The organism is Xanthobacter albus (assembly GCF_043194895.2).
In the GTDB taxonomy this organism is placed as follows: Bacteria; Pseudomonadota; Alphaproteobacteria; order Rhizobiales; family Xanthobacteraceae; genus Xanthobacter.
Genome location: NZ_CM195532.1, coordinates 2329362 through 2387032, shown reverse-complemented (window position 1 = coordinate 2387032; position 57671 = coordinate 2329362). Strand labels below are relative to the sequence as shown.

The following is a 57671-nucleotide window of genomic DNA, read 5'->3' as shown; positions in this document are numbered from 1 at the left end:
TGGTGAAGGCCACCCGGTGTTTCGCCTTCGCCACGATCTCCTTCAGAGAGGCCGCGACATCCGCCTCCGAGGGCGAGACGCCGTCCCGAATGGCGTTGGTGGAATCGCACACGATGGCGCGAACGCCTTCGTCGCCAAGGGCCGCAAGCCGTGCCGTATCGGTCGCCTTGCCCACCATGGGCGTGGGATCGAGCTTCCAGTCACCCGTGTGCACCACGAGCCCCGCTCCAGTGCGGATGGCGATCGCGTGGCTATCCGGAATGGAATGGGCGACAGGCACGAACTCGATATCGAACGGCCCGATCTGAACCCGCTCGCCCGAGCGCACCACGGTCACCGGAAGCTCGGACGGCGCCCCGGGCTCGCCCGCCCTTTTCGCTTCCAGCAGGCCCGCGGTGAATGCCGTCGTGTAGATGGGGCATCGCAGGCGCGGCCACAGGTCGAGCACCGCGCCGATATGGTCCTCGTGCCCATGGGTGATTACGAGGCCCGCAATATTCTTCTTCTCGCCTTCCAGGAAGCGGATGTCCGGCAGCACCAGATCCACGCCCGGCGCCTCATCCCCCGCAAAGCTCATGCCGAAATCGACCATGAGCCAACTGCGCGCCTTCTTCGGCCCGGAGCCATAGAGCGCGAGGTTCATGCCGATTTCGCCCACTCCGCCGAGGGGCGCGAATACGAGTTCGTCCGATGCCGCCATTGTGCCGATCACTTCCTCCCGCAGGGTTCCACCCGCCGCTGGAGGATCGCGGACGGTGCCTATCCAAAAACCTTCACCGCTGCGGGCTACCACGGGCCAGCCGCGGCGGCTCCGCCTCCCGCCTGCGTGCCGGGGCCCACAGCCGGCTCCCGCAATACGTCTCGCGCTACTCCGGCAGACGCAGAGAGACGTCGCCGGCGGTGATGATCTCGGCGATACCGTCGCGCCGGCGCAACATCATGGCGCCTCGGGCATCGATGTTCTCGAACCGGCCCACCACTTCGCGCTCACCGATCTTGACGCTGACCTGATCCCCCATGCCGAGGGCATGCCGCATCCAGTCGGATCGAATGCCGGCGAAGCCGGCGCCCGCATGCCACTGGTTGAGCCGCACCGCCATGGCGAGATCAAGCGCCTCCAGCAGGCGATCGGGTGCGGTCGGCGCCCCGGCCTCCTCAAGGCTGGTCGCCTTGTAGGGGAGGTCCTCGGGATGGTGCAGGCAGTTCACGCCGAAACCGATGACCGCCGCTGGCCGGCCATTCGCGTCAGTGCCGCCCTCGACCAAAATGCCCGCCAGCTTGCCACCGTTGAGCAACAAGTCGTTGGGCCACTTCAGCTTCAGTGCGTCAGCGGGGATCTGGGGTGCAGCCGCAAGCGCGGCGTCACGCACCGCCAAGCCCGCCACGAAGCAGAGCTGGGCGAGATTGGCGAGCGGCGCCGGATTGGGCAGCACCAGCGTGGCGAAGAGATTGCCGAGCTCCGAGGTCCACGGCCGGCCGCGTCGCCCGCGCCCGGCCGTCTGGATATCCGCCACAAGCCAGACCGGCATGATCTCGCCCCGCGCAAGTCGGGCGAGACCCTCCGCATTGGTGGAGCCGATCTCGGTGAAGCGGATGATGGGAACCGTGGAACCCTGGAATTCGTATTGTGCCATCGATCAGAAAAGCGAGCGGGCGGCGGCCCCCGCCGCCTCAATGAGAGGAGCGGGATAGACGAAATAGAAGATGGTGAAAAGCCCGCTCAGCGCCAGAACCGCCTTCAGCTCGGTCGGCATGGGGTCGAAGGCATCCGCCGGCTCGTCGAAATACATGACCTTGACGACCCGGAGGTAGTAGTAGGCGCCCACCACCGACGCGAGCACGCCGATCACGGCCAGCCCATAAAGGCCCGCCTGGATGGCCGCCACGAAGACATAGTACTTCGCCAGGAAGCCCGCCAGCGGAGGAATGCCCGCCAGCGAGAACATCAGCGCGGCGAACATGAGCGCCATCAGGGGATTGTTGCGCGCAAGTCCGGCGAGATCATCGATGTTCTCAACCGCCCGGCCCTGCCGGCGCATGGTGAGCACGCAGGCGAAGGAACCCAGGGTCATCGCCACATAGATGGCGATATACACCAGCACGCCTCGCACGCCCTCCGCCGTGCCGGCCGCCAGGCCGACCAGCGCGAAGCCCATGTGGCCGATGGAGGAATAAGCGAGCAGGCGCTTGATGTTCCGCTGGCCGATGGCGGCGAAGGCACCGAGCACCATCGAGGCGATCGACACGAAGGCGACGATCTGCTGCCACTGCGAGGCGATGTGCGGGAACGCCTCAAGCACCACGCGGATGAAGATGGCCATGCCGGCCACCTTCGGCGCCGTGGCGAAGAAGGTGGTGACCGGAGTGGGCGCGCCCTCATAGACATCCGGCGTCCACATGTGGAACGGCACCGCCGAGATCTTGAAGCACAGGCCGGCGAGCACGAACACGAGGCCGAAGATGAGGCCGATGCTCGGCTCCTTCACCACCGTGGCGATGACCTCGAAGTTCACCGAGCCGGTGAAGCCGTAGACCAGCGAGGCACCATAAAGAAGCATGCCAGAGGACAGGGAGCCCAGTACGAAATACTTGAGGCCCGCCTCCGTGGAGCGCACCGAGTCGCGGTTGATGGCCGCCAGCACGTAGAGCGAGAAGCTCATCAGCTCCAGGCCGAGGTACAGAGCGATCAGGTCGCCCGCCGACACCAGCATGCACATGCCGAGCGTCGCGATGACGAACAGCACCGAATATTCGAAGCGCGCGAGCTTCTCACGGTTCTGCCAGTCAACCGCCATGATGAGGGAGACCGTGGCGCCCAGGATGGCGAGCCCCTTCATGAAGCGGCCGAAGGGGTCGATCACCAGCGAACCGTTGAAGGCGACCGTCTCGCCGCCCGGCCCGAGGAGCACCAGGACCCCGGCCGCCGCAAGCACGGCGATGGCAAGGCCGGTGATGAAATTGGCCGCCCCCTCGCCGCGCACCGCGCCGATGAGGATCAGCACGATGGCGGAGACGGCCAGCACCAGTTCGGGCAGGACCGCGCCGAGCGGAGGCAGGAGCTGCGTCATGACAACCTCGAAATCAGAAGGTGAGGAGGAGCGCGGTCTTCACCGCACCCGCCACCTGATCGGTGCGCGCGACGACCGCGTTCACCGCATGGGACGTCATGTCGAGGATCGGCGCCGGCCACACCCCGAACAGAATGGTGAGCACCACCAGCGGAACCATGATCACCACCTCGCGGGGCGACAGGTCCATGATGTTCTTCAGGCTGTCCTTCTCGAGCTTGCCGAAGATCACCCGCCAGTAGAGGTAGAGCGCGTAGGCGGCCGAGAGGATCACGCCCGTGGCCGCAAGGAATGCCACCCAGGTGTTGGCCTTGAACGCCGCCAGCATCGTGAGGAACTCGCCCACGAAGCCGGAGGTGCCCGGCAGGCCGATGTTCGCCATGGTGAAGATCATCATCACCGTGGCGTACAGCGGCATGCGGTTCACGAGCCCGCCATAGGCCGCGATCTCACGGGTGTGCATGCGGTCGTAGATGACACCGACGCACAGGAACAGCGCGCCCGAGACGAAGCCATGGGAGATCATGAGGAACATGGCGCCCTGGAGGCCCTGCTCGTTCATGGTGAAGATGCCCATGGTCACGAAGCCCATGTGCGCCACCGACGAGTAGGCGATCAGCTTCTTGATGTCCTGCTGAACGAGGGCCACCAGCGACGTGTAGATGATGGCCACCACCGAGAGGGTGAACACCAGAGGCGCGAAATAATGGCTCGCCTCCGGGAACATGGGCAGCGAATACCGGATGAAGCCGTAGCCGCCCATCTTCAAAAGGATGCCGGCCAGGATCACCGAGCCCGCCGTCGGCGCTTCCACATGGGCGTCCGGTAGCCAGGTGTGCACCGGCCACATGGGCATTTTCACCGCGAACGACGCGAAGAAGGCTAGCCACAGCCACGTCTGCATGTGCGACGGGAAGCCGTAGGTGAGCAGCGTCGGCACGTCGGTGGTTCCCGCCTGCCAATACATCGCCATGACGGCCAGCATCATCAGCACGGAGCCGGCAAGGGTGTAGAGGAAGAACTTGAACGCCGCGTACACGCGCCGCGGTCCGCCCCAGATGCCGATGATGAGGAACATCGGGATGAGACCGGCCTCGAAGAAGAAGTAGAACAGCACGAGGTCGAGCGCGCAGAAGGTGCCGATCATAAAGGTTTCGAGCACCAGGAAGGCGATCATGTACTCCTTCACCCGCTTATGCACGCTCTCCCAGGAGGCCAGGATGGCGAACGGCATGAGGAAGGTGGTGAGGATCACGAACGGCAGCGAAATACCGTCGACGCCCATGTGATAGGCGGCGATATCGCCGAGCCACGCTTTCTTCTCGACGAACTGGAAGCCCGGCGCGGCCGGATCGAAGCCCGGCAGCAGCAGCAGGGACACCACGAAAGCCACCAGCGTGGTCCACAGCGCCACCCAGCGGGCGTTGCGGGCCGACACCTCGTCGTCACCGCGCACCACGAGGATGAACAGCGCGCCGACGAGGGGCAGGAAGGTGACGACGGATAGGATGGGCCAGTCGGTCATCGGCGTCACACTCCGGAGAACATGAACCAGGTGAGAAGGGCCGCGACGCCGATGAGCATCACGAAGGCGTAATGATAGAGGTAGCCGCTCTGCAGCCGCACTACGCGGCCGGTGACGTCGAGCACCCGGGCGGACACGCCATCAGGGCCGAGGCCGTCGATGATGGTGCCGTCACCCCGCTTCCAGAGCACGCGGCCGATCCACATGGCCGGACGGACGAACAGGAAGTCGTAGAGCTCGTCGAAGTACCACTTGTTGAGCAGGAACCTGTAGAGGCCCGGCAGGGCCGACGCGAGCGCGCCGGGGAGCCGAGGATTGGCCACGTAGAACCAGTAGGCGATGGCGAAGCCGACCACCATCATCGCGGTGGGCGCGAGCACGATCAGCTCCGGAATCTCATGCATGGCGTGGAGAATATGGTTCTCCGCACCCATGAAGATGGAGGAGCGGAAGAAGGCGTGCACATCCTCGCCCACGAACACGCCGTAAAGTGCGAAGCCCGCCACGACCGAGCCGACGCCAAGCACCGCCAGCGGCAGGGTCATGACAACAGGCGACTCGTGCGCGTGGTCGTAGTGGTGCTGATCATGCGGCTTCCCATGGAAGGTCATGAAGATCAGGCGCCAGGAATAGAAGGACGTGAGCGCCGCCGCGAGCACCGTCATGGCCCAGCCGTAAAGGGCGAAGGCATTGTGGCTGGCGTAGGCCGACTCGATGATGGCGTCCTTCGAGTAATAGCCGGCGGTGAACGGGAAGCCGGTGATGGCCAGGGTCCCGATCAGCATCATGGCGTAGGTGAAGGGCACCTTCTTGTAGAGCCCCCCCATGTGCCGCATGTCCTGCTCGTGGTGCATCGCGTTGATGACCGAGCCCGCGCAGAGGAACAGCAGCGCCTTGAAGCACGCGTGGGTCAAAAGGTGGAACATGCCCACCGAATAGGCCCCCGCACCCATGGCGGTGAACATGTAGCCGAGCTGCGAGCAGGTGGAGTAGGCGATCACCTTCTTGATGTCGTTCTGCACCAGCGCGATGGTCGCCGCGAAGAAGGCGGTGGTCGCGCCGATCAGCATCACCACGTCGAGCGCGGTCGGCGAAAGCTCGAAGATGGGCGACATGCGCGCCACCATGAACACGCCGGCGGTCACCATGGTCGCCGCGTGGATAAGCGCGGACACCGGGGTCGGGCCCTCCATGGCATCCGGCAGCCAGGTGTGCAGCAGCAGCTGCGCCGATTTGCCCATGGCGCCGACAAACAGCAGCAGCGCGATGACGGTCGGCGCATCCCAATTATGGCCAAGGAAGTTGATGGTCTTGCCGGCAAGCGAAGGCGCCGCCGCGAACACCTGATCGAAGGCGACCGAGCCGGTCATCACGAATACGGCGAAGATGCCCAGCATGAAGCCGAAGTCACCGACGCGGTTGACCACGAACGCTTTCATGGCCGCGGCGTTGGCCGAGGGCTTCTCGTACCAGAAGCCGATGAGCAGGTAGGACGCGAGGCCCACGCCTTCCCAGCCGAAGAACAGCTGCACCAGATTGTCCGCCGTCACGAGCATGAGCATCGCGAAGGTGAACAGCGACAGGTAGGAAAAGAAGCGCGGACGGTGCGGGTCCTCGTGCATGTACCCCATGGAATAGAGGTGCACGAGGCTCGACACCGTGGTCACCACGATCAGCATCACCGCCGTGAGGCTGTCGATGCGCAGCGCCCAGTCGATCTTGAGGCCGCCGACGTCGATCCACTCCAGGAGATGGATCCGCACCTCGTGGTCGTCGAAGCCGACGCTCACGAAGGTGATCCACGCGAACAGGCACGAGATGAAGAGGAAGGTGGTGGTCACCACCTCGCTGGCGCGGGCGCCGATGGCCCGGCCGAACAGCGCCGCGATGAGGAAGCCTGCGAGCGGCAGGAAGACGATCGCCTGATACATGGCCTCAACCCTTCATGGCGTTGATGTCCTCGACGGCGATCGAACCGCGGTTGCGGTAGAACACCACGAGGATGGCGAGGCCGATGGCCGCTTCGGCTGCCGCGACGGTGAGCACGAGCAGCGCGAACACCTGGCCCGTGAGGTTCCCGAGGAAAGCCGAGAACGAGACGAGATTGATGTTCACCGACAATAGGATCAGCTCGATCGACATCAGGATGACGATCACGTTCTTCCGGTTCAGGAAGATGCCGAGCGTTCCCAGCGTGAACAGGATCGCCGCCACCGTCAGGTAGTGGGAAAGACCGATTTCCATGGCGACCCCCTCAGAGACCCTGGCCGGGCCGCACCTTGACCACCTTGATGGCGGCCTCGGGCGTCCGTGCCACCTGGGCGGAGATATTCTGGCGCTTGACGTTCACCTTGTGGCGGAGCGTCAGCACGATGGCGCCGATCATCGCCACCAGCAGCACGAAGCCCGCCGACTGGAAGTAATAGATGTAGTCGGTGTAGAGCACCTTCGCGATCGCCTGCACATTGCCGACCTCGCTCACATGCCCCGCCGCCGCGCCCGCGGAGACCGCGGCGGAGATGCCGGGGCCCGTGACCCAGGCCCCGACCACCAGCACCAGCTCGGCCAGGAAGATCAGGCCGATCAGCACGCCGATGGGGAGGTACTGCAGGAAGCCCTGACGCAGCTCGACGAAGTCCACGTCGAGCATCATCACAACGAACAGGAACAGCACCGCCACGGCGCCCACGTAGACCACGACCAGGATCAGGCCGAGGAACTCGGCGCCGATCAGCAGGAACAGGCCCGCCGCGTTCACGAACGCGAGGATGAGGAACAAAACCGACTGAACCGGGTTTCGCGAGGAGATGACCATGAAGGCCGATCCCACCAGCACGAACGCGAAGAGATAGAAAAACGCTGCCGCGACACTCATGCGGAGAGCCCCCCTCTGCGCGCCAGTTCCGCGCTCGTTTGCGCCACCTTGAGCGCCGAGCTGCCCCTCACGGGCAGCGGCACCCAGCGGCCGATGCGTCGATAGCTCTGACCCATCCCACAAGTCCACCGTTTCGAGCACGGCCGCCCGGCCGGTACGCCGGCGGACATCCTTGCTCACAAGTCCAGTTCGAACGTGCCGGACCTGCCCTGGTGGACCGCCCTTACGTTCCCGCCGTGCTCATCACGGCGCCTCAACTTCTCGCCTCCGCCGGCTGACGCCGCCGCAGACCCGTGCTCAGCGATACGGCGCATCGAGCGCGATGGAGCGCGCGATCTCGCGCTCCCACCGGTCGCCGTTCGAGAGCAGCTTTTCCTTGTCGTAGTAAAGCTCCTCGCGGGTTTCGGTCGCGAACTCGAAGTTCGGCCCCTCCACGATCGCCTCCACCGGGCAGGCTTCCTGGCAGAAGCCGCAATAGATGCACTTCACCATGTCGATGTCGTAACGCGTCGTGCGGCGCGTGCCGTCGTTGCGGCGCGGCCCGGCCTCGATGGTGATGGCCTGCGCCGGGCAGATCGCCTCGCACAGCTTGCAGGCAATGCAACGCTCTTCGCCGTTCGGGTAACGGCGCAGCGCATGCTCCCCCCGGAAACGCGGCGAAAGCGGCCCCTTCTCGAAGGGGTAGTTCAGCGTCGCCTTCGGCGCGAAGAAATAGCGCATGGTGAGGGCGAAGGCGGAGACCAGCTCCGTCAGCAACAGGGCGCGCGCGGCCTGATCGAGCTTCATGGGCGCTCTCCCGCCGCCATCGGGCGGCTCATCTGAAAGTTCGGATGCACGTTCATTGGGGGGCGGTCCCGGTGAAGTGCAGGACGCAGGCCACCACGACGACAGCCACCAGAGAAATGGGCAGGAACACCTTCCAGCCGAGGCGCATGAGCTGGTCGTACCGGTAGCGCGGAACGATCGCCTTCGCCATGGCGAAGAGGAAGAACATGAAGCTGACCTTCACGACGAACCACACCACCCCCGGCACCCAGGTGAAGGGCGCGAATGGCAGCGGCGACAGCCAGCCTCCCAGGAACAGGATGGTGGCCATGGCGCACATGGTGATGATGGCCACGTACTCGCCGAGCATGAACAGCAGGTAGGGCGTGGAGCCGTACTCGGTCATGAAGCCCGCCACCAGCTCCGACTCCGCCTCGACCAAATCGAAAGGCGGCCGGTTCGTCTCGGCCAGGGCCGAGATGTAGAAGATGACGAACATGGGGAACAGCGGCAGAAAGTACCAATTGAGGAAGCCGAGCCGGCCGTTCTGCGCCTCAACGATGCCGCTCAAGTTCAGCGTGCCCGCGCACATCAGCACCGTGATGATGACGAAGCCGATGGAGACCTCGTAAGACACCATCTGCGCCGCCGAGCGCAAGGCGGCGAGGAAGGGATACTTCGAGTTCGAAGCCCAGCCGCCCATGATGATGCCGTACACGCCGAGCGACGAGATGGCGAAGATGTAGAGCACGCCCACGTTGATATCGGCGATCACCCAACCATCGGCGATCGGAACCACGGCCCAGGCCGCCAGCGCCAGCACGCACGTCACCAGCGGCGCCAGCAGGAACAGCACCTTGTTGGCGCCGGCCGGGATGGTGGGCTCCTTCAGCACGAACTTGAGCAAGTCCGCGAACGATTGGAACAGCCCAAACGGCCCGACCACGTTGGGGCCGCGCCGCATCTGTACCGCCGCCCAGATCTTGCGATCTGCCAGCAGGATGTAGGCGATGAAAACCAAGAGCGCCACCAGCAGAGCCAAGCTCTGGCCGATGATGATCAGTACCTGGATAAGGGTATCCTGCCAGCTCATCGGTGCTCTCGCCCCCTCACGCTTCCCGCACGCAGGCCGTCGCCCGCGCCGGGCGCGCCGCTTGCGGCGCGAACTGTTGTGTTTCGTGACGAACCATGCGCCTCACTCCGCCGCCTCCGCGGCCGAAGCCGCGCGCAGGGCCGAGCACTCCGCCATGACGGCGGACGCGCGGGCGATGGGGTTCGTCAGATAGAAATCCGAAATCGCTGGCGCGAACGGCGCCTTGTCCACGCTTCCGCCGACTTTCGCCAGCTTGGCGATGGCGGCGCCATCTCCCGGCTCGATCTGGTCCACGCGGCCGAGATGCGGATGCGCCGCCATCAGCTTCGCGCGCAGCGCCGTGACGCTGTCAAAGGGCAGCGTCTGGCCCAGAACCTCGGAAAGGGCCCGCAGGATCGCCCACTCCTCGCGCGCTTCCCCCGGCGGGAAGGCCGCGCGATTGGCGAACTGCACCCGGCCTTCGGTGTTCACGTAAAGGCCGGACTTCTCCGTGTAGGCCGCGCCCGGAAGAATGACATCCGCCCGGTGCGCGCCACGGTCACCATGGGTGCCGATGTAGACGACGAAGGCACCCGGAGCGACATCGACCTCGTCAGCACCCAGCAGGAACGCGACATCGAGCGCGCCGGCAGCCGCCATGGCCTTGGCGTTCAGCCCCTTCGCCCCCGGCACCGCGCCGAGATCCAGCGCACCGACACGGGCGGCTGCGGTGTGCAGCACCGCAAAGCCGTTCCAGCCGTCCTTCACCGCGCCGCATTCCGTAGCCACGCGCGCCGCCAGCGAAAGCACCGCCGCGCCGTCCGCGCGCGAGAGCGCCCCCTGGCCGATGATGATCATCGGACGCTCGGCCTGCCTCAGCACCTCGCCGAAAGCGCCGAGATTGGCGAGGCTTTCGGGGCCGGCGCCGACATAATCGTAGGTGTAGGTAAGGTCCACCTGCTGGCCGATGAGGCCAACCTTGAGGCCGCCCTGGCGCCAGCGCTTGCGGATGCGAGCGTTGAGCACCGAGGCTTCATGGCGGGGGTCCGTGCCCACAAGCAGGATCGCATCCGCATCGTCGATGCCAGCAATGGAGGGATTGAACACATAGGTGGCACGACCCAGCGCCGGATCCAGCGCCGCGCCGTCCTGGCGGGCGTCGATGTTGGCGCTGCCGAGCTTGGTCATCAGTCCCTTGAGCGCGAAGATCTCTTCAACGCTCGCGAGGTCGCCGATGAGCGCGCCAATCCGCTCGGGCTTCGCGGCCTTCACCTTGCTGGCGATGGCGGCGAACGCCTCGTTCCAGGAGGCCGGCACCAAGCGCGTGCCCTTGCGCAGATACGGCCGATCAAGGCGCTGCACCTTCAAGCCGTCCCACACATAGCGCGACTTGTCGGAGATCCACTCCTCGTTCACGAGGTCATTGGTGCGCGGAAGAATGCGCATCACCTCGCGGCCGCGGGTATCCACGCGGATATTCGCGCCGACCGCGTCCATGACATCGATGGACTCGGTCTTGATGAGCTCCCACGGCCGGGCGTGGAAGGCATAGGGCTTGTGGGTCAGCGCGCCCACGGGGCACAGGTCCGCCACATTGCCCTGCATCTCCGAGCGCATGGCGTGCTCGAGATAGGTGGTGATCTCCGTGTCCTCGCCGCGGCCGATGGCGCCGAGGTCCGGCACGCCTGCCACCTCGGTGGTGAAGCGCACGCAGCGGGTGCACTGGATGCAGCGCGTCATGGACGTGCGCACCAGAGGACCGATGTATTTGTCCTCGACCGCGCGCTTGTTCTCCGCGAAGCGGGAGGTGTCGGCGCCGTAGGCCATCGCCTGGTCCTGCAGGTCGCACTCGCCACCCTGGTCGCAGATGGGGCAATCCAGCGGGTGGTTGATGAGCAGGAACTCCATCACCCCCTCGCGCGCCTTCTTCACCATGGGGCTCTTGGTGAGCACCACCGGCGGCTCGCCGTTGGGGCCGGGACGCAGATCCTTCACCGCCATGGCGCACGAGGCGGTGGGCTTGGGCGGGCCGCCCCTCACTTCCACCAGGCACATGCGGCAGTTGCCGGCGATGGAGAGGCGCTCATGGAAGCAGAAGCGCGGAATCTCGACCCCCGCCGCCTCGCACGCCTGAAGCAGCGTGAACTCGGCCGGGACCTCGATCTCGGAGCCGTCGACGACGATCTTCGCCATCCCTTCCACCTCGCCTCTTGCCGCGCCCGGCGCGGACCCTGCTTCAGGCCGCTTCCGCGGCGGCCACCGGAACACCGAACCGCAACAGATTGCCGTCCGGGTCCCAGACATAGAACTCGCGCATTCCCCAGTCCCGATCCGCGACCGGAGAGATGCGCCCGCCTTCCGCCGCGCCCGCGAACTCCGCGTGCATGGCGTCGATGTCGTCCACCCTCACGTAGGCCGAGGTGGCTTCCGCGATCGCCCGGTCGGCGCATCGCCAGAAGTGAATTTCCACATCGTCCCGGCCTACGTTCGCGTAGCCGTCCATCTGGAACTTCACCGCAAATCCCAACTTGTCCCGATACCAGCCAGACGCCGCCTGCGGGTCCGCGGCGGGGAAGGTGGGGCACAGCCGGGTGATGCGGGCCATCACTTCATTCCGCAGCGACAGGGTGCGGATGCGGGTTCGCCGCATACTGATCGATGCGCTCTTCGATCACATGACGATAGTGACGGATGAGCCCCTGCACCGGCCACGCCGCGGCATCTCCCAATGCGCAGATGGTGTGACCCTCGATCTGGGTCGTAACCTCCAGCAGCATGTCGATCTCGTGCTTGTGGGCGCGGCCCTCCGCCATGCGGTTCACCACGCGCCACATCCAGCCCGTGCCTTCGCGGCAGGGCGTGCACTGGCCACAGCTCTCGTGCTTGAAGAAATACGAGATGCGCGCGATGGCCTTCACGATATCCGTGGACTTGTCCATCACCAGCACGCCGGCGGTGCCGAAAGAGGACTTCACGGCGCGCAGGCCGTCGAAATCCATGATGAGGTCTTCGCACTGCTCTGCCGGCACCACTGGGCACGAGGCACCGCCGGGGATGATGGCGAGCAGGTTATCCCAGCCGCCACGCACGCCACCGCCGTGCTTCTCGATCAGTTCCTTGAAGGGAATGCCCATGGCATCCTCAACCACGCACGGCTTATTCACGTGCCCGGAGATGCCGTAGAGCTTCGTGCCCACGTTGTTCGGCCGACCGATGGACGAGAACCACGCAGCGCCGCGCCGCAGGATGGTGGGCGCCACCGCGATGCTCTCCACGTTGTTCACCGTGGTGGGGCAGCCATAGAGGCCCATGTTCGCGGGGAACGGCGGCTTCAGCCGCGGCATCCCCTTCTTGCCCTCAAGGCTCTCCAGCAGCGCCGTTTCCTCGCCGCAGATATAAGCGCCGGCACCGTGATGCACATAGAGGTCGAACGGATAATCGTGGACGTTGTTCTTGCCGAGGAGGCCGGCGGCGTAGCACTCGTCGATGGCCTGCTGCAGGCGCTTGCGCTCATAGATGAACTCGCCGCGCACATAGATGTACGCCGCGTGCGCGCCCATGGCGAAGGAAGCGATCAGGCAGCCTTCGATCAGCGTGTGCGGATCATTGCGCAGGATCTCGCGGTCCTTGCAGGTGCCCGGCTCGGATTCGTCGGCATTCACCACCAGATAGTGGGGCCGCCCGTCCGACTGCTTGGGCATGAAGGACCACTTGAGACCGGTGGAGAAGCCAGCGCCGCCGCGACCGCGCAGGCCGGAGGCTTTCATCTCGTTGATGATCCAGTCACGCCCCTTCTCCAGGATGGCCTTGGTGCCATCCCAGTGGCCACGCGACATGGCGCCCTTCAGGCTGAAGTCCTGCAGGCCATAGAGGTTCGTGAAGATGCGGTCCTTGTCGGCGAGCATGAGCGTCACTCCCCGGCGGTCGGCGCGGGCGCGGAGGAAGTCTCCTCCTGCTTCGCGCGCGGCGCATAGATGGCAGGATCGGTGAGCGCGATGGGCCCGCCGATGGGCTCACACCCATGGCGGCCGTTCTGCGGCCCCACCTTCACCGGGCGGCCGGCCGCGAGATCATCCAGCAGCTTTTCCAGGCTCTCCGGCGTGAGATCCTCGAAAAAGTCGTCGTTGATCTGAACCATGGGCGCGTTGGTGCAGGCGCCCAGGCATTCGACCTCCAGCCAGGAGAAGGTGCCGTCAGCCGAAACATGGCTCTGATCGCCGATCCTGCGCTGACACACCGACTTCAGATCGTCCGATCCGCGCAGCATGCAGGGGGTCGTGCCGCAGAGCTGCACGAAATACTTCCCCACCGGCGCCAAGTTGAACATGGTGTAGAAGGTGGCCACCTCGAGCACGCGGATATGCGCCATCCCGAGGCGGTCCGCGACGGCGCGCAGCGCCGGCTCCGGCAGCCAGCCGCCGGCCGCCTTCTGCGTCTCCCACAGCAGCGGAACCACGGCGGAGGCCTGGCGCCCCTCCGGATACTTGGCGATGAGCGCGTTCGCGATCTCCTCCAGCTCGGACGTGAAGGCGAAGCTCTCGGGCTGCTCGGCAGCAAGGCGACGAACGGTCATGTCAGACCTCCAGGCCAGCGGCGGAGCCGGCCGCAGAGCGGCGCTCACACACGGGGCAGATGGCGGACGGGCGGGACATCAGCGGTCCACCTCGCCGAACACGATATCGAGCGAGCCAAGGATGGCCGACACGTCGGCCAGCATGTAGCCGCGCGAGAGGAAATCCATGGCCTGCAGATGGGCGAAGCCGGGAGCGCGGATCTTGCAGCGGTACGGCTTGTTGGTGCCGTCCGACACGAGATACACGCCGAACTCGCCCTTCGGAGCCTCCACCGCGGCGTAGACGTCGCCCGCCGGCACATGGAAGCCCTCGGTGTGGAGCTTGAAGTGGTGGATGAGCGCTTCCATGGAGCGCTTCATCTCCTGGCGCGAAGGCGGAGACACCTTGCCGTCCGAGGTGGAAACCGGCCCGCCTTCCTTCAGCAGGCGCTCCACGCACTGCTTCATGATCTTCGTGGACTGGCGCATCTCTTCCATGCGCACCACGTAGCGGTCATAGCAGTCGCCGTGCACGCCCACGGGAATGTCGAAGTCGAGCTCCGAATAGCACTCGTAGGGCTGGGCGCGGCGCAGGTCCCAGGCGGCGCCCGAGCCACGCACCATCACGCCCGAGAAGCCCCAGGCCAGCGCATCCTCCAGCGACACGTTGCCGATATCGACGGTGCGCTGCTTGAAGATGCGATTACCCGTGACCAGCCGGTCCAGATCGTCCAGCACCTTGGGGAAGGTCTGGCAGAAGGTGCCGATATCCTCCACCAGCGCGCGTGGCAGGTCCTGATGAACGCCGCCCGGCCTGAAATAGGCGGCATGCATGCGGCTGCCCGAGGCGCGCTCATAGAAGATCATGAGCTTCTCGCGCTCCTCGAAGCCCCACAGCGGCGGGGTCAGCGCGCCCACGTCCATGGCGAACGTGGTCACGTTGAGGAGGTGCGACAGCAGGCGACCGATCTCGGAATACAGCACGCGGATAAGCTGGCCGCGCCTGGGCACCTCGATTCCCAGGAGCTTCTCCACCGCAAGGCAGTAGGCATGCTCCTGGTTCATGGGCGCGCAATAATCCAGCCGATCGAAATAGGGCACGGCCTGGATATAGGTCTTGGATTCGATGAGCTTCTCGGTGCCGCGGTGCAGAAGGCCGATGTGCGGGTCCACCCGCTCCACCACCTCGCCGTTCAGCTCCAGCACCATGCGCAGCACGCCGTGGGCCGCCGGATGCTGCGGGCCGAAATTGATCTTGAAGTTGCGGACCTTGTCGGCCGGCTTCAGCTCTTCGACGTCGGTTGCGAGTTCCTGTGCCATCGTTCGCTCCCTCAGCCGGCCTTCGATGCCTTCTCGTCGCCCGGCAGGACGTATTCCACGCCCTCCCACGGCGAGAGGAAGTCGAAGTTGCGGAACTCTTGCGCAAGGCGCACCGGCTCGTAGACGACGCGCTTCAACTCATCGTCGTAATGCACCTCCACGAAGCCGGAGGTGGGGAAATCCTTGCGCAGCGGGTAGCCGTCGAAGCCATAGTCCGTCAGCAGGCGGCGCAGCTCGGGATGCCCGGTGAACAGGATGCCGTAGAGATCGTAAGCCTCGCGCTCGAACCAATTGGCGCCTGGAAAGACGCCGCAGATGGACGGCACCGGCGTCTCCTCGTCCGTCTGCACCTTGAGACGGATGCGCAGGTTCTGCTTGAGCGAGAGGAGATGGTAGACCACGTCGAAGCGCTTCTCGCGCTCCGGATAATCGACCCCACACACATCCACCATGCAGTGGAACAGGCACGCCGGGTCGTCGCGCAGGAAGGTGGTCACCTTCACGATCTGGGCCGGCTCCACCTCAAGGGTGAGCTCGCCGAAGGCGACCTGCCAGCCCTTCACCGCGCCCGAGAGGACGCCGGCGATGTGAGCGGCCAGATCTTTCAGGGTCTCGTCCATCTCAACAATCCCGTCCTGAGCCCTCAAGCCTCAGCGCTCGATGGTGCCGATGCGGCGGATCTTCTTCTGCAGCAGCAGCACGCCGTAGAGCAGCGCTTCCGCAGTGGGCGGGCAGCCCGGCACGTAGATGTCCACCGGCACCACGCGGTCGCAGCCGCGCACCACCGCATAGGAATAATGGTAATAGCCGCCACCGTTGGCGCACGAGCCCATGGAGATGACGTAGCGCGGCTCCGGCATCTGGTCGTAGACCTTGCGAAGAGCCGGAGCCATCTTGTTGGTCAGCGTGCCGGCGACGATCATCACGTCCGACTGGCGCGGCGAGGCCCGCGGGGCGAAGCCGAAGCGCTCCACGTCGTAGCGCGGCATGGAGACCTGCATCATCTCCACCGCGCAGCAGGCAAGACCGAAGGTCATCCACATGAGCGAGCCGGTGCGCGCCCAGGTGATGAGGTCGTCCGCCGTGGTGAGCAGGAAGCCCTTGTCCGCGAGCTCCGCGTTGACTTCCTTAAAGAAGGGATCGGTCGCGCCCACCGGCTTGCCGGTGGAGGGATCGATGATGCCCTTGGGGGCCGGTGCGATCTCCGGCTTGGCCGCAGAGGGGGTCAGTCCCATTCCAGAGCTCCCTTGCGCCACTCGTAGATGAAGCCGACGGTGAGGATGCCGAGGAAGATCATCATGGACCAGAAGCCGAGGTCGCCCAGCCCGCCGAAGCTCACGGCCCACGGGAACAGGAACGCCACCTCGAGGTCGAAGATGATGAACAGGATCGACACCAGGTAGAACCGCACGTCGAAGGTCATGCGGGCATCATCGAAGGCGTTGAAGCCGCACTCGTAAGCCGACAGCTTCTCTGGATCGGGATTGCTGTAGGCCACGAGGAAGGGCGACACGAGCAGCGCAAGCCCGATCACCAGCGACACGCCGATGAAGATCACCACCGGCAGATAATCCATGAGCAAGGCGTTCATGTTGCCCGCACCTCGGGACGCATGGGCGGCAGACTGGAAGGAGCTACCGCACCGGCCTCGGTTGGAGAAGTTCGAAACGACGCCGCAGCCTTATCCCAGCCCCACATGCGAGGCAAGTGCGCGCTTCGGTGGAGAACGCGCCCCGCACGACGCGGGCGGAGCCGCGAAAAGTCTTGCGGGCACAACGCTCCCGCGCCCGCTGAAGGCACCGGTACGCTATTGCACACAGGCAACAAATTTCCCGCGAAGGATGACGGAAACCTGCGCTGAAAAGCCCGCGACGGGGGCGCCGTCACGTCCACCGAAGCACCCGGCGGACCTGAGGGCTGCGGCAAATTCAAGGCATCAGAAGGGCTCTTGCGGGGAATCACCCGGCGGCGGCACCGCCGCCGGGACGAGCGCCCATGGGTCCGGCTCAGCGGCCACCCCTGGGCATCGGCCGCCCGCCGCGGGGCGGCATCTTCGGCATGCCCTGCCCGCCGGCACGCGGCGGCGGACGGAACTGAGTCGGGTTCCCCCCACGCCCAGGGCCCATGCCATAGCCGGCGCCCTTGGGCGGGCGCATCTGCGGGTTGCGCATCATGGGACCACCCATCTGCGAGCCGCCCATCTGCGGCGGGCGCATATTCGGCCTGTTGAACTGCGGCGTGCGCAGCTGGGGCGGGCTGACATGCGGCGGACGCACGAAGCTTGGCTGGCCGGGCGGCGGCTTCATGCCGGGGCCACCGGGACGATGCGGACGGGCGCCCGGCATACCCGGGCCTCCCGGACGACCGGGACCGGCCCCCGGGCCGCCGGGAAAACCGGGACGGAGGCCGGAGCCAGGACCCCCTGGCCCGCCACCGGGGTAGCCCGGACCGCCCGGTCGGCCGGGTTTTCCGGGACGGCCGGGATAGCCGGGACCGACACCGGGGCCGCCGGGAAAGCCGGGTCCGACGCCGGGACCAGGAGCGCTAGGCCCGCCACCGGGATAGCCCGGACCACCGGGCATGCCAGGACCGCCCGGCCGGCCGGGTTTTCCGGGACGACCGGGATAGCCAGGACCGACACCAGGGCCGCCAGGAAAGCCGGGTCCGACGCCAGGACCAGGGCCCCCAGGCCCGCCACCGGGATAGCCCGGACCGCCCGGCATGCCAGGACCGCCCGGCCGGCCGGGCTTGCCAGGACGCCCCGGATAGCCGGGACCGACACCGGGGCCGCCGGGAAAGCCGGGTCCGACGCCTGGACCAAGCCCCCCAGGCCCGCCACCGGGATAGCCCGGACCACCGGGCATGCCAGGACCGCCCGGCCGGCCGGGTTTTCCGGGACGACCGGGATAGCCAGGACCGACACCAGGGCCGCCAGGAAAGCCGGGTCCGACGCCAGGACCAGGGCCCCCAGGCCCGCCACCGGGATAGCCCGGACCGCCCGGCATGCCAGGACCGCCCGGCCGGCCGGGCTTGCCAGGACGCCCCGGATAGCCGGGACCGACACCGGGGCCGCCGGGAAAGCCGGGTCCGACGCCTGGACCAAGCCCCCCAGGCCCGCCACCGGGATAGCCCGGACCACCGGGGCCACCCGGCCAGCCGGGCTTGCCCGGCCCGCCCGGATAGCCGGGCCGTCCCGGATAACCGGGACCGCCGGGGCCGGGACGCCATGGCTTAAGGCCGCCACCGGGCCCTGGAATCGGCGCCGGGCCGGGAATCGGCGGATGCGGCCAGGGACCAGGACCTGGACCTGGACCCGGGCCGGGCCAAGGGCCGGGACCCGGCGGGCGCGGCCACGGTCCCGGAGGACGAGGCCCGGGGCCGGGCCAGGGACCCGGACGCGGCGGGCGCCATCCGGGATAACCGGGCCACACCGGCGGATAGACCCAGCCGCCGCCCCAGTTCCACGAATTGTCCCAGGCGCTGCCCACCAGCACGCCCGCGCCGAAGCCCAGGAGGCCGAGGCCCGCCGTGGTGTAGATGCTGGAGTAGTCGTATTGCGGCACATAGACCACGTCCGGCTGGGCCGGGGTGATGTAGATGGTGCTGCCGCTGCTCCCGCCGCTGCCGCGCTGCGTGGTGACCACCTGCTCGGGCGTGGTCTGGAGGTTGCCGGCCGCCTCCGCCTTCGCGCGCAGGGCCTGGATGGCGACGGAGACGTCCTCCGGCTGGTTGGTGAAGGCGTAGCCGATGGCGGTGGTCGCCTCCAGATCCTTGTCGAGCTTTCTCACCACCTCCGGAAAGCGCGCCAGCGCCTTCACCGTGGGGTCCCATCTCTGGTCGTCGACGCCGGAGAAGTCTCCCTTCGCCACTGCTTTCTTGTGCTTCTCCAGCCAGCGCGCGGCCTGGACGATCTGCAGCGGGAAGGTGGTGGCGGGAAGCATCTGCGCCAGCAGCGGATCGGGATAGAGGGCATAGGGCGCGAGCAGCTTCTCCAGCTCCGCCACCGTGTAGAGATTCGCGGCAGGTGCCGCCCCGCTGGGTGCGGGCGCCACCTGCCCGGAAACCGGGGGCTGCGCCGGCGCGGGCGGCGGGCCGGCCTCTCCGGCCGCAGGCAAGGGCGGCACGCCCGAGGCGGCCGCAGGCGCGGGAGCTACGGCGGAAGCAGCGGCGGGCGCCGCTTCCGGCCCGGCCACTGCAGGAGCGGCGGCGGCCGGCACGGGAGGCGCTTCGGCAGCGGAAGCGGAGGGGGCCGTTCCCTGGCTCGGGGTCTCGGCCCTTCCGTCCGAGGTGGATATCCCGGCAGCGGAAGGCTGCGCGGGTTCGGGCGCCGGAGCCGCCGGCGCATCTCCAGGCGTGCCGCCGGACGCCGGAGCAGCGCTCGGCGCCGCTTCCGGGACAGGCAGCGCCGGAGGCGTCTGCGCCAGGACCGGCCCCACCGTCGACGACCAGCCGAAAACCAGCGCCACCGCGAGCCGGGACCAGCCGGCGAGCCCTTCGCGTCTTCTCACATCGAGCCCGGAACGCCTGCCCCGCCCCATGGCTATCCTCCCGCCGAATACCGTTGCCGCCAAGCCTAGGTTGGTGCGGGTATTAAGTCCATGCGGAGTTGTGGGAAGCCGCGCCGCGGCTTTCTGCCCTTAGGGCAGCACCGGCCAGGGAAAGTCGAGCACGCCACGGGTGTAGCTCTCCACCAGCGCGCTGAAGGGCGTGCCATCCGGCAAGGTCAGCACGGCGCGATGCTCCAGCACGTGGGCGGGCGGATCGAGCCGCGCGCCCGCAGCCGACGGCACGGCGGCGCCCATCTCCCAGCCCTCGGGCAACGGACGCCACAGCAGCGTGGCGGACAGGGTCCGACGACGAAAATCGAGGGGCTGCACCACCCGCCCGAAGGCGGTATCGGTGGTTTCGAGCCGGTGGTTCATCTCCGGTGTCAGCAGCGCGGGGAGGTACCAGTTGTCGGCTTCCGAGAGCACCTTCTCGCCGCAGCGCAGCCGCACGCGCCGGTAGGCGATCCGCTCCTGCGGCCCGGCCCGCAGCGCCTGCCGCACGGCATCGTCGGCCGGCTTTTCCGCCCCCGGAACGCGCTCGGCCACGATCCTGGTGCCCTCGGGCGCCAGCCGGTGCGTCGCGCACCAGCGGTCCAGCGTCAGCGTCGCGCTGGGATGGCTCAGGAGATCCGCGTTCAGGCTCTCCAGCAGCGCGAGGGCCGCGAGCCGCGCGGGGATGCTGTCGGGCCAGGCGGGGCCGGGCGACGGCTCGAAGGCGCGCGCAGATGGAATCATGACACCGAAGGCGGATGCGGCGAGGAGCGCGGCGGCGAGGGCCGCGCGCGAGGCGGGCGAGAGCATGGCGGGGCCGTTTCCTTCCCGTTGGGCGCGGAAAAGCGGGCCCCCTCCTCCGCACCATGGCTGGAAGGAGGGTGGCCCACCCGGCGGCGCAGACTATTCCCCGCCGCGCATGGCGGTGTTCACGGCCGCCACCAGCTGCTTCAGCGAGAACGGCTTCGGCAGGAAGGCGAAGTGCTCGGACGGCGGCAGGTTGCGGGCGAAGGCCTCCTCCGCGTAGCCGGAGATGAAGATCACCTTCATGGCCGGATCACGCGCCCGCAGCTCCTTGAGCAGGCTCGGCCCGTCCATCTCGGGCATCACCACGTCGGAGATGACGAGATCCACCGGCTGGCCGCCCTTGGCGAGCAGCTCCAGCGCCTCCACGCCGCTGGCGGCGGTGAGCACCTCGTAGCCGCGCGCGGAGAGGGCGCGGCTGGCGAAGGCGCGCACGGCGTCCTCGTCCTCCACCAGCAGGATGCGCCCCTGCCCGGTGGAATCGCCCATCTTCACCTCAGGCTCAGCCGGGCGCTGGGGCTCGGCCTCCTCCGAGGGCACGTAGCGCGGCAGGAACACCCGGAACACGCTGCCCTTGCCCGGCTCGCTCGCGGCCAGGATGGTGCCGCCCGTCTGCTGCACGATGCCATAGACCGTGGAGAGGCCGAGCCCGGTGCCCTTGCCCACTTCCTTGGTGGAGAAGAAGGGCTCGAAGATCTTGTCGATGATGTCCGGCGGAATGCCGGTGCCCGTGTCCTCCACCTCCACCACCACATAATCGGCGGGGGTGAGGTTGCCGGCGCCGTAGGCGGCGCAGGCGCCGGCCGGCACGTTGGCGGTGCGCACGGTCAGCGTGCCGCCGTCGGGCATGGCGTCGCGCGCGTTCACCACCAGGTTGACGATGACCTGCTCGAACTGGTTCACGTCCACCTTCACCGGCCACAGGTCGCGCGCGTGCAGCACCTCCAGCGTGATGCGCTCGCCGATGAGGCGCCGCAGCAGCTCGGACACGTCGGAGATCACGTCCGTGAGCTCCACCGCCTGGGGGCGCAGGGTCTGCCGCCGCGAGAAGGCGAGCAGCTGGCGCACCAGGGCCGCCGCACGGTTGGCGTTCTGCTTGATCTGCATGATGTCCGGGAAGGACGGGTCGCTCGGCCGGTGCTTGGCCAGCAGCAGGTCGCAATAGCCGATGATGGCGGTGAGCACGTTGTTGAAGTCGTGCGCGACGCCGCCGGCAAGGTGCCCCACCGCCTGCAGCCGCTGGGATTGCGCGAACTGCGCCTCCAGGGCCTTCTGCTCGGAGGTGTCGATGGCGCACAGGGCGATGTCGTCCCCCGGCCCGGCCGCCACGCCCAGGGGCGCCGCATAGAGCCGGGCCGAGCGACCGCCGGCCCCGGTGGCCGAGACATCGCACGAGCCGGTCGGCTGGGCGCCGGAGCGCGCCTCGCCCAGGAAGGCATCCACCGCCGGGGCGTCGCGCTCGGCGATCACCGCGCGCAGGGGCTTGCCGGCCGCCGCGGCATCGGGCCCGAACAGGCGCGCGAAGGCGGCGTTCGCGGCGCGAATGCGGCCCTGGGCATCCAGCAGCGCGAGCGCGACCGGCGCCCGCAGGAAGAAGCGGTCCACGTCCCCCGCCGCCCGCGCCGGGGCAGCCGCCGGAATGGGCTGGGCGGACGGCGCCGCCGGAGCCGCGCCGGAAGCCGACAGCACCGAACGCGGCAGGATGATCGCCGTGGCCTCGCCGGCGGCATCGCACACCCCGAGGCGCATGAACACGGCGAGAGGGCGCCCGTCCTTGCGGGTCAGGTCCAGCTCCAGGCTGGCCGGGCCGCGCCCGGCGCCGAGCGCGCCCCGCAGATAGGAGAGATGGGCGGGCGCCACCACCTCCTGGAGCGCCATGCCTTCCACCGGCCATTCGGCCAGGCTGTAGCCGAGCAGGCGGCACAGGCTGGCGTTGGCCAGCCCCACTTTCTCGCGGCCGAAGCGGGCGACACCGGCCGGCGCGCGCTCCCACGCCTCCAGCAGGGCGGCGGCGGTTTCCTCGTCGAGCGCGGCGGGCGGCGCAGCCTCCACGACCGCTTCCGCCGGGCGTGCGGCTGCCGCCTTGGCGGCCGCGGGCGGCACGACGGCAGGCGCCGCCCCGGCGGCCTGCGGCGAAGGCTTCACAACGGAAGGCTCAGGACCCCTGTTGATCGTCGTCGCAGCGTGCGCGGCCGATGCGGACGACGCCGCAGCAGGCGCGGCCGCCACGGGTGCGGCGACAGCCTCCGGCCCGCGCGCCGCACCAGAAGATGCCGCTGAAGCGGTATTGGGTGCCGGTGCCGCGGCTGCGGCGACGGGCGCTGAAGCCGGTGTGGCGGGCGCAGCCCGGGATGCGGCGGACGCCGAAGCGGCGGCAGATGCAGGAGCAGCGGCAGTGGCAGTGGCCTGAGACGCGGCGGCAGATGCCGTCGCCGCAGGAGCGGCCTGGGGTGCGCCGGCGGATGCGGCAGCGACCGGGGCGGCCGGCGCGGCGGCGGGGCTGGCCGCCTCCTGCGCCTCTATGACGCGAAGGCTCCACAGCACCCGGCGCCGGCTGTCGAGGGGCTGCACGGAAATCTCGATCTGCCGCCCGCCGCTTCCGGAATCAAAGCTGATGCGCCGGGTGAAGGCCGTGCCGTCCGCCACCGCATTGAGCAGCTCGGACATGGCGGCCTGGGTGCCGGGCACCCGCGAGAGGAAACGCTCGGGGCTCGGGGGCTCCCCGCGTTCGTTGCGGCACATGGCGCGATAGGCGGCATTGGCCTCCACCACCCGGTCGCCATCCTCCACCACGGCCATGGCATCGGCGGAATCGGCGATGACCGCCGGCTTCGCCGCCTCACGCGTCTCGGCCGTGCCGTTGAGCCCCTTCCACAGCCGGGAGAGCGCCCAGAGCGCGCCGAACACGGCGAAGCCGCCGATCAGACCCGACAGGAAGGGACCGGCCGCGCCCGTATAGGCCACCACCGCCACCGCGACCGAGGCCAGGAGGGCGACGCCTGCCATGGCCACGGCACGCAGCGCCTGGCCGCCGAGAGGCGCCCGGGTGGTCGACCGGGGTGCGTGCCCCGCCGCATTCGTCTTGCTCATCGCACACCCTTTTTTCTTCCGCGCCGAGGCGCCGGGCCGCTCCGCGCGCAGAGCCCCATGCATACGCGCAGATTCGTCACCGACTGAAATCCTGCCATGATTATCAACAAATGCTTAAGTGGTGAGCCTTAACATGCAGACGCAGAGTCATCCGCCCGCTATGACTCGAAACCCCGAAGGCTGCGCGACGGAGGCGTGATGTTACAGCAGTTGTTTGGCGCGGAGCTCGATTTTTCGGTTCGCCTCGCGGTCTCGCTGGTCGTGATCGCCGCCTTGCTCGGCATCACCGTCTTCGTGATGCGCAGGCTTGGCGCCGGCATGCCGGGACGAGCCGCCGGACGCGGACGCACCGGCCCCCGCCTCTCCATCGTCGACGCGATCTCCCTCGATCCGCGCCGCCGGCTCGTGCTGGTGCGCCGCGACGATGTGGAGCACCTGCTGCTCACCGGCGGCACCAATGACGTGGTGGTGGAGCAGAACATCAACGGCGGCCGCGCCGCCGCCCCGGCGCGCCCCGCCACCCCCATCGAGCGCGAGGCGCAGCGCTCCGTCCCCTCCGCCGCGAAGGCGCCGCTCGCCGCGCCCCGGCCGGACGCGGCCCGCGAAAAGGCACAGCTTCCGCCCGCGCCGCAAACCGAGGCCCTGGCCGCCGCCGCGCCGGCGGCCGCGCTCACGGCTCCGGCAGCGGAGCCGCGCATGCCGCCCCGCATGCCCGAAATCCAGCGCCGCCCGGCGCCGGTGGAGCCCGCGGCCGTGGAGCGGCCGTCCGAGCCCGCCGATACCGAAGGGGCGGCAGAGGAAGAATATGCCGCCGGACGCCCGCCGCAGCGGGTGATCGCGCGTGCCCCTGCGCCGGAGCCCCGGCCCGCCGCCGAACCCGCCCCGGCTCCTGCCGCCGACAAGACGCCACAGGAGCGCGCCGACGAGCTGCGTCTCGCCGCCGATCGGCGCAAATCACAGGCCGCAGCCCTGCGCCAGCGCCTGCCCGCCCTGCCCGATGACCAGAAGCGCGAAGCCGCCGAGACCATCAAGCGGATCGACCGCAGGGTCGCAGCCTTGCTGCAGGAGGCCGACCGGCTGGTCTCCGGGGAAGCGGAGCCCGCGCCCCCTGTCGTCCAGCCCCGCCTGTCCGAGGATGCGGCCAAGCGCGGCCTCGCCCTTCTGCTCGGTACCGGAAGACCGGCGGTGAAGGGCAGGGAGACAGCGGAAGAGCCGTTCAATGGTGCCGCACCGGATGTGAGCGAGGACGAGAAGACCACCGCCCGCAAGGTTGCCGCAGAGAGGGCTGCCGCTGAGAGGGCCGCCGCTGAGAAGGCTGCCGTCGAGAGGGCCGCCACTGAGAAGGCCGCTACCGAGAGGGCTGCCGCTGAGAAGGCCGCTGCCGAGAAGGCTGCCGCTGAGAAGGCCGCTGCCGAGAAGGCTGCCGCTGAGAAGGCCGCTGCCGAGAGGGCTGCTGCTGAGAAGGCCGCTGCCGAGAAGGCTGCCGCAGAGAAGGCCGCTGCCGAGAAGGCTGCCGCAGAGAGGGCCGCTGCCGAGAAGGCTGCCGCAGAGAGGGCCGCTGCCGAGAAGGCTGCCGCAGAGAGGGCCGCTGCCGAGAAGGCTGCCGCAGAGAAAGCCGCTGCCGAGAGGGCCGCTGCCGAAAAGGCCGCTGCCGAGAGGGCCGCTGCCGAAAAGGCCGCCGCCGAGAGGGCGGCGGAGAACGCGCTCGCCGATCAGATCGCGGCGGAGATGGCCGAGGCGCTGGAAGTGTCTCTGCAGGACCGCGCGGCGCCCGCCGTCGCTCCCGCGGTGGAGGCACCGTCCCACCCCGCGCTCCGGCCCGCTGCCCGCCTGGATGCCGCACCCGAGGTGCGCCCCCACGCGGCTGTGGAGCCGCAGCTGCGGGAAATGGCGCAGCGCCTCGATGCGGCGCTCGCCCGCCCGCAGGACGACAGCCTGCGCCTCTCCCTTTCCGATCTCCTGGAGGACATCGAGGGCGCCGCCGCCGAAGTGAACGCGCCCGTTGCCGCGCCGGCCGAACGGCCCCGCATCGTGGCGGCGCCGCGCCCGGCCGAGGCCACCACGCCGCGCGTGGAGCCCAAGGCCCGCGCCGGTGCCGCCTCGGCCGACTACGCGCGTTTCCTTTCGGACGAGACGGCAGCACCGGCGACCGCACCGGCAGAGACGCCAGCCCGCACCAAGGCGCGGGAGCTGTTCTCCGATGGCTGGCTGCGCGCCACCCGGCGGGCGGATCATCCGGAGGAGCCGGCGCGCAAGGCCCCCGAGGTCACCGCCCTGCCGAGCCGCTCCGCCGAACCCGTCCGCGTGGTGCGCGAGCCCGTGCTCTCCGCCCGCCCCGCCGAGGTGGGACCGCTCGCGGATGTCCTGCCCAGGATGGTGCCTGACGCGACCGTCACCAAGCCCCAGGCCGCGACGGCCGAGGAAAAGAAGGCGGCGGACGACGATGCCGGCTTCCTGGACGAGTTCGACGCGGAGATGGCGACCCTGCTGGGACGCACGCCCTCGTCGCGATGACCGGCTCCGGGGGAGCGGGCCAAGGCCCCCTCCCCGCCCCGGAAAGAGCGGAATGAAAAAGCCGGCCCCGATGTCTCGGGGCCGGCTTTTTCATTTGTCCGCACCACGGGCTTGGCGGACTGGGCCGCGCGGCGCCCGCGGAACCGGGCCTCAATCGTCGCGATACACCCGCTCGCGACGCTCGTGCCGCTCCTGCGCCTCCACCGAAAGGGTGGCGATGGGACGCGCTTCCAGCCGCTTGAGCGAGATGGGCTCGCCCGTATCCTCGCAATAGCCGTAGCTCCCGTCCTCGATCCGCTGGAGGGCGGCGTCGATCTTGGAGATCAGCTTGCGCTGGCGGTCGCGGGCCCGCAGCTCGATGGAGCGGTCGGTCTCCGACGACGCCCGGTCGGCGAGGTCGGGGTGGTTCTGGTTCTCGTCCTGAAGGTGCTGCAGGGTTTCACGCGCTTCCCGCAGGATATCGTCCTTCCATCGCAACAGCTTCAGCCGGAAATACTCCCGCTGCCTGTCGTTCATGAAGGCCTCGTCCTCGCGGGGCCGATAGTCCTCGTCGAGTTGGATCGACATCAGCCGTGTCCTCAAAAAAGCGTCGTTGATCCCCGCGGCACAGGATCCGCCCGCCCGGCCTCCGGCGGATGCGGCGAAGCCTGCCCCGTCGACGAACTGGAGCGGCGTCCCACCATCGAGCGCGGCGAGGCGACCTTTCCCGGCAGGAATGACGCTCCAAGGTCGCCGCGCTTATATCGACGCCGTCCGCCCACGACAACTGTCATTGCCAGCGGCCCCGATCGGGCGCACATCGCGACGGGGCTTGACGAAGGCCCCGCCCCTGCCGACCCTGCCGCAGCGCAGCAGCGGCCGCGGGGCCTCCGCCCACGGCCGGCGCCCGTGCGATGCCGCCGCAACCACCGGATGCGCGCGCGACCGCCGCGTCCCCGCGACGCAAGGCCGCGCGCGGAGACAGGGAAGGCCCGCCGGCCCAACGAGGAAGAGAGCGTCCATGCGTTTCGAGGGCACCGACAGCTATGTCGCCACCGACGACCTCAAGGTCGCGGTCAACGCCGCCATCGTCCTGGAGCGTCCGCTGCTGGTGAAGGGCGAGCCCGGTACCGGCAAGACCGTGCTGGCCCAGGAAGTGGCCCAGGCCCTGGGCGCGCAGCTCATCGAGTGGCACGTGAAGAGCACCACCAAGGCCCAGCAGGGCCTCTACGAGTATGACGCCGTCGCCCGCCTGCGCGACAGCCAGCTCGGCGACCCCAAGGTGCACGACATCGCCAACTACATCCGCAAGGGCAAGCTCTGGAGCGCCTTCGCGGCCGATGAGCGCCCGGTGCTGCTCATCGACGAGGTGGACAAGGCCGACATCGAGTTCCCCAACGACCTGCTGCAGGAACTCGACCGCATGGAGTTCCACGTCTACGAGACGGGCGAACAGGTAAAGGCACGCCGGCGCCCGGTGGTCATCATCACATCCAACAACGAGAAGGAGCTGCCCGACGCCTTCCTGCGCCGCTGCTTCTTCCACTACATCCGCTTCCCCGACGCCGAGACCATGCGCGCCATCGTGGAGGTGCACTTCCCCGGCATCAAGCAGCGGCTGGTGAGCGAGGCGCTGCGCCTCTTCTACGAGCTGCGCGAGGTGCCCGGCCTGAAGAAGAAGCCCTCCACCTCCGAGCTCATCGACTGGCTGAAGCTGCTCATGGCCGAGGACGTGGACGCCGACACCCTGCGCGCGCAGGACCTGCGCAAGGCCATCCCACCGCTCCACGGCGCGCTTTTGAAGAACGAGCAGGACGTGCACCTGTTCGAGCGCCTCGCCTTCCTCGCCCGCCGCGAGGGGCGCTGAAGGTGGACGTCTCCATCATCCTGCCGCTGCTGGTGGCGCTGGTGCCCATCGCCCTGTTCTTCGCCCTGGTGCGCCGCCGCCGCGGGCCCGAGGCGCCGCGGCGCGCGCCGAGCACCGAGGTATCCGAGCCCGCGGCCGACTTCGGCCTCGCCCGCGACACCGAATCGGAAGCTCCGGGCCCCACGGCCGAATCCTCCGGAAGCAGCACGGCCGGCGCCGCGGCGGCCGCGGCCGGCGGCGCCCTCATCATCGGCTATGGCGCCAGCCACCGGTCGGGCTCCGGAGAGGAGAAGGGCGGCGACAATGCGCCGGATCGCGACGGAGGCGGCCACGGCGGGCGGCAGGGGTAGCGCCTGCCGAACCGCCGCCCCCGCGAACGGGCCATCCGCGCGGAAAAACGCTGCTCACCGGCCTTCACAGGAGGGCGGAGGGCCGGCGACCACGCGCTCGGGCGCCGAAAAGAGGCGTGGCACCTGAAGCAATCTCACTCGGCCGTCAGTGAACCGAGCCCCAGGCCCCGCCTCCCCTTTGACGGGAAAACGCGCGGCCAGGTCACCCGAAGCTCCGGCGGAGGCGGGACAGCGGACGGAAGCGCCCCCTCAGGCGCGCGGCGCGGCCGCGCGGCTCACCACCAGGCCTTGCCGATGTTGAAGGTGTAGCTCAGCGAAACGCCGGTCCGGAACTGGTTGCGGTCGCTGGTGAGCGGGGAATCTCCCGCATCGCCGAGCAGGTAGCCGTAGCCGCCGTAAACGCCGGCCTCGAAGCCGTTGCGGAAATTGTAGGTGAGCTGGCCGGTCACGCCCACGAGGTCGAAGCCGCCGCCCGCCTGGTACACCGGCAGCGGATTGCCCATGGCGGTGGCGGTGAGCGACTGCAGCGGCGTGATGCCGAAATAGGTCTCCATATAGCCGGAGCCGGCATAGGAGAGGCGCGGGCCCACCGCGAAGCGCCAGCGGTCCATGGTGTAGATGACGTCGGCCGCGAGATCGCCGGCGAAGCCAGAGAAGCTGCCCATGCCGTAGCGCAGCTCCGCGCGCAGGCGCAGCCAGTCGAGGGCATACCACTCGGCGAAGCCGCCGGCCTCCACGCCCATGCCGATGTCGCCCATGCCGGTCAGGCGGTCGGAGGCGTCCTCGTCCCGCCCCCAGTCGAGCCGGCCCACGGCGCCGGCGCGGAAGGTCCCAGTATCGAGGAAGGCGATGGAGGGATTGTCGTCGACGCTGCGGAAGACGTTGAGCTGGCTCGCCTTGGCGATGGAGAAGATGGCGCCGGGGCGCACGGTGTAGCTGCCCGAACCGGGATAGTCCGGCTCCAGGCGGCCAGAGAGGCCGATGGTGAGGTACCAGTCCTCGATGGTGGCCCGCGGCGCGGCGGACGGCGACGACGCGAGATCCCCCGCCATGGCGCTTCCGGTGGCGCAGAGCGCGAGACACGCCGTGATGAGACCCCGCCCGAACACCGCCATGGAACACCTCGAATGGACACGCCGACCTGTGCCTCCGCCAGGAGGAGACCCCGGCCGGCGGCCCGCGCCCGGCGCGCCTCGAATCAGCCCGAGGCATCGCGCATGGCTGCGAAGCTGAAAATCTAGCCGGACAGAGTTCATCGTTGGTTGCAAAAATGACACTGCGGGCCCGTCCTCATTCCGACACCACCCCCGCGCGGACAAGGGGAGCGGCCCGGCATCCCCTTCACGCGGCAAACCCGCGCGACGCTCTTCCCCGCCCGAGTTTTCCGGAAGTACAATCCCCCGCCGGCGGCGAAACAGCTTCCATGGAGCGGGAAGAACGACACGCCAAGGGAGGGAAAGACGCGCCATGACTGGACGATTCCGCGGCTTCGCCTGGCCATGCGGCCCGAAACGATGAAAATCGAGGTATTCTCGAACCTTCTATACATGCCCCACCGGCATGGCGCGGCGGTGCTTTCGCCATTCATGGTTGACATGCCGTAAAGCCGCCGTCCCGCCGCCGCTGCAGGATGGTCCCGCAGCGTGTTTCCCACCTCGCGTCAGAAGGACTTTGTCATGACCGGAGCAGCCACCGAGCAGCATGCCACCCTGGGCGACGAGAGCTTCATGTCGGCAGACGACCTGCGGCACTACATGCAGGAGCTGGAGCAGGCGAAGCTCAGCAAGGAGCTCGCCGCCATGGACAGGGAGGAGAAGGCGCGGGCCGAGCTGGTGAAGACCCTCTCCGCCCCCCTCGACCTGACCCCCGACGTGCTGCACGGGATCGCCCAGAACCTCATCAACAAGATGAAGCTGGCCGCCCAGCGCGGCGAGACCGAGATCATGGTCATGCGCTTCCCCAACACCCTGTGCACGGACAAGGGGCGCGCCATCAACAACGCCGAGGAGGGCTGGCCCGACACCCTCACCGGCCGCCCGCGCCAGGCCTTCGAGCTGTGGCGCGACCACCTGCGCCAGGGCCACTACAAGCTGAAGGCCATGATCGTGGACTGGCCCAACGGCATGCCGGGCGACGTGGGCTTCTTCCTCAGCTGGGGCTGAGGGGCGCCCGCCCCCGTGAAGCGACGCCTCCTCCGGCCGGCACCGCCCGCCGGAGGAGCACGCCGTGGCGAAACGACGAAACAGGCCAAGGAGCACCGCCATGAGCAAGGACAGGAAGGACAAGCACGGCAAGGGCAAGGCCGAGGACGCCAAGGCCGCAAACGACACCGCCCTCCCCGATGGAAACGGCGCTCCGCAGGACGCCGCCGCCGCACCGGCCGAGCCCGGCCCGGCGGAGCGCATGAAGCGCAAGGCGTATGAGTCCCACCTGAAGGATCTGCACGCCGAGCTGGTGAAGCTGCAGCTCTGGGCGAAGCAGACCGGCGCCAAGGTCTGCATCGTGTTCGAGGGCCGCGACGGTGCCGGCAAGGGCGGCGTCATCAAGGCCATCCTCGAGCGCGTGAGCCCGCGCATCTTCCGCGTGGTCGCGCTGCCCCCGCCCACCGAGCGGGAGAAGTCGCAGATGTTCATCCAGCGCTACGTGCCCCACTTCCCCGCAGCGGGCGAGATCATGATCTTCGACCGCTCCTGGTACAATCGCGCCGGGGTGGAACGGGTCATGGGCTTCTGCACGGATGAGCAGGCGAAGAAGTTCCTCATGGCCACGCCGCTGGTGGAGAAGGCCATGGCGGAAGCCGGCATCATCCTGCTGAAATACTGGCTGGAGGTTTCGGAGGACGAGCAGACCCGCCGCATGGAGAGCCGCATCGACGACCCGCGCAAGGTCTGGAAGCTCTCGCCCATGGACCTCGAATCCTATTCGCGCTGGTACGATTATTCCCGCGCGCGCGACGAGATGTTCGCCGCCACCGACACCGAGTGGGCACCCTGGTACGTGGTGCATTCCGACGACAAGAAGCGCACGCGGCTCAACGTCATCTCCCACATCCTCTCGAAGATCCCCTACGAGGAGGTTCCGCGCGAGAGGGTGAAGCTGCCGAAGCGCGACAAGCCCCACGGCTATGAACCCTCCGACCGCCCCTTCCGCACGGTGCCGGAACGCTTCTGAGCCGGAGCGCTTCTGAGCCGGAGCGCTTCTGAGATCGAGGGGGCGGCTTCGACGCCGCCCCGCTCGTCCTATTCCGCGGCCGCGCGCGGCTTGTGCGCCTGAACGGCGGCTTCGGCGGCGGCATCGGCCGCCTCCTCCTGCGCGTGGCGGCCGGAGATGGCGTGGTGCACCACCTGGTCGAGCCGGTCGAGGTAGAGATAGACCACCGGCGTGATGAACAGGGTGAGCATCTGCGACACCATGAGGCCGCCCACCACCGCCACGCCCAGCGGCTGGCGCAGCTCCGATCCCGCGCCCGCGCCGAGGGCGATGGGCAGCACGCCGAAGATGGCGGCCAGCGTCGTCATCATGATGGGCCGGAACCGCAGCAGGGCCGCGGTGCGGATGGCGTCGTGGGCGCTGAGGCCGGCGCGGCGGCGCTCCAGGGCCACGTCGATCATCATGATGGCGTTCTTCTTCACGATGCCCACCAGCATGATGATGCCGATGATGGCGATCACCGACAGCTCCATGCCCGCCACCATCAGCGTGATGAGCGCGCCGATGCCCGCCGAGGGCAGGCCCGACAGGATGGTGAGCGGGTGGACGAAGCTCTCGTAGAGCACGCCCAGCACCATGTAGATGACCAGCACCGCCGCCAGGATGAGCAGCACCTGGTTGCCGAGCGCATCCTGGAACACCTGCGCCGTGCCCTGGAAGCCGGTGATGATGCTGGCCGGCAGGTCGGCCGCCCGCGTCGCCTGCTCGATCTCCGCCACCGCCTGGCCAAGGGAGGTGCCGGGCGCGAGGTTGAAGGAGATGGTGACGGCAGGCTGCTGCTGCTGGTGGGCCACCTGGAGCGGGCCCACCGTGCGGCGAATGTCGGCCACGGTCTCGATGGGCACCACCGCGCCGGAAGCGGTGCGCAGGTACACGCGCGAGAGGTCGGCCGCATCCTTTTGGAAGCGGGGCTGCGCCTCCGCGATGATGGAATACTGGTTGGTGTCGGTATAGAGGGTGGCCACCTGCCGGGTGCCGAACTGGGTGTAGAGGGCGTCGCGCAGCATCTGCTCGGTGATGCCGAGGGCGGCGGCCTTGTCCTTGTCCAGGTCGATGGTGAGCTGCGGATTGGTGATCTGCAGGTCGCTCGTCACGTCCCGCAGGCCCGGCAGCTTGCCGATTTCCGCCTCCATGCGCTGGGCGGCCTCGTAGAGGGTCTTCGAATCCGAGCTTTGCAGGGTGAACTGGAACTGGCTCTTGGACTGCACGCCGCCCACGGAGATGTTCTGCACCGGCTGGAAGAACACCCGCACGCCCGGCACCTGCGCCACGCGCTTGCGCAGTTCCTGGATCACGCCGTTGGCGGAAAGGGCCCGCTCGTCGCGCGGCTTCAGGGCCACGAAGAGGCGGCCGGTGTTGGTGGTGCGGCTCGATCCGGTGGCGCCCGCGGTGGACACGAGATAGGCGACGCTCGGGTCCTGGCGCACCACCTCCGCCACCTGGCGCTGGCGCTCCACCATGGCGTCGAAGGAGGTGTCGGTGGCGGCCTCCACGGTGCCGGTGATGAAGCCGTTGTCCTCCTGCGGGAAGAAGCCCTTGGGAATGATGACATAGAGATAGGCCGAGAGGCCGATGGTGGCGAAGGTCACCAGCAGCATCAGGAAGCGGTGCCGCAGCACCGCGTCCAGCGCCACCCGGTAGGTGCCGAGCCACGCGTCGAACATGCGCTCCGTCACGCGGAAGAACAGGCTCGGCCGGCGGGTGTGGTCGGGCGCCTTCATCACGCGGGCGCACAGCATGGGCGTGAGCGTGAGCGAGACGAAGCCCGAGACCAGGATGGCCACAGAGATGGTCACCGCGAACTCGCGGAAGATGCGCCCCACCACCCCGCCCATGAACAGCACGGGGATGAACACCGCCACCAGCGAGAGGGTCATGGAGATGATGGTGAAGCCGATCTCCCGCGAGCCGATGATGGCGGCGCGGAACGGCTTCACCCCTTCCTCCATGTGCCGGTAGATGTTCTCCAGCACCACGATGGCGTCATCCACCACGAAGCCGACGCACAGGGTGAGCGCCAGCAGCGTCATGTTGTTGATGGAGTAGCCGAACAGCCACATGGCCGCGAAGGTGGCGATGATGGAGAGCGGCAGCGCCAGCGAGGGCACGATGGTGGCGCGCACGTTCCGCAGGAACAGGAAGATCACCAGCACCACGAGGATGATGGCCTCGAACAGGGTCTTCTGCACATCCGCCACCGCCTCGCGGATGGAGGTGGAGCGGTCCATCAGGACATTGATGTCCACGGAGGCGGGAAGCTGCGCGCGGAAGGCCGGCAGGTGGTTCTTCACCTCGTCCACCACGGCCACGGTGTTGGCATCGGGCTGGCGCACCACGGCGACGATGATGGCGCGGTCGTCGTTGAACCAGCTCGCCACGCGTTCGTTTTCCACCCCGTCGCTGACGCGGGCGATCTCGTCGAGCCGCACCGGGGCGCCGTTGCGCCAGGCCACCACCAGCCGGCGGAACTGCTCCGCGCTGGCGCTGGCGGTGCCCATGTCGATGGTGAAGGTCTGCTTGGGGCCGGAGAGCACGCCGATGGGCGTGTTGGAGGCGGCCGCCTGCACCGCGCCCTGGATGTCGGATGCCGAGATGTTGCGCGCCGCGGCCGCCGCCGGGTCCACGCGGATGCGCACGGCATATTTCTGGCTGCCGTAGATCTGCACCTGCGCCACGCCGGGAAGCTGGGAGATCTGCTGGCCGATCAGCGTGTCCGCATATTCGTTCACGGCCGAGAGCGGCAGCGTGCCCGAGGAGATGGCCAGCAGGATCACCGGCGCATCGGCCGGATTCACCTTACGGAAGCTCGGCGGCGTGGTCATCTCGTCCGGAAGCTGGCGCTGCGCCACGGAAAGGGCGGACTGCACGTCGAGCGCGGCGGCGTCGATGTCGCGGTTCAGGTCGAACTGGACGGTGATGGACGTCGAGCCCTGGGTGCTCGACGAGGTGAGCGAGGAGATGCCGGCGATGGTGGCGAGCTGGCGCTCGATGGGCGTGGCCACCGCCGTCGCCATGGTCTCCGGGCTGGCGCCGGGCAGGGTCGCGCTGACGGTGATGGTGGGGAAATCCACCCGTGGCAGCGCGGCGACGGGAAGCTGGCGATAGGCGAAAAGGCCGGCCACCACCAGCGCCAGCATCAGCAGCGTGGTCATGACCGGCCGGCGGATGCACAGTTCCGCGAGCATGGCCTCAGCTCCCCGTGGCCGGCGCGGCGGGCCGCTTGACGCTCACCCGGCTGCCGTTGCGCAGGGCGAGCTGGCCGTCGGTGACCACCGTCTCCGTACCGTCGAGCCCCTTGGCGATCACTGCCTCCCCATCCACGGTGCGGGCCACAGTCACCGGCCGCACGCGGGCGAGCCCGTCCTCCACCACGAACACGAACGCGCCGTCCTGGCCCACCTGCACCGCCTCACCGGGAATGGCGACCGCATTCTCCTCCACCCGCAGCGTCACGGTTACGGCGCCGAGGGTGCCGGGCCACAGGCGCTCGTCCTCGTTGGGGAACACGGCGCGCACGGTGATGGTTCCGGTCTGCGGGTCCACGGTATTGTCGATCACGGCGACCTTGCCGCCGGAGATGGTCTCGCCCGAGCCCTGGAGGGTGATGTCCACATGGGCGTCATTGGCCCGGCGCACCTCGGTGAGGTAGCGCTCGGGCAGGCCGAAGGCGACGTAGATGGGCTTCAGCTGGCGAACGGTCGCGAGGGTATCGTCGACCTTGATGACCGCGCCGGCGCGCACCGCCGAGACGCCGATGCGCCCGCTGACCGGAGAGCGGATCTCGTAATAGCCGCGCTGCACCTTGAGGGAATGGAGGTTGGCCTCGTCCTGCGCCACCGTGGCCTGCTGCATGTCGGCGGTGGTCTTGGCGTCCTCCACCTGCACCTGGGACACCGCATTGCGGGTGACGAGGCTCGAATACCGCTGCACGTCGCGCCGCGCCTTGTCGAGCTGCGAGCGATCCTTGGCGAGGGTCGCCTCGCCCTGGCTGATCTGCGCGTCGATGACACGGGAATCGAGCACGAACAGCAGGTCGCCGGCCGCCACCACGGCGCCGTCCTGGAAGCCCACCTTATCCACCTCCCCCGCCACGCGGGAGCGGATGGGAACCGTCACCATGGCCTCGACGGTGCCGAGCGCCTCCACCCGCACCGGCATGGGCTTGCGCGCCGCGCGGGCCACCAGCACCGCGGTGCCGCGAGGCTGCGTCTCCGCGGTGCCGGCCGGAGCCTTCGCCGCCCAGGGCTTTTCCTGCCACGCCCACGCGGCGGCCCCCGCCGCCGCGAGGCAGACGACAGCCACAAAAACCTGTCCGCCGCGCCTTCGCCCGTCTCTCGCCATACCACCCTCGATCCCGTCCCCGGCCGCCCGGCCCTCGATATCGCTGCGATGCAACGCCACTCAGGCGGGCAGGTCCAATTACGGTTTGGACAGGTTTGAAGGCGAATGCGCGGCGGATGGTCGCCACTGACGCAAGGAAATGCCTACATTCCCGAAGGTCAGGCGCCCAGCCGCAGCCCCGCGAGCCGCTCCAGGGCCCGGTCGAGGGTGGCATCGCTCTTGGCGAAGCAGAAGCGCACCACGCTCTTCACCGCATCCTGCGCATAGAAGGCCGAGACCGGAATGGCAGCCACTCCATGCGCCTTCACCAGATCGAGGCAGAAGGCCTCGTCGTCGGGCGCGTTGGAGTGGGCGGAGAGGTCCACGGTGAGGAAATAGGTGCCCTTTGCCGGCAGCACCCGGAAGCCGAGGTCCGAGAGCCCTCGCGTCAGCCGGTCGCGCGAGCGCTGGAGGCCTGCGCGCATGGCGGTGAAGTAGCCGTCCTCCTTGCCGAGCCCATAGGCCACCGCCGCCTGGAGGTTGGGCGGCGTGGTGAAGGTGAGGAACTGGTGGGCCTTGGAAACCACTTTCATCAGCGGCGGGGCGGCGAACACCATGCCCACCTTCCAGCCCGTCATGCCGAAGATCTTGCCGGCGGAGGAGATTTTCACCGTGCGCTCGCGCATGCCGTCGAGCGCCATCAGCGGCTCGAACCCGAGGCCGTCGAACACGATGTGCTCCCACACGTCGTCGCACACGGCATAGGCGCCGAAGCGCAGGCAGAAGTCCGCGAGGAGCTGCAGCTCCGCGCGGGAGTGCACGGTGCCGGTGGGGTTCTGCGGATTGTTGAGCAGCACCAGCTTGGTGCGGTCGGAGAAGGCCGCCTTCAGCTTCTCCTCGGTGATGGCCCAGGAGGGCGGCTCCAGGCGCACCAGCCTGGCGATGCCGCCGGCCCGCTGCACCAGCGGCAGGTAGGCATCGTAGAGCGGCTGGAACAGCACCACCTCGTCGCCGGGCTCGATGAGGGCGAACAAGGCGGCGGCCAGCGCCTCGGTGGCGCCGGAGGTGACCATCACTTCCGTATCGGGATTAAGATCGAGGCCCTGCCAATGTCGGAAGTGGGCGGCCGCCGCCTGCCGCAGCTCCGGCAGGCCCATCATGGAGGGATACTGGTTCCAGCCGTTGAGCACCGCGTCGGCCGCCTTCTCGCGCACGTCGAGCGGGCCGGGGTCGTCCGGGAAGCCCTGGCCCAGGTTCACCGCATCATGGGTGCGGGCGAGCTGCGACATCACCTCGAAGATGGTGGTGGGCAGGGCCGAATAGATGGTGTTGAGGGGACGCAGCGGGGCGGAAAAGGTCATGGTGCGCATCGTCTGATTGGGGCCGCGCCCGGCGGCGCCGGCCGCCTGCGGTTTAAAGCGTTTTCGAGCGAAGTGGAAACCGGTTCGCGTGAAGAAAACGCGTCAACGCTGGAATCTAGAGCCGTTTTCCCGATTCCATGAAACGGCGAAAGAGCTATCCATCCCCGCACCGGCGCGCTCAGCGCGCGCCTTCCGGCCCGGCGAGGGGCTTCAGCGCCGCCAGCAGCGCCTCCTGCGTCACCTCCGCCATGGGGCACAGCACCTTCGCCGCCTCGGTGCGGCGGCCGGCGCGCATCACCAGCACCACCGTCTCGGCACCGCCGCAGGCGGGATCGCCGCACGAGATCTCGGACACGGAAACCGTCGCCTCCGCGTCGAGGTGAAGCGCTTCCCGCACCCGCTCCGCGAGCGCGCGGGCCGCGTCGCGGCTTCCGTCCGCCTCGCCCCGCCTCCGCATGAACAATCGCATGGCCCTGCTCCCGCCGTGGCGCCGGCCCCCTTCTGCCCGCGCCGCGGGGCGGGAAGATGACCGCCCGAGGTTGCCGAACCGCAAACCGGCGCCTGGAGCGTTCTCCGCTCGCGCCCGCTCGCGACAACGGCTCTAGATTATTGAGATCACGCATTTTCTTCACGCGAACCGGGAACCACTTCGCTTGAAAATGCTCCAGCCCGCGCGGCGCGCGTCACTCGTCGTCCGCGTCCGGCTCCGGCAGGCGGAGCACGCGGCGCAGCCGGCGCAGGCCACGCCGCAGCCGCCCGCCCTCCAGCCGCAGCACCGCCCAGGTGACGCGGCCGTCGTCCACGTCCCGCACCTCGATCGTCGCCCGGCCGTAGACGATGCGCATGCCGGGCGCCACCCGGTCGCTGGCGCGGTCGGCGAAGGCGTCGGCGATGCTGAGGCCCCACTCCTCCTGCGGCACCGGCAGGCCGTAGAGCCCCGCGAGGTCTCCCAGCCGCACCGCGCCGACGAAGGGGAAGGCCGCGACATCGGTGATCGCCGCCGCCTCCTGGGGGCGGAACAGGCGGTCGAGCCCGTGCACCCGCTGCGGCGGGGCGAGCACATAGGCATAGTCGCCGGAGCGCAGCTGGCCCGCGGCCTCTGGCGTCAGGGTCTGCCCGCCGCGTGCCACCATCACCAGCCGCGCCCAGGCGGGCAAGGCGCCGGGCGTCCCGGCCGGCGCGCCCTCCGCGACCGGGTAGGCCACCAGATCCACGTCCATCTGGCCCGGCAGGTCGATCTCGAACCGGCGCACCGCAGGCGTGGGATCGGCCAGCGCCACCCCGAACCGCCGGGCGGCGGGCACCATGGTCCAGCCGTGCAGCACCAGGGACACCGCCACCACAGCGAAGGCCACGTTGAAGTACACTTCCGCGTGCGGCAGGTGCGCCAGCATCGGAATGGTGGCGAGGAAGATCGACACCGCCCCGCGCAGCCCCGCCCAGGAGATGAACGCCTTCTCGTCCAGCGAGAAGCGGAACGGCGACAGGCATGCGAACACCGCCGCCGGCCGGCCCACCAGGATGAGGAACGCCGCCACCCCCAGCGCCGGCAGCGCGTATTCCAGGATCTTCTGCGGCGATACCAGGAGCCCCAGCATCACGAACATGACGATCTGGCACATCCAGGTCACGGCATTGAGGAAGCTGGTGATGGGCGCGATGGCGCGCACCGGCCTGTTGCCCATGACGAAGCCGGCCAGGAACACCGCCAGGAAGCCCGAACCGTGGGCCAGCGAGGTGAGCGCGAACAGGAGAACCGCCACCGCCACCGCCAGCACCGGGTGCAGCCCGACCGGCAAAGCGAGCCGGTTCATGAGCGCCGCCAGCACCACGCCCCCGGCCACCCCGAATGCGGTGCCCACCGCCAGCTCGCGTGCCACCCCCAGCAGCACCATGGGGCCGGGATCGGACAGGTTGGAGGAGAGCAGCTCCACCAGCAGCACCGTGAGGAACACCGCGGCGGGATCGTTGGTGGCCGATTCCAGCTCGATGGTGGAGCCCACCCGCCGGCCCAGGTGCAGGCCCTGCGCATGCATCAGGAAGAACACGGCGGCGGCATCGGTGGAAGCCACGATGGCGCCCACCAGGAAGCCTTCCATGGGCGAGAGCTTCAGCAGCGGGGTGGCCACCAGCCCCACCAGCGCCGCCGTCAGCACCACCCCCACCGTGGCGAGGGCGACCGCCGGCGCCACCGCGCCGCGCAGGGCGCTCATGCGCATGCGCAGCCCGCCGTCGAACAGGATCACCGCCAGCGCCGCCGAGCCCACCATGTAGGTGGCCCAGTAATCATTGAAATGGATACCGCCGGGCCCGCCCTCCCCCGCCAGCACGCCCACCAGCAGGAACAGCAGCAGGATGGGCGCGCCGAAGCGGGCGGCGAGCAGGCTCGACAGGGTGCCCGCGACCAGCAGCGCGGCTACAACCAGGAGAACGGCATTCGAGACGACCACAGATCCCATTCCGCTACGTCACCTCCGCCGCCGGCAGCTCATGATGCGCACCTGCAACAGTAGCGCCTCCGGCCACCGACGCGTAAGGTCCGGATCGTTGCGGAAATTCTTGGGCGGTTCCGGGGGCACACCGAACGCGTTCGCAAGGATTCTGGAAATGCCGTGGCTCGGCAACGTCAGCGCATATCTCGTCGTCCCGTTCGCCATCGTGGCCAACGGCCTGTGGGCGAGGCAGGCGGAAACCATCTGCCTCGATCGGGACCTGGCGATCGATATCGCTCAGACGGAAAGCGAATATGCATCGGGAGTTGGCGTCTATCCGCTGGATGCGGAGGGCCGGTGCCTGACGGTCGCGCCGATCGCCTGGTACGGCCTTTCCGAACCGCCGACGGACGCCAGCGCGAACCTCGCGCTCATCAGCACCATCCGCGTGGAAACCGCCGCAGTGGGCGGGGGACCCGGCCTCAGGCTTCATTGAACACGGGCGGAATGAACCCGAACATAGTTCAATCCTGAAAATTCAAGCGAATCCATAACCGGCGCGCCCCCGACGACGCAACACCCGGCCTTCGGCGGCCGGCGCCGTCGCGCCGAGACCTGTTCGCGAACGGTCACGTCACGAGGCTTTATCTTTATACCGCAAGGCACGGAAATTCCTTGCCGAATCGCCCAGCGCGACGAACGGCCGCAGCCCTGATTCCAGCGGGAAAATGACCTGCGGACAGCGACCAGCACGCTCTCCGAAAGGCGGGCCGGCACAACCTGAGGTATCCCACCCACGGCCGCCCGAAAACGGCGTCCGTTCAGTCGCGGCCTCTTCAGCTCCGGCAGCGCGGACGTCCTGGCATCAGTAGTCCCACTGCGCGCCGATGCCGACCGAGGTGTTCCCGTCCGCGCCCGTGGCGCCCTGCAGGCGGATGTTCTTGGTCACGTCCACATCCACCGTGACCTGGCTGGAATTGGGCGTCGTGCCCTGGCGCACGCCCATGTAGATGCGATCGTTGATGCGCCGGCCGAGGCCCACCTGCCCGCCGGTGCCGGCGGCGTTGGTGCCCACGTCCAGGCTGTCCACCCCCAGCGAGCGGCGCATCTGCTCCAGAACCCCGCCGCCGCCCGAGAACTGGGCGATGGTCTGGGCGATCTGCAGGCTCTGCGCCGCCGTGAGCGAGCCGGCGTTGCGACCGAACAGCAGGCGCGCCAGCACCTCGTCCTGCGGCAGGGTCGGCTCCGAGGTGAAGGCGATCTCCGGCTGCGAGGCCGGCCCCGTCACCAGGATGCGGGCGGTGATGTCGTTGGCGGTCGTCTCGGCGATGAAGTCGAGGTCCGGGTCGGTGCTGCCCGTGAAGGTGATCTTGCCGCGCGTGAAGTTCAGCCGCTTGCCGAGGATATCGAAGCGCCCGCGCCGCATGTCGAAGCCGCCCTGGGTGACGGGCGCGCGGCTGGTGCCGCTCACGCGCAGCTCGCCGCCCAGCTCCGCCTCCATGCCCATGCCGCGCACGAAGATGTTGTTGCGCGCCGCCACCGTCAGGTCGAGCGTGATGCCGCCGCTGCCGCCACCGCGCTCGCGCTTGGGCGCCTCGGGGGTGGCGCGGGCCGCGTCGCGCCCGCGCGGATCGTTCACATGGCGCACGTTCAGCGCCTGCACGCCGCCCGCCCGGTGCTCGGCGAGGTTCACGTCCATGGCCCGGATGTCCACCCGGCCGGTGACGTGGGGATCATTGGTGAACTGCCCCTCCACCGCGATGCGCCCCTCGGTGACGAGGCGGATCATCTCGCTGTTCACGAGCCCGGCGTTCTGCATGGTCACCTCGATGCGGCCGGGGAAGTTGGCCGCCGGGTCGAGGCCCACCGAGCCGCGCGCGGAAATGCTGCCGCCGTTGGGCGTGCGGGCGGTGAGGGAATTGACCGTCACCGAGCGCTCGGTGCCGGCGATCACGCCCTCGATGCGGTCGAGGGTGATGCCGTTGGCACCGTCGTTATAGCGCGCGCCGGAGATGCGCACCGTGCCGCCGGCGCGCGGCGCCGCGGCGGTGCCGCGCACGGTGGCGTCGATGGCCGCGTTGCCGGTGAGCTGGCTGCCCATGGCGGCGAGGGAGGCATTGGCGATGCGAAGATCCACCCCGCCCCGCACCGCGAGGTCGAGCTCGCCGGCCCCCAGCGGCGCCGAGCCGGTGATAGCGAAGTTCGAAAGGTGGTTGCCGGTGATGGTGGTGCGCGTGGTCACCCGCCCGCCGCCCAGGGCGCCGGCGGTGCGGATGTCGAACGGGCCGGCGCCCGCCTTCGCGAGATCGGGCGTGGAGAGGCGCGAGACCTGGATGTCGTAGGGGCCCTCCGGGCGGTCGGCGGAGCCGCGCACCCGCGCGGTGCCGCTCACGGTGCCGGCGAGGCCGAGCCCCGGCGCCGCCAGCTCCGCCACCGCCAGCGGCAGGGCGCGCACATCCACGCTGAGGTCGAGGCTGGAGCCAGCGCGGCCGGAGACGGTGAGCGCGCCGCCCCGGCTCGCCAGCGCCAGCCGGTCGATGGCGACGTCGCCGCCGGAGATGGTGATGTTCGCGGGCGCGGAGGTGGCGAGGGTGGTGCCGCCGCGCGCCACGCTGAGGCGGTCGAGCCGCACGCGGGAGGTGGCGTCCTGGTAGGCGACCTGTGCGGCGGCGGCCACGTTCGCGCCATTCACCTGCGCGTCGAGGGTGAGGGCGCTGCCCTGCCCCGCCCTCCGCGCCTGCAGGTTTGCACGCGGAATGGAGACGCCCGCCTCCACATTGGTGAGGCTCACGGTGCCGTCGAGCACCGGCTGGCCGGCGGGGTCCGCCACGTTGAGGTTGATGCGCGCCGCGCCCACGCTCTGGCCGGCGGCGCGCACGTTGTCGGCGGTGGCGTTCACCGCCACGGTCTGCCGCCCGGCGGCGGCGCCGAGATCCACCTTCGCGTCGAGGCGGCCGGCGAGTTCGGTGAGCGCCAGGGCGGAAAGGTCCGCGAGGTTGCCGGCCGCGACCGCGAGCTGCCCGGCGAGGAGACCGTCCGCCCCGCGCGCGACATCGCCGCGTGCCGTGACCGAGCCGATGGAGAGATCGAGTCCGTCGAGCCGCGCCGCCCCCTGGTCGCCCAGCGCGAAGGCGCCGCCGCCGGTGGCGGGCTTGCCGGCGATGCGCCCCTCGAGCGTGAAGCGGCCCGAAGGCAGGGCGGTCAGGTCGCGGGCATCGAGGCCTAGGGCGAGCCCCTCGATCTTCTGCCCCATGGCCGCGCCTTCGGGCACCGCCAGCCGCGCCGTCACCGCCAAAGCGTCGAGGCTGCCGGAGAAGGCGGCGGAGCCGTCCAGCCGGCCGGCGAGGCGCGGTTCCACCCGCTTCAGGTCGTCGAGGACGAGATTCGCCTTCAGGTCCGCGAGGCGGCGCGAGAGGGTTCCGTCCACCTTCAGGTCGAGCCCGGTGGCGGCCAGCGACAGCCCCTCGACCGTGAAGGCGTCGGCGCCCGCGCGGGAAAGGGTGCCGGCGAGCCGGCTGGTGGCGCCGAACAGGCCGTCCACGGCGGCGATGCCGGTGCGGATGCTCTCGGTGCCGCCGGCGAGCTTCAGCGTAAGGCGCTCGTAGCCGTCCGCGCCCGTCACGTCCGCGTCGAGCTGCGCGGTGCCGGCGAGCGGCCGCCCGGCGAGGGGCCCGAAGGCCGCGAGGTCCAGCCGCTCCAGCCGGAAGGTGCCGCGGGCGGCATCGGCGCTGGCGGTGCCGGAAAAGCGGGCGGAGAGCGCGGCGAGCTGGGCCGTGAAGCCGGTCAGCGCCACATCGCCGGCCGCAGGCTTCACGGCGGTGGCGGTGATGTGCGCGGTGTCGCCGAGGGCGCCGCGTACCTTTGCATCGGCGGCGGTGAGGCCGGAGGCGGTGGCGTCGAGGGCGATGTTCAGGGCGCCGTTGTCGGGCGTGGTCTTCACATCGGCGGCGAGCGTGCCGGCGCCATAGCCGGCGCCGGAAAGGCTGGCGGCATCGAGCCGCGCCGAGAGGGCGGGTGTCGCCAGCAGGCCCTTGAGGCCGCCTTCGAGCTTCACCGATTTCCAGCCGACGCCCGGCGCCAGCTTCTGGAAGCGATCCGCATCCCCCGCCACGGCGCTGAAGGCAAGGTCTGTGGAAGAGCCCTCGGCATCCACCCTGCCCTTGGCGGCGAGGCCGAAGCCGGTGGCGCGCACGGTGAAAGTCTCCACCTCCACCGGGCCTGCTGTCTCCACGAGGGCGGTGGCTGAAATCTCGGTGCGCTCCTCCAGCAGGGGCGCGACGGCCGGCGGCAGCAGCTTCGAGACGTCGGCATCGAGCGCGATGTTGACGCGGTGTCCGCCGCCCACCGCGCGCACCCCGGCGGCGCCCGTCACCTGCGCCACGTCGCCGGCGGAAAGGGAGAGCCGGCCGTCCCAGGCGTCGATGGGTCCCTTGCCGCTCACGCGCGCGTCGAGGGGCGGCAGCCCCTCCATGCCGGCGGCGCGGGCCACGAGCCCCCCGGCCGGCTCGCTGGCCGCGATGTCCACGTCGAGGATGCGGGTGTCGGGCGTGTAGTGCACCCGGCCCTTCACCGTGCCCGGCGCATCCTTGCGATCGAGGGCGAAATCGGCCGCGAGGCCCTTGCCCGCCGCCATCAGGTCCGCCGAAGCCGTGAGCGAGAGCTGCGCGGCATGGCCGAGCACGGGCGCGCCGATGGAAATGTCCTCCACCGCCAGCCGGCCGAGCCGCACCGGCATCATGAAGGACGAGCCGCCGGATGTCGGCTTGGCGGGCGCGGCCTGGGCGGGCGGCAGCTCGGGCAGGCGCTCCACCGCGATGCGGCGCGCCTCCAGCGCCTCCACGTTCACGACGCCGGAAAGCAGGGAGAGCGGGTGCCAGGAGAGGCGCAGCGCCTCCACTTCCGCCACCGGCCCCTTGCCGTCCGCCACGGCGACGCGGCCGATGCTCATGTCCCACGGCACGCCGCCGCGGATGTCGGTGATGGACACCGTGAGCCCGGACACGGAGGCGAGCGAGGACGCGACGCGGGCGAGCAGCGTCTTGCCCGGCCCGGTCTGCAGCCCCGCGAACAAAGCGAGGAGAATCACCACCACCGCGGCGAGCGTGAAGCCGATGCCGCGCAGGAGAAGGGAGGACATGCCGCGCGCCGCCATCAGAACGCCTGCCCCAAGCTGACATAGACGCCGTACGAGCCGTCGTCGGGTCCCGGATTGAGCGGAATGGCGAGATCGAGCCGCAGCGGCCCGATGGCCGTGTAGTAGCGCAGGCCGATGCCGGCGGAATATTTCATCTGGCTGAAGTCGGGATATTCCGTGGCATAGGCCGAGCCCATGTCGAGGAAGGGCACGATGCCGATGGTGTCGGTGATGCGCACGCGCATCTCCGCCGACGCCTCGAAGAAGGAGAGGCCGCCGATGATGACGCCGCGGGCGTTGCGCGGGCTCGCCGACTGGTAGTCATAGCCGCGCAGGGAGCCGCCGCCGCCCACGTAGAAGCGCCGCTGGGCGGGCACGTCCTGGAGATCGGCGCCGATGTAGCCGCCGGTGGAGACCCGCCCGGCGATGATGTAGCGCTTCTCCTCGTCGAAGGCGTGGTAGGCGGAAAGGGTGGCCTTGGCCATCACCGGCCCGGCGCCGCTCTCGCCCAGGTAGGCGAAGGGCTCCACGGTGGCCGCGAAGCGCATGCCGCGCGAGGGGTCGAGCGGAGAATCGGTGCTGTCGAAATTGAAGTCCACGGGCACGCCGAGGATGAAATAGTCGCCCTTGGTGTCGGCGTCCTGGACGTTGGAATCCTCGAAATCGATACCCACCTGGGCCGAGAACTGGTCGTTGAACCGGCGCCGGATGCCGGTGACGAGGGTGACGCCCTCACGCACATAGGCGTTCGTCACCTCGCGCAGCACCGCCGCCTCGGCCACGAGGTCGTCGGCGGAGGTGATGATGCCGGGCTTGGTGAAGGTGGCGGCGAGCCGGTAGCCGAACGGGTCCGCGTCCGGCACCGCCTCGGATTTCTGGCCGAACCAGGAGACGCTGGAATCGAGGCGCAGCGTCTCGCCCCCGCCGAACAGGTTGCGATGGCCCCAATAGGCGTTGAGCGAGGAGCCGTCCGTGTTGGAATACTTCGCGGAGAAGCCGAAGAAGCGCGGCGCGCGCGGCGTCACCTCGATGGTGATGGGCAGCTCACCCCGCGCGTTCAGGTGGTCCGCCTCGCGGATGCGCACGCCGGATATGGCGTCGATCTTGGCGAGCCGCCGGCGCAGCGCCGCGAGGCGCTCCGGCGAGAAGGGCTCGCCGGGCCGGATCTCGATGCGGTCCTCGATGAAGCCGGGCGGCAGGAAGTCGGCCCCCGTCACCGTGAAGTCGCCGAAGGTGGCCTGCCGGCCGAGGGACACCAGCAGCGTCACGTTGAGCCTGTTGTCGGCGTGGTCCGCCACCACCTGCTTGTCGGCCACCTTGGCGAAGGGATAGCCCAGCTCGCGCCAGTGGTTGGACAAGGTGGCCTCGGCCCCGACGATGGCGTCGGCGCGGGCGGGCTGGCCGGGCTCCAGGCGCAGCAGGCGCAGGGAGGGCGCATCCGTGAGCGGCTGCCGCGTGGCGGCGTCGAGGATGCGCACGGTGCCGAAGGTGAAGGCGGGGCCGGGATCCACCACGATCCTCACCGGCACCGGGCCGCGCGCGCGGCTCGCCTCCACGATGTCGAAGATGTTGGGCGTGTCCAGGCGGTTGCCGGAGATGGTGATCTCCATGGTGCCGCCATAGTAGCCGTTGGCATAGAGCGCGGCGATGATGCGCTCGCGGTCGGCCGTCACCCGCCGCACGAGGCCGGCGGCGCCGGCCGGCGGGCGCGACTTCAGGCTCTCCAGGTTGGAGGCGTCCAGCACGGCGCTGCGCACGCTGCGATCGGCGTTCACCACCTCGATGTCGATGGTGTAGGGCACCGCGTCGATGGCGGGAGTGTCGTCGGCCGTCTCGCGATTCGGATTGAAGAAGTTGATGATGGGGTCGAACAGGCCGCCCTCGTCGGCCTTCGCCGGCAGCACCCCGAGCGCCGTCATCACCGCGGCCAGGGCCACCGGGCGCAGACGGAAGGTGCCAGAAGATCTTGCCGGGTTCGCCATTTCCGCTCGTGTCGAAGTCCACTCGTGTCTAACAAACGATCCCCGCCCTGCGAAGGCGGAATATCGCCGGCCCGCGCCGCGCGGATCGCCGGCTCTCGCAGGGGACGCTACGAGCAGTCCGTAAATTTCGCCTTAGGGTAGCCCCTTCCTCTGTCTTCTCTTCTTTTCCGCGGCGGCGGGTCCCGCATCTTGTCGCGACGCGCAAGCCGGACGGCGCCGCGGGGGGAAGGCCCGCCCCATGCGGAACGGGTCGGGGCGGCAGGGCAGACCGGCCGCTCACGCGAATCCGAAGGGGCCGGAATCACTCGCGGGAGGTGCGCTCCGCGGCGCTGCGGCTCAGCCGTGCGGCCGAACGCGCGAGGCGGCGCCAGAAGGCCGCGACAGTGGCGGCGCAACGCGCAGGCGCGCCTGCGCGTTGCGCGGGGGAGACTGGCGCCGTGGCGCCCGCCGGGCCGGGCAGCCCGTCGGCCACGTGCCGGCGCCAATAGTCGGCCATGCGGCCCAGCGGGGGCACCGGGCGCGTTTCCGCCGGCTCCAGCCCGAAGGGGCCGAGCAGGCGGATGCGGTCGTCATGGTCGGCGATGGCGCGCACCACGAGGTCGGCACCCATGATGGCGTGGGTGAGCGCGTCGCCGCCGGGCGTGACGCAATACCACACGCCCTTCGGTCCTTCCTGGATCAGCGGCATCAGGCGGCGGGTCTGCGCGAGGAGAAGGCCGCGCGTGCCCTCGCCGGGCGCATCCTCGATGCCGGGGGCGACGGCGGCGCCGTGGCGGCGCAGGATGCGGGCGGCGGCGGCGCGCCCGGCCACCCGCGTCGCCGTCTCGGCGGCAAGGGCGAGGCGCTCCCCGTCCCAGTGCCAGCGCAGGCCCGTGCCCCCCACCTCCTCGGCAAGCCCCGCGAAGGGGACGGCGGCGCCCGCCACATGGAAGCGGCCACAGACCCAGGGCGTGGGCACCAGGCTCGGCACCAGCTCCGGCGCCACCCGGCTCAAGGCCGCGCCGCCGCTGAAGACCACATGGAATGCCCGCACCCGCACGCCCGGCGCGGTCACATACTTGCGCAGCCCGTGCACATCGGCCGAGAGCGCCTGGGTCGGCGGCATGATGGCGAGCTCGCCCTCCGCCGCCGCGGCCGCCAGCACCCCGCGGAACGCCGCAGCGTCCAGCCGGTGCGCAGGCGCGAGGCCGAGGGCCGCGGTGAAGGCCGGGGTGCCCAGCAGGCCGGCCACGTCGGCCGCGCCGAGCAGCACGCTCGAATCGGGGGCAAGCCCCTGGAGGGCCTCATGCTCGGCGGCGAGCTGCCCGGCCGCATGGGCCCGCGCCACCTTGAGCCGCCCCTTGGGGCCGATGGCGAGGCCCGCCTCCTGCGCCAGCAGCAGACCGCGCTGCGCGGCCTCCACCGAAAGGGCGAGCAGTTCCGCGGCATCGACGGCGCCCACCTGCGCCACCAGATCGCGCGCCGGAAGGGCGAAGCCTGGCGCGAGGGAGGCATCAAGGCCGAGCGTCGGCGCCTCGCCGGGTGTCGGGAAAAGCACGACATCCTGGCCGCGCGCCGCAAGGTCGCAGGCGACGAGAAGGCCCGCCGCATCGTCCCCCACCACGCACACGTCGCAGTCGCGGGTGGGGGTGAGGGCGGCGCCCCGCGCGGGGGCGGCGGCCGGCTGCGGGGTGGTCCTGGTCGTGGGTCCCGTCATGTCATGGCATCCGTCATGTCATGGCACCCGCTGCGGCGCCTTGCGGAATCGAGCGGCACGGGCGGACGACCCTCCGAAGGGGGGCGCCGCGCGGGCAAGTCTGCCCCAAATCTGCGCCGACAGCTTTGAAAATGCGTTTCCGCCGCTGCGAAAAGCCGTGGAATGGCCGTGAGATACCGCCCGGCGGCCGGCGCGACGCGGCGGCGCGGGAGCGTGCGGGTTGCGGCGCGGCAGCGAGCCCGGCATAAGGGGCCCGTCTTGAAGCAGCCTGGTCATCCCATGCGCCGTCTCATCCTGCTGCGTCACGTGAAGTCCGACTGGCCCAACGGCGTGGCGGACCAGGAACGCCCGCTGGCCCCGCGCGGCCGCGGCGCGGCGCCCCGCCTGGGAGCCTACATGGCCCAGCAGGGCCTCGCCGCCGATCGCGTGCTCGTCTCCCCCGCCCGCCGCACCCGCGAGACCTGGGAGCTGGTGTGCGGGCAGATGCCCCCGGTGCCCACCGTGGCGAGCGAGCCGCGCCTCTACGAGGCCAGCGCCTCCCGCCTGCTCGCGGTGGTGCGCGAGCAGCCCCGGCAGGTCCACACCCTCATGCTGGTGGGCCACAACCCCGGCATGGAAGACCTGGCGGCGAGCCTCATCGCCAACGGCGCCGCGCCCGATCTCCAGCGCCTGTCGGAGAAATTCCCCACCGGGGGGCTCGTCGTCATCGACCTGCCGGTGGACGACTGGAGCGCCGCCGCCCCGGCCAGCGGCCGCCTCGACCGCTTCATCGTCCCGCGCGACCTGATGGGAGGCGCCTGAGCCGATGGCGCCCTTCACCCGAGCCGTCGAGGACGCACGCATCGCGCTCGCGACCCTGGCCGACCGGGTTGAGGGCCTCGCCCACCCCACGCTGCGGCTCGGCGTCACCGGCCTGTCGCGGGCGGGCAAGACCATCTTCACCACCGCGCTGGTGCACGCGCTCATCCAGGGCGGGCGCCTGCCGGTGTTCGAGGCCCTGCAATCGGGCCGCATCGCCCGCGCCGAGCTGGAGCCCCAGCCGGACGACGCGGTGCCGCGCTTCGCCTACGAGGCCCATCTCGCCACCCTGGCCGGGGCGCGGGAGTGGCCCGCCTCCACCACGCGGGTGAGCGAGCTGCGCCTCTCCATCCGCTACGCCACGAAGCGCGGCGCCGCGCGCACCCTCGCCCTCGATATCGTGGACTATCCCGGCGAGTGGCTGCTGGACCTGCCGCTGCTCGACATGAGCTACGCCAATTTCGCCCGCCAGAGCCTGGAGCTGGCCCGCGCGCCGGCCCGCGCGGCGGTGGCGGGGCCGTTCCTGTCGGCGGTGGCCGCGCGCCGCGCCGACGCGCCGGCGGAGGAAAGCGATGCGCGCGAGCTCGCCACCCTCTTCACCGCCTATCTTTCCGCCTGCCGCTCCGAGAAGCTGGCCATGAGCCTGCTGCCGCCCGGCCGGTTCCTGATGCCCGGCGACCTCGAGGGCTCGCCGGCCCTCACCTTCGCGCCCATCGACCCGCCGAGCGTCGGCGCGCCCCTGCCGGGCTCGCTCGCGGCCATGATGGAGCGGCGGTTCGAGGCCTACAAGAACGCGGTGGTGCGCCCTTTCTTCCGCAATCACTTCGCCCGGCTCGATCGGCAGATCGTGCTGGTGGACGCCCTTTCCGCCCTCAATGCCGGCCCCGCAGCGCTGGCCGACCTGGAGCGGGCGCTCGACGGCATCCTCGCCGCCTTCCGCACCGGGCGGAACAGCCTCATCAGCGCCCTGTTCCGGCCGCGCATCGACAAGGTGCTGTTCGCCGCCACCAAGGCCGACCACCTGCACCATTCGAGCCACGACCGGCTTGAGGCCATCCTCGCTCGCCTGGTGGAGCGGGCGCGCGGGCGGGCGCACGAGCATGGCGCGCGCCTGGACGTGGTGGCGCTGGCCGCCATCCGCGCCACCCGCGAGGCCCGCGTGCGCCGCAACGGCGACGAGCTCGACGCCATCGTGGGCACCCCGGAGCGGGGCCAGGAGGCGGGCGGCCATCTCTTCGACGGAGAGGAAGAGGTGGCGGTGTTCCCCGGCGACCTGCCGGCCGACCCGGACGCCCTGTTCGATCCCTCCGGCGCCGGCTTCCGGGGCCTCGCCAGCGCCCATGTGGACGAGGCGGACTTCCGCTTCCTGCGGTTCCGCCCCCCGGCCGGCATTGGCGCGGCGGCGGCCATTCCCCATATTCGCCTGGACCGGGCGCTTGAGTTCCTGCTGGGCGACCGGCTGGCGTGAGGCCCACCACGCATGCGGCCCCTTTTCGCGGGGGACCGCAGGGAGAGGACATGACCGACGACCGCGTGAGCCCGCAGCGCCCCCCGCGCCGGCCGCAGGTGTTCAAGCTCGACGACAAGGACAGCGACATCGCCCTCGCCCCGCCGGAGCCCCCACCGGAGGCGGACCTGCCAGTGCCTGTTCGCGGCGAAGCCCCCCGGCGCTCCCGTTTCGGCATGACGCTCGGCGGGCTGTTCTGGACCGCGGCGGGCGGCGTGGCGAGCCTTGCGCTCTATGTGGGCCTGAGCCGGCTGGTGAGCGACCTCTACGCCCAGTCGCCGGTGCTCGGCTATGTGGGGCTCGGCCTCTCGGCGGCCCTGGTGGCGGCGGGCGCCGCCGTGCTGGCGCGCGAGGGCCTCGGCCTTGCCCGCCTCGCCCATCTCGACAAGGTGCGCGAGAAAGCCGCCGACGCCCTCGCCCAGGACGACCGCGCCCTGGCCGAGGCGGTGGCCCGCGACATGCTCCGCGTCACCGCCGCCGAGCCCACCCTCGCCCGCGCGCGGGGGGAACTACAGGGCCACCTCGGCGGCATCATCGACGGCGCGGACCTCGTCCGCCTCACCGAGCGCACGCTGCTGCCGTCCCTTGATGCCCGCGCCCGGCAGATGGTCGCGGAGGCGGCCAAGAACGTCTCGGTGGTCACGGCGGTGTCGCCGCGGGCCCTGGTGGACCTCGCCTTCGTGCTCTACACGGCGGTCTCGCTCATGCGGCGGCTGGCGCAGCTCTACGGCGGACGGCCCGGCGCCCTCGGCATGGTGCGGCTGGTGCGCCATGTGCTCGGCCACCTCGCCATCACCGGCGGCATGGCGGCGGGCGACACGCTGGTGCAGCAGATCATCGGCCAGGGCCTCGCCGCCCGCCTTTCCGCCAAGCTGGGCGAGGGGGTGGTGAACGGCCTGCTCACGGCGCGACTGGGCCTCGCCGCCATCGCCGTCACGCGGCCCCTGCCCTTCACTGCCTTGCCGGCACCGCGCCTCGCGGATGTCGCCACCGGCCTGCTGCGCAAGGCGGAAGAGGAGTGATGCCGAAGGCCCGTGAGCGGGACTCACGGGCCTCTGATCAAGCCCGGGCGATCCTTGAGCGAAACCGCTCTGCGCGATCGAAGACCGGGCCGATGGAATCAAAGCGCCTCACGCCGGCAGCAGATGGGCCGGTGGCTTGGCGAGGGGGTAGCGCAGCGGGCGGTTGCGCGCCAGGGTCTCCGCCGTGGGCCAGCCCACCACCGCCGAAAACAACGCGATGAGCCCCGCCGTGCTCCACTGGCCCTGGGCCAGGGTGAAGCCCACCACCGCCGCGAGCCCGAACGCTGCCACGATCCCGAGGACCACCATGAGCCACCATCGCGGCGCGCCATAGCCGCCCCGGCATTCCACCGTCGCACCCGCCTGCGCCAGCGCGGCGTGGAGCGCGCGGACGAAACGGGCATAGTCCGGCCCCTGGTCCTGCACCGCCGTGAGCGAGGTGCGCGAGGCCGAGGCGGCGACGAGGCGCGAGCCTTCTCGGCCGATGATCTCCATCTCGAAGGTGGCGCTCGCGAACTTGGCCGGCTGGAAGCGCAGGGTGAGCCGCGTGACATCGGCAAGCCGCAGCCGCCCCTCGCGCGGGCCCACCAGCCACTCGAGCGCATCATCCCCCAGGGCGAGCCGGACGCCGGCGCCGCCCAGGCGGGGGTGATAGGAATAGGTCAGGGCTTCGGTCGGTTGGGGCATGGCACCTCGCTACGGCGCCTGTGTCGGCGAAGGCGCCGCCCCGCGCAAGGCCGTTCTCGCTGGCCGATCGCCTGCGATACGCGAGCGCCGGCACAGGCACCGGGCCGCCACCGCGCATCATCCGCCGCAACACAGGGCCACCGAAACGTGCCACCCCAAAAGAAAGCGCCGCGCCCCCGAGGGGACGCGGCGCCGTCATCTCGATCAGACCCGCCGGGCCGGAGCGCTCAGGAGCGCTCCCGCACGTAGCGGCCCGGCGCGTCCTCGATGGGAGTGAGGCGGCCGCCGCCCACCTCGCGGGCGGGCACCTCGTCCGGGTGCCAGGAGGAGAACCAGTTGAGCCAGTCCGGCCACCAGGAGCCCTTGTGCTCCTGCGCGCCTTCGAGCCACAGGTCGAAGTCCGGCCCGATGGGACCATCGGACCAGTACTGGTACTTGTTCTTGGCGGGCGGGTTCACCACGCCGGCGATGTGGCCGGAGCCCGAGAGCACATAGCGCACGGGGCCCGAGAGCAGGTTGGCGCCCACATAGACCGACTTCGGCGGGGCGATGTGGTCCTCCCGCGTCGCCAGCGAATAGACCGGTACCTGCACCTTGTGCATGTCGAGCCGCACGCCTGCCAGTTCCGCCTTGCCCTTGGCGATGTTGTTGGTGAGGTAGCAGTTGCGCAGGTAATAGGAGTGGTTCGTCGCCGGCATGCGGGTGGAATCCGCATTCCAATAGAGCAGATCGAACGGGAAGGGCGACTTTCCCTTCATGTAGTTGTTCACCACGTAGGGCCAGATGAGATCATTGGAGCGCAGCATATTGAAGGCGGTCGCCATCTTGCTGCCCTCCAGGTACCCCATCTTCTTCATCTTGCGTTCCATCGCCGCAATCTGCTCCTCATCCACGAACACCTTCAGATCGCCGGCATGGGTAAAGTCGATCTGCGTGGTGAGGAAAGTGGAGGAGGCGATGCGGTCGTCGCCCGTCTCCGCCATATAGGCGAGGGTGGCCGCGAGCAGGGTGCCGCCCACGCAATAGCCCACGGTGTGCACCCGCCGCTCGCCGGAGGCGATGGCGACCGTGTCGAGCGCGGCCATGATGCCGTCGCGCATGTAGTCGTCGAAGCCCTTGGCGGCGAGGCGCGCGTCGGGGTTCACCCAGGAGATGGTGAAGACCGTGATGCCGTGGTCCACCAGCCACTTGATGAGCGACTTCTCCAGCGTGAGATCGAGGATGTAGAACTTGTTGATCCACGGCGGCACGATCAGCACGGGCGTCTTCTTCACGCTTTCCGTGGTCGGCGCGTACTGGATGAGCTGCATCAGCTCGTTCTCGTAGATCACCTTGCCGGGGGTGAGGGCGAGATTGCGCCCCACCTCGAAGGCGGTCATGTCGGTCTGGCGGATCTTCAGCGTGCCGCCGCCCTCGGTGAGGTCCTCCGCGAGGTTGCGCATGCCCTTCACGAGGTTCTCGCCGGATGAGGAGAGCGTCTCGCGGATCAGCTCCGGATTGGTGAGCACGAAGTTGGAGGGCGAGACCGCATTGGAGATCTGCTTCACCAGGAACTCGGCCTTGTGGCGCACATGGGGGTCGAGGCCCTCGGCCTCCTGCACCATGTCGTTGGCCCAGTTGGAGGTGACGAGATAAGCCTGCTTCAGGGCGTCGAAAATGGGGCTTTCCTGCCAGCCTTCGTCCTTGAAGCGGGCATCCCTGGGGTCGGGTGCCGCCACCGGCTCCGCCTTCTCGCCGGCGAGCTTCTTCATGGTGCTCGCCCACACCGAGAGATAGCCGCCCATCAGGCGCGTCTGGGCCTCCACGGCGCGCTGGGGGTCGGTCATCCAGTATTCGGCCACGTGGCCCACGGTCTTCAGCGCGTCGGCGATGTCGTCGGCGAGATCGTCGGTGCGGCCCGCCTCGCGCGGGGAGAGATAGGCCGCCACCGCCTTGCCGCTCTCCTCCACCAGCTGGGCGAGGTTGTGGGCGAAGGTCTCCACGTTGAGGCTCTTGGGCTCCTCCGCCGCCGGGGCCGCGGGCTTGGCGGGAACGGCGGCGGGCGCGGCCGCAGGCGCACTTTGGACCGGCTGCGCGGGGGCGCCCCCATTCGGCTCCGGCGGCGGGGCGGAGGGGGCGGCGGAAGTGGTCATGTCACGCTCCATGGGGCTGCATCCCTGAATTGCAACCATTGGGTGAGAGACGTGGAGGCCGGAGCCGGGCGGCTCCGCGGTGGCGGCAGGCGCCCCGCCCGCCCCGGAAGGGCGCGGCGCGAAGGCCTGCGGAAATTCGATGTCGGGCGTTCCCTCGCGTGCGGACATTCCGCCATCCCCTTGTTGCGTTCCGCTTTTTTAGCGGACTTTGGTGTCGCTTGTTTCGCGTTTCCGATTTTTGCGCATATTAGCGGACGAACGCACCCGGATCGAGCCTCGCGGGACTACGGAGGCCGCCCACAACCCGAGGGACACGCGTGCAGTCATGTCCATGATGCGCCCCTGCAACCGGACCCGCCTCGTCCTGGCGCTGCTCGCGGCGGCGGGCGCCCTCGCCGGCTGCTCGGGCGACGGCGCGCTCTCGTCGCTCCTGCCGCCCAATCCGCAGGTACCGGAAGTCCAAGGTGATTCCCACCCCACCCTGGGCACCACCACACGCGCCGGCGCGCAGCCGCTTTCCGAGGCCGACCGCGCCAAGCTGCAGGGCGACCTCGAGCGCGCCTCGCAGGCGAACGTGGCCAAGGCCGACGCCGCCACCCAGGCCGCCGCGACACCCGGGAATTGATGCCTCACACGCCTCTTCGCCCCAGAACCATCGCATTCGTTGCTTCTTGATTCCGCGAAGAGTGCTAAAAGACCCGTCCGCCGCGCCGGGAGTGACAAGACGCGCGGCACCCTGGAGCAATACGATGACCACCGATTTCCACCGCATTCGCCGGCTGCCGCCCTACGTGTTCGAGCAAGTGAACCGTGTGAAGGCCGCCGCCCGCAATGCCGGGGTGGACATCATCGACCTCGGCATGGGCAACCCGGACCTGGAAGCGCCCGCGCATGTGATCGAGAAGCTCAAGGAGACCATCGGCCGCCCCCGCACCGATCGCTACTCCGCCTCCAAGGGCATACCCGGTCTGCGCCGGGCGCAGGCCGGCTATTACGAGCGGCGGTTCGGCGTGAAGCTGGACCCGGAGCGCCACGTGGTGGCCACCCTCGGCTCGAAGGAAGGCTTCGCCAACATGGCGCAGGCCATCACCGCGCCCGGCGACGTGATCCTCACCCCCAATCCCTCCTATCCCATCCACGCCTTCGGCTTCCTCATGGCGGGCGGCGTCATCCGCTCGGTGCCGGTGGAGCCGGGGCCGGAGTTCTTCCATGCCATGGAGCGGGCGGTGCGCCACTCCATTCCCAAGCCCATCGCTGTGGTGCTGTGCTATCCGTCCAATCCCACGGCGTGCGTGGCGGATCTTGAATTCTACAAGGACGTGGTGGCCTTCGCGAAGAAGAACGAGCTGATCGTTCTCTCCGACCTCGCCTATGCCGAGCTCTATTTCGACGACAACCCGCCGCCCTCCGTGCTGCAGGTGCCGGGCGCCATGGACGTGACGGTGGAGTTCACCTCCATGTCCAAGACCTATTCCATGGCCGGCTGGCGCATGGGCTTCGCGGTGGGCAACGAGCGCCTCATCGCCGCGCTCTCGCGCGTGAAGTCCTATCTCGACTACGGCGCCTACACGCCGATCCAGGTGGCCGCCACCGCCGCCCTCAACGGCCCGCAGGAGTGCGTTGCCGAGATGCGGGAGACCTACAAGAAGCGCCGTGACGCGCTGGTGGACTCCTTCGGCCGCGCCGGCTTCACCGTGCCCTCGCCCAAGGCCTCCATGTTCGCCTGGGCCCCCATCCCCGAGCCCTTCCGCGCCATGGGATCGGTGGAGTTCGCCAAGCTCCTCATCGAGAAGGCGGAAGTGGCGGTGGCGCCGGGCGTCGGCTTCGGCGAGCACGGCGACGGCTTCGTGCGCATCGCGGTGGTGGAGAACGAGCAGCGCATCCGCCAGGCGGCGCGCAACATCCGCCGCTTCTTCGACCAGGCCGGCCACACCCTCCACAACGTGGTGCCCCTGACCGCCGCCGGCTGACGGCGCCGGCGCGGCACTCCCTCCAGACATCACGCCCGCCCCGCGCGGGCGTCCTGTTCCCACCGAAGAACCGGTCCGATCCATGAGCGACTTGAAAGTGGGCCTCGCCGGCCTCGGCACCGTCGGCGCCGCCGTCATCCGCATGCTCGAACGGCGCGCAGGCGACCTTGCCGCCCGCACCGGCCGCGGCATCAAGGTGGTGGCGGTCGCCGCCCGCGACCGGACCCGCGACCGCGGGGTCGATCTTTCCGGCGTGCGCTGGCACGAGGACCCTGTGGCGCTGGCCCGCGACCCCGGCATCGACGTCTTCGTGGAGCTCATGGGCGGGGCCGACGATCCGGCCAAGGCCGCGGTGCTGGCGGCGCTCGACCTCGGCCGCCCGGTGGTGACCGCGAACAAGGCCCTGCTCGCCAAACGGGGCGCGGAGCTGGCCCGGCGGGCCGAGGCCACCGGCGCCAGCCTCCATTTCGAGGCGGCGGTGGCCGGCGGCATCCCCATCGTGAAGACCCTGCGCGAATCGCTCTCGGGCAACGCGGTGGAGCGGGTGTCCGGCATCCTCAACGGCACCTGCAACTACATGCTCACCCGCATGGCGGACGAGAAGCTCGCCTTCGACACCTGCCTCGCCGAGGCCCAGCGCCTGGGCTATGCGGAGGCCGACCCCACCTTCGACATCGATGGCTTCGACACCGCCCACAAGCTCGCCATCCTCACCTCGCTCGCCTTCGGCACCCAGGTGGATGCCGACGCCATCTATGTGGAGGGCATCCGCCAGCTCACCCTGGAGGATATCGAGGCCGCCGACGACCTCGGCTACAAGGTGAAGCTGCTGGGTGTCGCCCTGCGCACCGAGACCGGCATCGAGCAGCGCGTGCATCCCACCATGGTGCCCAGGCACTGGCCCATCGCCCAGGTTTCCGGCGTCACCAACGCGGTGGCGGTGGACGCGGACGCGGTGAACCTCACCCTGGTGGGCCCCGGCGCGGGCGGCGACGCCACCGCTTCCGCCGTGGTGGGCGACCTCGCGGACGTGGCGCGCGGCGCCAGGGGCTTCGCCTTCGGCCAGCCGGTGGCCACCCTGATGAAGCCCGAGCGCGCGCC

At 69.6% G+C, this 57671-nt stretch carries 44 protein-coding genes (2 of these 44 cut by a window edge); 12 read left to right on the top strand and 32 right to left on the bottom strand.

Annotated elements, in window-relative coordinates:
* The 20 genes from V5F75_RS10590 to V5F75_RS10495 form a co-directional block, all read right to left on the bottom strand.
* A protein-coding gene (locus V5F75_RS10590; RefSeq protein WP_394036069.1) for a ribonuclease J crosses the window boundary here: on the bottom strand, positions 1–700 show its 5' portion. Its footprint begins 971 nt before the window's first position; the window shows 700 of its 1671 coding nt (coding positions 1–700); it begins with the start codon at positions 698–700; the stop codon falls past the left edge of the window.
* Between the two features lie 166 nt (positions 701–866).
* Positions 867–1634: a biotin--[acetyl-CoA-carboxylase] ligase gene (locus tag V5F75_RS10585; RefSeq protein ID WP_394036067.1), complete on the bottom strand. Its 768-nt coding sequence runs from the start codon at positions 1632–1634 to the stop codon at positions 867–869.
* 3 nt (positions 1635–1637) lie between these two features.
* The gene (gene nuoN / locus V5F75_RS10580) at positions 1638–3068 is read right to left on the bottom strand and encodes an NADH-quinone oxidoreductase subunit NuoN (RefSeq protein WP_393987219.1); all 1431 of its coding nucleotides are present in this window, start codon (positions 3066–3068) and stop codon (positions 1638–1640) included.
* A 13-nt stretch (positions 3069–3081) separates the two neighbouring features.
* Entirely contained in the window at positions 3082–4593 is a 1512-nt protein-coding gene (locus V5F75_RS10575) for an NADH-quinone oxidoreductase subunit M (protein WP_394036065.1), read from the bottom strand.
* 5 nt (positions 4594–4598) lie between these two features.
* Positions 4599–6524 (bottom strand): NADH-quinone oxidoreductase subunit L, encoded by a 1926-nt coding sequence (nuoL, locus tag V5F75_RS10570; RefSeq protein ID WP_394036063.1) that lies wholly within the window; start codon positions 6522–6524, stop codon positions 4599–4601.
* 4 nt (positions 6525–6528) lie between these two features.
* Positions 6529–6837: an NADH-quinone oxidoreductase subunit NuoK gene (gene nuoK, locus V5F75_RS10565; protein ID WP_234052269.1), complete on the bottom strand. Its 309-nt coding sequence runs from the start codon at positions 6835–6837 to the stop codon at positions 6529–6531.
* Positions 6838–6847: 10 nt separating this feature from the next.
* The gene (locus V5F75_RS10560; protein WP_393987215.1) at positions 6848–7468 is read right to left on the bottom strand and encodes an NADH-quinone oxidoreductase subunit J; all 621 of its coding nucleotides are present in this window, start codon (positions 7466–7468) and stop codon (positions 6848–6850) included.
* Positions 7469–7765: 297 nt separating this feature from the next.
* Complete coding sequence (gene nuoI, locus V5F75_RS10555) at positions 7766–8254, bottom strand: NADH-quinone oxidoreductase subunit NuoI (protein WP_393987214.1); 489 nt, start codon at positions 8252–8254, stop codon at positions 7766–7768.
* A gap of 52 nt (positions 8255–8306) precedes the next feature.
* Complete coding sequence (gene nuoH, locus V5F75_RS10550) at positions 8307–9326, bottom strand: NADH-quinone oxidoreductase subunit NuoH (protein WP_394036061.1); 1020 nt, start codon at positions 9324–9326, stop codon at positions 8307–8309.
* 102 nt (positions 9327–9428) lie between these two features.
* Positions 9429–11498 carry an NADH-quinone oxidoreductase subunit NuoG gene (gene nuoG, locus V5F75_RS10545; RefSeq protein ID WP_394036059.1) on the bottom strand — a complete coding sequence of 690 codons (2070 nt, stop codon included), beginning with the start codon at positions 11496–11498 and terminating at the stop codon, positions 9429–9431.
* Positions 11499–11541: 43 nt separating this feature from the next.
* Positions 11542–11910 carry a bleomycin resistance protein gene (locus V5F75_RS10540; protein WP_394036057.1) on the bottom strand — a complete coding sequence of 123 codons (369 nt, stop codon included), beginning with the start codon at positions 11908–11910 and terminating at the stop codon, positions 11542–11544.
* Positions 11911–11914: 4 nt separating this feature from the next.
* Positions 11915–13210 carry an NADH-quinone oxidoreductase subunit NuoF gene (nuoF, locus tag V5F75_RS10535; RefSeq protein ID WP_394036055.1) on the bottom strand — a complete coding sequence of 432 codons (1296 nt, stop codon included), beginning with the start codon at positions 13208–13210 and terminating at the stop codon, positions 11915–11917.
* A 5-nt stretch (positions 13211–13215) separates the two neighbouring features.
* Complete coding sequence (gene nuoE / locus V5F75_RS10530; RefSeq protein ID WP_394036053.1) at positions 13216–13878, bottom strand: NADH-quinone oxidoreductase subunit NuoE; 663 nt, start codon at positions 13876–13878, stop codon at positions 13216–13218.
* Positions 13879–13956: 78 nt separating this feature from the next.
* On the bottom strand, positions 13957–15177 hold the full coding sequence (locus V5F75_RS10525; protein WP_394036051.1) for an NADH-quinone oxidoreductase subunit D: 1221 nt from the start codon (positions 15175–15177) through the stop codon (positions 13957–13959).
* An 11-nt stretch (positions 15178–15188) separates the two neighbouring features.
* Entirely contained in the window at positions 15189–15797 is a 609-nt protein-coding gene (locus tag V5F75_RS10520; protein WP_394036049.1) for an NADH-quinone oxidoreductase subunit C, read from the bottom strand.
* A 30-nt stretch (positions 15798–15827) separates the two neighbouring features.
* Positions 15828–16412, bottom strand: coding sequence for a NuoB/complex I 20 kDa subunit family protein (locus tag V5F75_RS10515; protein WP_394036047.1), 585 nt, complete (start codon positions 16410–16412; stop codon positions 15828–15830).
* Entirely contained in the window at positions 16403–16768 is a 366-nt protein-coding gene (locus V5F75_RS10510) for an NADH-quinone oxidoreductase subunit A (protein WP_394036045.1), read from the bottom strand. Before V5F75_RS10510 ends, V5F75_RS10515 begins: the two co-directional genes overlap by 10 nt.
* 415 nt (positions 16769–17183) lie before the next feature.
* Positions 17184–19118, bottom strand: a complete 1935-nt coding sequence (locus tag V5F75_RS10505) for a DUF3300 domain-containing protein (RefSeq protein WP_394036218.1) — start codon at positions 19116–19118, stop codon at positions 17184–17186.
* Positions 19119–19814: 696 nt separating this feature from the next.
* Positions 19815–20525: a hypothetical protein gene (locus tag V5F75_RS10500; protein ID WP_394036043.1), complete on the bottom strand. Its 711-nt coding sequence runs from the start codon at positions 20523–20525 to the stop codon at positions 19815–19817.
* Positions 20526–20618: 93 nt separating this feature from the next.
* Positions 20619–23609, bottom strand: a complete 2991-nt coding sequence (locus V5F75_RS10495; RefSeq protein WP_394036041.1) for a hybrid sensor histidine kinase/response regulator — start codon at positions 23607–23609, stop codon at positions 20619–20621.
* A 198-nt stretch (positions 23610–23807) separates the two neighbouring features.
* Between V5F75_RS10495 and V5F75_RS10490 the strand changes: the two genes are divergently transcribed.
* Positions 23808–26123 carry a flagellar biosynthetic protein FliO gene (locus V5F75_RS10490; RefSeq protein ID WP_394036039.1) on the top strand — a complete coding sequence of 772 codons (2316 nt, stop codon included), beginning with the start codon at positions 23808–23810 and terminating at the stop codon, positions 26121–26123.
* Positions 26124–26273: 150 nt separating this feature from the next.
* Here V5F75_RS10490 and dksA read toward each other — a convergent pair whose 3' ends face one another.
* Positions 26274–26690, bottom strand: a complete 417-nt coding sequence (dksA, locus tag V5F75_RS10485) for an RNA polymerase-binding protein DksA (RefSeq protein WP_394036588.1) — start codon at positions 26688–26690, stop codon at positions 26274–26276.
* Positions 26691–27123: 433 nt separating this feature from the next.
* On the opposite strand from dksA, the gene V5F75_RS10480 reads away from it, so the two are divergent.
* The gene (locus V5F75_RS10480; protein ID WP_394036586.1) at positions 27124–27969 is read left to right on the top strand and encodes an AAA family ATPase; all 846 of its coding nucleotides are present in this window, start codon (positions 27124–27126) and stop codon (positions 27967–27969) included.
* A gap of 2 nt (positions 27970–27971) precedes the next feature.
* Positions 27972–28319 (top strand): hypothetical protein, encoded by a 348-nt coding sequence (locus tag V5F75_RS10475; protein ID WP_394036584.1) that lies wholly within the window; start codon positions 27972–27974, stop codon positions 28317–28319.
* Between the two features lie 275 nt (positions 28320–28594).
* Here the strand turns inward: V5F75_RS10475 and V5F75_RS10470 are convergent, their stop codons facing one another.
* Positions 28595–29434 (bottom strand): MipA/OmpV family protein, encoded by an 840-nt coding sequence (locus V5F75_RS10470; protein ID WP_394092746.1) that lies wholly within the window; start codon positions 29432–29434, stop codon positions 28595–28597.
* A 561-nt stretch (positions 29435–29995) separates the two neighbouring features.
* Between V5F75_RS10470 and V5F75_RS10465 the strand changes: the two genes are divergently transcribed.
* Both V5F75_RS10465 and ppk2 read left to right on the top strand, forming a co-directional pair.
* Positions 29996–30481 carry a hypothetical protein gene (locus V5F75_RS10465; protein WP_394036580.1) on the top strand — a complete coding sequence of 162 codons (486 nt, stop codon included), beginning with the start codon at positions 29996–29998 and terminating at the stop codon, positions 30479–30481.
* Positions 30482–30581: 100 nt separating this feature from the next.
* Positions 30582–31490: a polyphosphate kinase 2 gene (gene ppk2, locus V5F75_RS10460; protein ID WP_394036578.1), complete on the top strand. Its 909-nt coding sequence runs from the start codon at positions 30582–30584 to the stop codon at positions 31488–31490.
* 68 nt (positions 31491–31558) lie between these two features.
* On the opposite strand, the gene V5F75_RS10455 is transcribed toward ppk2, so the two are convergent.
* The 5 genes from V5F75_RS10455 to V5F75_RS10435 all read right to left on the bottom strand — a co-directional run bounded on the left by V5F75_RS10455 (position 31559) and on the right by V5F75_RS10435 (position 39669).
* Positions 31559–34714, bottom strand: a complete 3156-nt coding sequence (locus V5F75_RS10455) for an efflux RND transporter permease subunit (protein WP_394036576.1) — start codon at positions 34712–34714, stop codon at positions 31559–31561.
* Positions 34715–34718: 4 nt separating this feature from the next.
* The gene (locus V5F75_RS10450; RefSeq protein ID WP_394036574.1) at positions 34719–35831 is read right to left on the bottom strand and encodes an efflux RND transporter periplasmic adaptor subunit; all 1113 of its coding nucleotides are present in this window, start codon (positions 35829–35831) and stop codon (positions 34719–34721) included.
* A gap of 197 nt (positions 35832–36028) precedes the next feature.
* Entirely contained in the window at positions 36029–37210 is a 1182-nt protein-coding gene (locus V5F75_RS10445; RefSeq protein ID WP_394036572.1) for an aminotransferase, read from the bottom strand.
* A gap of 178 nt (positions 37211–37388) precedes the next feature.
* The gene (locus tag V5F75_RS10440; RefSeq protein ID WP_394036570.1) at positions 37389–37679 is read right to left on the bottom strand and encodes a hypothetical protein; all 291 of its coding nucleotides are present in this window, start codon (positions 37677–37679) and stop codon (positions 37389–37391) included.
* A 214-nt stretch (positions 37680–37893) separates the two neighbouring features.
* Positions 37894–39669, bottom strand: coding sequence for a potassium/proton antiporter (locus V5F75_RS10435; protein ID WP_394036568.1), 1776 nt, complete (start codon positions 39667–39669; stop codon positions 37894–37896).
* 148 nt (positions 39670–39817) lie between these two features.
* Between V5F75_RS10435 and V5F75_RS10430 the strand changes: the two genes are divergently transcribed.
* On the top strand, positions 39818–40138 hold the full coding sequence (locus V5F75_RS10430; protein ID WP_394036566.1) for a hypothetical protein: 321 nt from the start codon (positions 39818–39820) through the stop codon (positions 40136–40138).
* 369 nt (positions 40139–40507) lie between these two features.
* On the opposite strand, the gene V5F75_RS10425 is transcribed toward V5F75_RS10430, so the two are convergent.
* The 3 genes from V5F75_RS10425 to V5F75_RS10415 all read right to left on the bottom strand — a co-directional run bounded on the left by V5F75_RS10425 (position 40508) and on the right by V5F75_RS10415 (position 48454).
* Positions 40508–44779: a translocation/assembly module TamB domain-containing protein gene (locus tag V5F75_RS10425; RefSeq protein WP_394036564.1), complete on the bottom strand. Its 4272-nt coding sequence runs from the start codon at positions 44777–44779 to the stop codon at positions 40508–40510.
* A 14-nt stretch (positions 44780–44793) separates the two neighbouring features.
* Positions 44794–46758, bottom strand: a complete 1965-nt coding sequence (locus V5F75_RS10420; RefSeq protein WP_394036562.1) for an autotransporter assembly complex protein TamA — start codon at positions 46756–46758, stop codon at positions 44794–44796.
* A 301-nt stretch (positions 46759–47059) separates the two neighbouring features.
* The gene (locus tag V5F75_RS10415; RefSeq protein ID WP_394036560.1) at positions 47060–48454 is read right to left on the bottom strand and encodes an FAD-binding oxidoreductase/lyase; all 1395 of its coding nucleotides are present in this window, start codon (positions 48452–48454) and stop codon (positions 47060–47062) included.
* Between the two features lie 279 nt (positions 48455–48733).
* Here V5F75_RS10415 and V5F75_RS10410 point away from each other — a divergent pair, with 279 nt between their 5' ends.
* Genes V5F75_RS10410 through V5F75_RS10400 form a run of 3 tightly spaced genes read left to right on the top strand, consistent with a single transcriptional unit; the run spans position 48734 to position 51781 of the window.
* The gene (locus tag V5F75_RS10410; RefSeq protein ID WP_394036596.1) at positions 48734–49255 is read left to right on the top strand and encodes a SixA phosphatase family protein; all 522 of its coding nucleotides are present in this window, start codon (positions 48734–48736) and stop codon (positions 49253–49255) included.
* Between the two features lie 4 nt (positions 49256–49259).
* Positions 49260–50720 carry a YcjX family GTP-binding protein gene (locus tag V5F75_RS10405; protein ID WP_394036558.1) on the top strand — a complete coding sequence of 487 codons (1461 nt, stop codon included), beginning with the start codon at positions 49260–49262 and terminating at the stop codon, positions 50718–50720.
* A gap of 50 nt (positions 50721–50770) precedes the next feature.
* Entirely contained in the window at positions 50771–51781 is a 1011-nt protein-coding gene (locus V5F75_RS10400) for a YcjF family protein (protein WP_394036556.1), read from the top strand.
* 108 nt (positions 51782–51889) lie between these two features.
* Here V5F75_RS10400 and V5F75_RS10395 read toward each other — a convergent pair whose 3' ends face one another.
* Positions 51890–52468: a hypothetical protein gene (locus tag V5F75_RS10395; protein ID WP_394036554.1), complete on the bottom strand. Its 579-nt coding sequence runs from the start codon at positions 52466–52468 to the stop codon at positions 51890–51892.
* A 227-nt stretch (positions 52469–52695) separates the two neighbouring features.
* Positions 52696–54600 (bottom strand): class I poly(R)-hydroxyalkanoic acid synthase, encoded by a 1905-nt coding sequence (gene phaC, locus V5F75_RS10390; RefSeq protein WP_394036552.1) that lies wholly within the window; start codon positions 54598–54600, stop codon positions 52696–52698.
* 325 nt (positions 54601–54925) lie between these two features.
* On the opposite strand from phaC, the gene V5F75_RS10385 reads away from it, so the two are divergent.
* From V5F75_RS10385 to V5F75_RS10375, 3 genes are all read left to right on the top strand, one after another.
* Positions 54926–55225 carry a hypothetical protein gene (locus V5F75_RS10385; protein WP_394036550.1) on the top strand — a complete coding sequence of 100 codons (300 nt, stop codon included), beginning with the start codon at positions 54926–54928 and terminating at the stop codon, positions 55223–55225.
* Between the two features lie 124 nt (positions 55226–55349).
* The gene (locus V5F75_RS10380) at positions 55350–56570 is read left to right on the top strand and encodes an LL-diaminopimelate aminotransferase (protein ID WP_394036548.1); all 1221 of its coding nucleotides are present in this window, start codon (positions 55350–55352) and stop codon (positions 56568–56570) included.
* Positions 56571–56652: 82 nt separating this feature from the next.
* Positions 56653–57671: the 5' portion of a homoserine dehydrogenase gene (locus V5F75_RS10375; RefSeq protein ID WP_394036546.1), read on the top strand. It continues 286 nt past the right edge of the window; the window shows 1019 of its 1305 coding nt (coding positions 1–1019); its start codon is at positions 56653–56655; the stop codon falls past the right edge of the window.

What these genes read in the sequence shown, in the direction of transcription:
- V5F75_RS10465 (WP_394036580.1), top strand. Translation starts at nt 29,996, where the DNA reads ATGACCGGAGCAGCCACCGAGCAGCATGCCACCCTGGGCGACGAGAGC.
- V5F75_RS10445 (WP_394036572.1), bottom strand. Translation starts at nt 37,210, where the DNA reads ATGACCTTTTCCGCCCCGCTGCGTCCCCTCAACACCATCTATTCGGCC.
- V5F75_RS10520 (WP_394036049.1), bottom strand. Translation starts at nt 15,797, where the DNA reads ATGGACGAGACCCTGAAAGATCTGGCCGCTCACATCGCCGGCGTCCTC.
- V5F75_RS10415 (WP_394036560.1), bottom strand. Translation starts at nt 48,454, where the DNA reads ATGACGGGACCCACGACCAGGACCACCCCGCAGCCGGCCGCCGCCCCC.
- nuoK (WP_234052269.1), bottom strand. Translation starts at nt 6,837, where the DNA reads ATGGAAATCGGTCTTTCCCACTACCTGACGGTGGCGGCGATCCTGTTC.
- V5F75_RS10380 (WP_394036548.1), top strand. Translation starts at nt 55,350, where the DNA reads ATGACCACCGATTTCCACCGCATTCGCCGGCTGCCGCCCTACGTGTTC.
- V5F75_RS10515 (WP_394036047.1), bottom strand. Translation starts at nt 16,412, where the DNA reads ATGGGACTGACCCCCTCTGCGGCCAAGCCGGAGATCGCACCGGCCCCC.
- V5F75_RS10420 (WP_394036562.1), bottom strand. Translation starts at nt 46,758, where the DNA reads ATGGCGAACCCGGCAAGATCTTCTGGCACCTTCCGTCTGCGCCCGGTG.
- ppk2 (WP_394036578.1), top strand. Translation starts at nt 30,582, where the DNA reads ATGAGCAAGGACAGGAAGGACAAGCACGGCAAGGGCAAGGCCGAGGAC.
- nuoF (WP_394036055.1), bottom strand. Translation starts at nt 13,210, where the DNA reads ATGCTCGCCGACAAGGACCGCATCTTCACGAACCTCTATGGCCTGCAG.
- V5F75_RS10585 (WP_394036067.1), bottom strand. Translation starts at nt 1,634, where the DNA reads ATGGCACAATACGAATTCCAGGGTTCCACGGTTCCCATCATCCGCTTC.
- nuoH (WP_394036061.1), bottom strand. Translation starts at nt 9,326, where the DNA reads ATGAGCTGGCAGGATACCCTTATCCAGGTACTGATCATCATCGGCCAG.
- V5F75_RS10430 (WP_394036566.1), top strand. Translation starts at nt 39,818, where the DNA reads ATGCCGTGGCTCGGCAACGTCAGCGCATATCTCGTCGTCCCGTTCGCC.
- V5F75_RS10540 (WP_394036057.1), bottom strand. Translation starts at nt 11,910, where the DNA reads ATGGCCCGCATCACCCGGCTGTGCCCCACCTTCCCCGCCGCGGACCCG.
- V5F75_RS10395 (WP_394036554.1), bottom strand. Translation starts at nt 52,468, where the DNA reads ATGCCCCAACCGACCGAAGCCCTGACCTATTCCTATCACCCCCGCCTG.
- V5F75_RS10385 (WP_394036550.1), top strand. Translation starts at nt 54,926, where the DNA reads ATGTCCATGATGCGCCCCTGCAACCGGACCCGCCTCGTCCTGGCGCTG.
- V5F75_RS10425 (WP_394036564.1), bottom strand. Translation starts at nt 44,779, where the DNA reads ATGTCCTCCCTTCTCCTGCGCGGCATCGGCTTCACGCTCGCCGCGGTG.
- V5F75_RS10525 (WP_394036051.1), bottom strand. Translation starts at nt 15,177, where the DNA reads ATGGCACAGGAACTCGCAACCGACGTCGAAGAGCTGAAGCCGGCCGAC.
- V5F75_RS10440 (WP_394036570.1), bottom strand. Translation starts at nt 37,679, where the DNA reads ATGCGATTGTTCATGCGGAGGCGGGGCGAGGCGGACGGAAGCCGCGAC.
- V5F75_RS10495 (WP_394036041.1), bottom strand. Translation starts at nt 23,609, where the DNA reads ATGAGCAAGACGAATGCGGCGGGGCACGCACCCCGGTCGACCACCCGG.
- V5F75_RS10435 (WP_394036568.1), bottom strand. Translation starts at nt 39,669, where the DNA reads ATGGGATCTGTGGTCGTCTCGAATGCCGTTCTCCTGGTTGTAGCCGCG.
- phaC (WP_394036552.1), bottom strand. Translation starts at nt 54,600, where the DNA reads ATGACCACTTCCGCCGCCCCCTCCGCCCCGCCGCCGGAGCCGAATGGG.
- V5F75_RS10455 (WP_394036576.1), bottom strand. Translation starts at nt 34,714, where the DNA reads ATGCTCGCGGAACTGTGCATCCGCCGGCCGGTCATGACCACGCTGCTG.
- nuoI (WP_393987214.1), bottom strand. Translation starts at nt 8,254, where the DNA reads ATGAAGCTCGATCAGGCCGCGCGCGCCCTGTTGCTGACGGAGCTGGTC.
- V5F75_RS10490 (WP_394036039.1), top strand. Translation starts at nt 23,808, where the DNA reads ATGTTACAGCAGTTGTTTGGCGCGGAGCTCGATTTTTCGGTTCGCCTC.
- V5F75_RS10560 (WP_393987215.1), bottom strand. Translation starts at nt 7,468, where the DNA reads ATGAGTGTCGCGGCAGCGTTTTTCTATCTCTTCGCGTTCGTGCTGGTG.
- V5F75_RS10500 (WP_394036043.1), bottom strand. Translation starts at nt 20,525, where the DNA reads ATGCTCTCGCCCGCCTCGCGCGCGGCCCTCGCCGCCGCGCTCCTCGCC.
- V5F75_RS10410 (WP_394036596.1), top strand. Translation starts at nt 48,734, where the DNA reads ATGCGCCGTCTCATCCTGCTGCGTCACGTGAAGTCCGACTGGCCCAAC.
- V5F75_RS10510 (WP_394036045.1), bottom strand. Translation starts at nt 16,768, where the DNA reads ATGAACGCCTTGCTCATGGATTATCTGCCGGTGGTGATCTTCATCGGC.
- V5F75_RS10400 (WP_394036556.1), top strand. Translation starts at nt 50,771, where the DNA reads ATGACCGACGACCGCGTGAGCCCGCAGCGCCCCCCGCGCCGGCCGCAG.
- V5F75_RS10575 (WP_394036065.1), bottom strand. Translation starts at nt 4,593, where the DNA reads ATGACCGACTGGCCCATCCTATCCGTCGTCACCTTCCTGCCCCTCGTC.
- V5F75_RS10505 (WP_394036218.1), bottom strand. Translation starts at nt 19,118, where the DNA reads ATGCTTCCCGCCACCACCTTCCCGCTGCAGATCGTCCAGGCCGCGCGC.
- nuoN (WP_393987219.1), bottom strand. Translation starts at nt 3,068, where the DNA reads ATGACGCAGCTCCTGCCTCCGCTCGGCGCGGTCCTGCCCGAACTGGTG.
- dksA (WP_394036588.1), bottom strand. Translation starts at nt 26,690, where the DNA reads ATGTCGATCCAACTCGACGAGGACTATCGGCCCCGCGAGGACGAGGCC.
- V5F75_RS10480 (WP_394036586.1), top strand. Translation starts at nt 27,124, where the DNA reads ATGCGTTTCGAGGGCACCGACAGCTATGTCGCCACCGACGACCTCAAG.
- nuoL (WP_394036063.1), bottom strand. Translation starts at nt 6,524, where the DNA reads ATGTATCAGGCGATCGTCTTCCTGCCGCTCGCAGGCTTCCTCATCGCG.
- nuoE (WP_394036053.1), bottom strand. Translation starts at nt 13,878, where the DNA reads ATGACCGTTCGTCGCCTTGCTGCCGAGCAGCCCGAGAGCTTCGCCTTC.
- V5F75_RS10405 (WP_394036558.1), top strand. Translation starts at nt 49,260, where the DNA reads ATGGCGCCCTTCACCCGAGCCGTCGAGGACGCACGCATCGCGCTCGCG.
- V5F75_RS10470 (WP_394092746.1), bottom strand. Translation starts at nt 29,434, where the DNA reads ATGGCGGTGTTCGGGCGGGGTCTCATCACGGCGTGTCTCGCGCTCTGC.
- nuoG (WP_394036059.1), bottom strand. Translation starts at nt 11,498, where the DNA reads ATGGCGAAGATCGTCGTCGACGGCTCCGAGATCGAGGTCCCGGCCGAG.